Source organism: Escherichia sp. MOD1-EC6475 (genome assembly GCF_003046645.1).
Lineage (GTDB): Bacteria > Pseudomonadota > Gammaproteobacteria > Enterobacterales > Enterobacteriaceae > Escherichia > Escherichia ruysiae.
Map to the genome: position 1 here is coordinate 57672 of NZ_PZKQ01000027.1, position 42489 is coordinate 100160.

The window sequence follows — 42489 nt, forward strand, 5'->3', positions numbered from 1 at the left end:
GCTTGACCCAACCGAGCGGATAGTGGCCCAAAAGAATATCCCGCACTGAGCCACCACCGATTGCGGTGGCGGTCGCAATGATAATTACGCCAAATGTATCCATTCGGCGTCGCCCAGCCGCCAGCGCCCCCGTCATGGCTTCGGCGGTAATACCAACCAAATACAAAATGTGTAAAAGCATGGTTCTCTCCCTAAAAATCTGTCTGGCAGGGTAGCGATTTGTGCACATTGTCACGATTGAGATTTTTTAAGGTGAGTTTGGATTGATAATTTATAGTTATGTGAAATTGGTACTTTCTGCAAAGCTAATGCATTTTTCTGATGTTGTGTTAAGAAAAATGCATTAGAAAAAGTATGGGGTTTTTGACGTTTTTTGGGTAGATGTACGTAGAGCCGCTGAAATTAACAATGGCCTACAATGCGATGCCGCTTACTCGATATTCTGAATCTGTTCGCGCATCTGCTCAATCAACACCTTCAACTCAATCGCGGAGTTCGTCACTTCGGCATTGATAGACTTCGAAGCAAGAGTGTTCGATTCTCGGTTGAACTCCTGCATCATAAAGTCCAGACGACGACCAACGGCTTCTTTTTTCTTGAGAATGTTGTAGGTCTCTTTGACATGCGCTTCGAGGCGATCCAGCTCTTCAGCAACATCAATTCGTTGCGCCAGCAGCACCAGCTCTTGCTCCAGACGATTGTTCTCCAGCTGAACCTGAGCATCTTCCAGCTTCGCGACCAGACGTTCACGCTGCCATTGCAGGATTTCCGGCATATGGGCGCGCACTTTAGCCACTTCGGCGGTGACGCCTTCCAGACGCTGCTCGATCAACGCTTTCAGCGCCTGACCTTCGGTTTCGCGCGCGACGATAAAGTCGTCCAGAGTACCATCAAGAGCAGCAAGAATTTCAGCGGCAATAGCGTCGAGATCCTGTTCCTGGGCTGCCATTACGCCCGGCCAGCGCAGGATATCAACGGGGTTGATTTCCCCTTCGTCGCTCTGCATCTTTACCCAATTCGCAGCAGTTACCAGCTGTTTAGCCAGTTTTTCGTTGAGGATCAGCTCACCTTGCGCGCTGACATCTGGCTCATAGCGCAGGGTACATTCCACTTTACCGCGCGTCAGGCGAGAACGAATACGCTCGCGAACGACAGGTTCCAGGCTACGGAACTGCTCCGGCAGACGAAAGTAAGTTTCCAGATAACGCTGGTTTACCGAGCGCATTTCCCAGGTTGCGCTCCCCCATTCACCCTTGATTTCACGCCGGGCGTAGGCGGTCATACTGCGGATCATAGACGTTCCTGTTTATAAAAGGAGAGGTGGAAGGATTATAGCCATCGATGCCTTGTCAGGATAGGAATAACCGCCGGAAGTCCGTATAATGCGCAGCCACATTTGTTTCAAGCCGGAGATTTCAATATGCGTCCAGCAGGCCGTAGCAATAATCAGGTGCGTCCCGTTACCCTGACTCGTAACTATACAAAACATGCAGAAGGCTCGGTGCTGGTCGAATTTGGCGATACCAAAGTGTTGTGTACCGCCTCTATTGAAGAAGGTGTGCCGCGCTTCCTGAAAGGGCAGGGGCAAGGCTGGATCACCGCAGAATACGGTATGCTGCCGCGCTCTACCCACACTCGTAACGCCCGTGAAGCGGCGAAAGGTAAGCAGGGCGGACGCACGATGGAAATCCAGCGTCTGATTGCCCGTGCATTGCGTGCGGCGGTTGATTTGAAAGCGTTAGGTGAGTTCACCATTACGCTGGATTGCGACGTACTTCAGGCCGATGGTGGCACGCGCACTGCTTCAATCACCGGTGCCTGCGTGGCGCTGGCAGATGCACTGAATAAGCTGGTTGAGAATGGCAAACTGAAAACCAACCCGATGAAAGGCATGGTGGCAGCGGTTTCGGTGGGTATCGTTAACGGCGAAGCGATTTGCGATCTGGAATACGTCGAAGACTCTGCCGCAGAAACGGATATGAACGTGGTGATGACCGAAGATGGGCGCATCATTGAGGTTCAGGGCACGGCGGAAGGCGAGCCGTTCACTCACGAAGAACTCCTCACCTTGTTGGCGTTGGCCCGAGGGGGAATCGAATCCATTGTAGCGACGCAGAAGGCGGCGCTGGCAAACTGATTTTTAAGGCGACTGATGAGTCGCCTTTTTTTTGTCTGTAGAAAAGTAAGATGAGGAGCGAAGGCATGAAACCATATCAGCGCCAGTTTATTGAATTTGCGCTTAGCAAACAGGTATTAAAGTTTGGCGAGTTTACGCTGAAATCCGGGCGCAAAAGCCCCTATTTCTTCAACGCCGGGCTGTTTAATACCGGGCGCGACCTGGCACTGTTAGGCCGTTTTTACGCTGAAGCGTTGGTGGATTCTGGCATTGAGTTTGATCTGCTGTTTGGCCCTGCTTACAAAGGGATTCCGATTGCCACCACTACCGCTGTGGCGCTGGCGGAGCATCATGACCTTGACCTGCCATACTGCTTTAACCGCAAAGAAGCAAAAGACCACGGCGAGGGCGGCAATCTGGTCGGTAGCGCATTACAAGGACGCGTAATGCTGGTGGATGATGTGATCACCGCCGGGACGGCGATTCGTGAGTCGATGGAAATTATTCAGGCCAATGGCGCGACGCTTGCTGGCGTGTTGATTTCACTCGATCGTCAGGAACGTGGTCGCGGTGAGATTTCCGCGATTCAGGAAGTTGAGCGTGATTACAACTGCAAAGTGATTTCTATCATCACTCTGAAAGATCTTATTGCTTACCTCGAAGAGAAGCCGGAAATGGCGGAACATCTGGCGGCGGTTAAGGCTTATCGCGAAGAGTACGGGGTTTGATAAGAAACGCCGGATGGTAAGTCATCCGGCGTCATATTACTGCAACTGCGCGGCAATCAGCGGCCAGCGGGCGTCAAAGTCATCCGTCGGGCGGTATTTAAACTCGCTGCGGACAAAACGAGACAGCATACCTTCGCAGAACGCCAGAAGTTGGCTTGCCAGCAACGTTTCATCGGTGGTGTAACCTTCACCCTCACGCATTCTCTTTTCACGCAATACCTGACGCAGCTGTGCTTCAATACGCTCGAACAGTTGGTTGATGCGTCCTTGCAGACGATCCTGTTCGAACATTAGCGCATGGCCAGTGAGGATACGGGTCAGGCCTGGATTACGTTCGCCGAAACCGAGAAGCAGCAACACAATCAGGCGCAGGCGCGCGGTAGTGTCCTTTTCATCTTTGAGAATCAGGTTAATACGAGTAATCAGGCTATCTTCGATAAACTCAATCAGGCTATCGAACATGCGGGTTTTACTGGGGAAGTGGCGATACAGAGCCGCTTCGGAAACGCCGACAGAGGCGGCCAGTTTCGCCGTCGTGATACGCTGGCTTCCATCGCTGGATTCTAACATCAACGCCAGAGACTGAAGTATTTCTTCGCGACGGTTCCTTTTCGCAGTTTGTTTTTCTGCCATGTTACAAAATACCCCTGAAAATAAGCACTTGCCAGGCGGCACCCACGCTATGACCGCAAACGAAATGTTTGCGGCGATGTTATGACGTTATTTGGATGCGTATGCGTTACTGACGACCAGAGTGACCAAAACCGCCTTCACCCCGGTCGGTGGCGTCAAAATCTTCCACCAGATTAAAATCGGCCTGTACCACCGGAACAAAAATCATCTGCGCGATACGTTCGCCAGGTTGAATGGTGAAACTGTCCTGACCACGGTTCCACACGGAGATCATCAGCTGACCCTGATAGTCGGAATCGATCAATCCCACCAGGTTACCGAGCACGATACCGTGCTTATGGCCCAGCCCGGAGCGCGGCAGCATCATCGCCGCCAGTGAAGGGTCGGCAATATGAATCGCCAGTCCGGTCGGCACTAGTGTAGTGTCGCCCGGTGCCAGTTCTACGGCGTCGTCGAGACAGGCGCGCAGGTCAAGTCCGGCAGAACCAGAAGTGGCATAAGTCGGGAGTGGAAATTCCTTCCCAACGCGCGGGTCCAGAATCTTAACGTCGATTTTCTTCATCATAACGGGTCACAATCTCGTCGAGTAATAATTGGCCAAGGAGCTCTTTTCGCTCAAGCGGTAAGATTTTATCGCCATCCTGCCAGAAAAGGTGTAATGCGTTTTTGTCGCTATTAAATCCCTGATTTTTTCTGGAAACATCGTTAGCGCAGATCAGATCAAGGTTTTTGCGGATACGTTTTTGCCGGGCGTATTCTTCCACATTATTTGTTTCGGCGGCAAATCCAACAACATAAGGCCTATGGTCTTTTAATGCGGCAACACCGGCGACAATATCGGGGTTTTTAACCATTTTTATTGTTAATTCATCACCCGGCGTAGCCTGCTTTTTGATTTTTTCGCTGGCAACGGTGGCTGCGCGGTAATCCGCGACGGCAGCACAACCGATAAATATATTTTGCTGTTGCACGGATGCTTTCACGGCGGCTTCCATCTCCAGTGCGGTTACCACATCAACACGTTTAACAAACGGTGGAGTCGGTAGCGAAACCGGGCCAGAAATCAGCGTGACGTTTGCTCCACGACGTGCAGCGGCTGCGGCAATGGCGAACCCCATCTTGCCGGAGCTGTGATTGGAGATGTAACGCACCGGATCGAGTGGTTCACGCGTCGGGCCTGCGGTAATCATAATGTTCAGATGTTTCAGGTCGTTGACGGGCGAAAAATGGGCGACCGCCATATCAACAATGGTTAACGGATCGAGCATTCGCCCTGGGCCGACATCACCACAGGCCTGGCTGCCGCTATCTGGCCCCCAGATCAGCAAACCGCGCGAGGCAAGCACCTCTAAATTATGCTGGGTGGCAGCAGCACGATACATCTGCTGGTTCATCGCTGGCAGCACGGCAACAGGTGCAGGAGTCGCAAGGCAAATCGTCGATACCAAATCATTCGCCATACCGGCAGCAACACGGGCAATCAAATCTGCCGTGGCTGGGGCAAGAATCACTAAATCAGCCCATTTCCCCAACTCAATGTGGCCCATTGCCGCTTCGGCTGCCGGATCCAACAGACTGTCGGAAACGGGATACCCAGAAACCGCCTGCAAACTAAGTGGAGTGATAAAGGCTTTTGCCGCTTCGGTCATTACCACACGGACGTCGGCCCCGCGATCGCGCAAACGACGCACCAGTTCAGGGGTTTTATAGGCAGCAATACCGCCGCTGACGCCGAGAACGATTTTTTTACCGGCCAGACTCATGATGATTTTTCCTGTTGGGTGACACCAGAAGTTGGCGATTTTATCACAATACTTTTGTTGTCGTGCTTTCACCTGAGAATCACTTTGCGAGGCGCTTTCCAGTACTGAAAACTGACCGTCGATTTAATCGGTCGACCATGACAGGATGCGCTCTCCACAAAGGAGGTGAAGGTGAAAAGCAATGCAGAATTGTTGATGCCACGCGAAAAAATGCTGAAGTTGGGCATTAGCTCGTTAACGGATGTTGAACTGCTGGCGCTATTTCTGCGTACAGGAACGCGCGGTAAAGATGTGTTAACCCTGGCGAAAGAGATGCTGGAGAATTTCGGTTCTCTTTACGGATTGTTATCCTCCGAATACGAACAATTTAGTGGCGTTCATGGAATTGGTGTGGCGAAATTCGCCCAGTTAAAGGGAATTGCCGAACTGGCGCGACGTTACTACAACGTGAGGATGCGCGAAGAAAGCCCGTTACTCAGCCCAGAGATGACGAGGGAATTTTTACAAAGCCAGCTTACGGGCGAGGAGCGTGAGATCTTTATGGTGATCTTTCTCGACTCACAACACAGGGTACTTACCCACAGCAGATTGTTCTCCGGCACACTAAACCATGTAGAAGTCCATCCGCGTGAGATTGTTCGCGAAGCGATAAAAATAAACGCGTCGGCACTGATCCTTGCCCATAATCACCCTTCGGGTTGTGCTGAACCCAGTAAAGCGGATAAACTCATCACCGAACGGATAATAAAAAGTTGTCAGTTCATGGAATTACGCGTGCTCGACCATATCGTGATTGGGCGTGGAGAATATGTTTCTTTTGCCGAACGCGGCTGGATTTAACCCGCTATGCGCGATCCTTCGGGATCTTTGTCTGTTCGGGACTTGAGCACATCGCCGAGTCAGCGTATACTACGCCACCTTTGAGAATCTCGGGTTTGGCATTTGGGCCTGGCAATCGAGAGTTCACATAGAACTGCGATGACCGGGCTGTAAAGCCTGACGAGGCGCCAATACCCCATACGAAGCTCGAGCTAATTTGATTTTTGGAGAATAGACATGTCCCGAGTCTGCCAAGTTACTGGCAAGCGTCCGGTGACCGGTAACAACCGTTCCCACGCACTGAACGCGACTAAACGCCGTTTCCTGCCGAACCTGCACTCTCACCGTTTCTGGGTTGAGAGCGAGAAGCGTTTTGTCACCCTGCGCGTATCTGCTAAAGGTATGCGTGTAATCGATAAAAAAGGCATCGATACAGTTCTGGCTGAACTGCGTGCCCGTGGCGAAAAGTACTAAGTACTTAGAGGAAATAAATCATGGCTAAAGGTATTCGTGAGAAAATCAAGCTGGTTTCTTCTGCTGGTACTGGTCACTTCTATACCACTACGAAGAACAAACGTACTAAGCCGGAAAAACTGGAACTGAAGAAATTCGATCCAGTTGTTCGCCAGCACGTGATCTACAAAGAAGCGAAAATTAAATAATTCTCGCTTTAATGTAACGAAAAACCTCGCTCCGGCGGGGTTTTTTGTTATCTGTTTGCCCCCATATTGACTGCATCTGTTCATTCCCGGAGATGCTATGCCTGAATTACCAGAAGTTGAAACCAGCCGTCGCGGAATAGAACCGCATCTCGTTGGTGCGACTATTCTTCATGCGGTGGTGCGCAACGGACGCTTGCGCTGGCCGGTTTCGGAAGAAATCTACCGTTTAAGCGACCAACCAGTGCTTAGCGTGCAGCGCCGGGCTAAATATCTGCTGCTGGAGCTGCCAGAGGGCTGGATTATCATTCATCTGGGTATGTCTGGCAGCCTGCGTATCCTTCCAGAAGAACTTCCCCCTGAAAAGCATGACCATGTTGATTTGGTGATGAGCAACGGCAAAGTGCTGCGCTATACCGATCCGCGCCGCTTTGGTGCCTGGCTGTGGACCAAAGAGCTGGAGGGGCACAATGTGCTGGCTCATCTTGGGCCTGAGCCGCTTAGCGACGATTTCAACGGTGAGTACCTGCATCAGAAGTGCGCGAAGAAAAAAACGGCGATTAAGCCCTGGCTGATGGATAACAAGCTGGTGGTGGGCGTGGGGAATATCTATGCCAGCGAATCACTGTTTGCGGCGGGGATCCATCCGGATCGGTTGGCGTCATCACTGTCGTTGGCGGAGTGCGAATTGTTAGCTCGGGTGATTAAAGCGGTGTTGCTGCGTTCGATTGAGCAGGGTGGTACAACTCTGAAAGATTTTCTGCAAAGTGACGGTAAACCGGGCTATTTCGCTCAGGAATTGCAGGTTTACGGGCGAAAAGGTGAGCCGTGTCGGGTGTGCGGTACGCCGATTGTGGCGACTAAACATGCGCAGCGGGCTACGTTTTATTGTCGGCAGTGCCAGAAGTAATTTATGCGCGCCGGATGGCATACCATCCGGCATAAACGCTACGCTAACTTCGCCATCAGCGCCTGATGGACATTCTCCGGCAGGAAATGGGTGACATCGCCCTGATGGCGCGCCACCTCTTTCACCAACGATGAAGAGATAAACGACCACTCTTTCGACGGCATCAGAAACACACTTTCCAGTTCCGGCATTAAGTGGCGATTCATATGCGCCAGCTGCATTTCATATTCAAAATCCGCCACCGCACGCAGGCCACGAATCAGCACCGTAGCGTGTTGATTACGGGCGAAGTTCGCCATCAAATCACTAAACCCAACCACTTCCACGTTCCCCAGATGCGCGGTTGCCTGCTGTGCCAGCGCCACACGCTCTTCCAGGGTAAACATCGGTTTTTTACTGGGGCTGGCGGCAATCGCCAGAATAACGTGATCGAACATCTGCGTGGCGCGCGTCATGATATCGATATGACCATTAGTAATGGGATCGAAAGTACCCGGATAAATCGCCCGTTTTTGCATAACAACCTCAATGAGTTTTCGGTGGCAGGTAAGGTTCCAGCAGTTGAAGCAGACGCTGCAGCGCGCCCTGGTTTTGATACAGCACTTCAACGGCATGACGGCCATAAAAACTACGGTAATCGGCGTCGGTGAGTAAAGAGGAAATCTCTTTTTCCAGCGACGCGGCATCAGTGACGGTAATCAGCCCGCTTGCCTGCTCCAGCCGTGCGCAAATGTCTTTAAAGTTAAAGGTATGTGGCCCCATCAGTACCGGAATGGCGTGTGCAGCGGCTTCCAGCGGATTATGCCCACCGCGTTCGACCAATGAACCGCCAACAAAAGCGAGATCGGCAATGCCATACAGCAACATCAACTCGCCCATCGTATCGCCAACTACCACTTGTGTACTGGCGGAAGGGATTTCTCCGGAAGAGCGTGTGATATAGCTTAGTCCAGCCTGGCGGACCAGGTTAATCGCATCCGGGAAGCGTTCCGGATGGCGTGGAACAAGAATGAGCAATAAATTCGGGAACTGCTTTAACAGCGCCTGATGCGCGGCAATCACCACGCTTTCTTCACCATCATGAGTACTGGTGGCAATCCATACCGGGCGATGCGGTGCCCACTGGCGGCGCAGCGTTACTGCTTTAGCAGCCAGTTGTGGTGTTACAGATATATCGAATTTCAGGCTACCGGTAACGGTAACCTGATTGTTTTTTGCGCCCAGCGCCACAAAACGCGCGCCATCTTCTTCATTTTGGGCGGCAATCAGCGTAATACGACGCAGTAAGCGACGAACGAATTTGCCCAGTTTTGCATAACCTGCCGCAGAGCGAGCAGAAAGTCGCGCGTTGGCGATAACCAGCGGAATTTTACGTTTATGTAGCGCCGCAATCAGGTTAGGCCATAGCTCGGTTTCCATAATCAACACCAGTTTAGGGTCGACTTTATTAAGGAAACGGTTAAGCGCATCGGGCAGATCGTAAGGCAGATAAACGTGTTGAACATCCTTCCCAAACGCCGATTGTACGCGCTCCGAACCGGTTGGCGTCATGGTCGTAACAGTAATCGGCAAATCAGGGTAGCGATGACGCAGCGCGCGCACCAACGGGATCGCCGCCAGGGTTTCACCGACGGAGACGGAGTGCAGCATAATGCCGCCTGGTTTCAGCGGATGGCGGTAAAAACCGTAACGTTCACCCCAGCGTTTTCGATAGGCCGGAGCCTTACGTCCGCGCACCCAGAGCCGTATCCAGATCAACGGCTGAATAAGGTAGAGAAGGGCGGTGTAAAGCAATTCGAGCATAATAAATAGCTGACTTATGGATGTGCTGGGGATTCTATGTATTTAGCTGGGGCTTTACCATTACTTTTCCCGTTTTTGACTTAAATAGCTTCTGTTTGGTCTGATCTGCCGCGACATCTTCAGTTTTTTTGTATTTTTATGCGATTCATTGAAACCCGACCCAATTTGCAACTCTATATAGGCATCGTTCGTACCAGAATTATCTGTATATTGTTTTTTATCTGTATGATTTTTATGATTAAAAACTATTTTGTGTATAAAAAACATTCGGGTCGGATTGCTGCGAAAGAAATGATACACTAGCACGCCAAAGTAAGTGCGTTATCAGTATTCAGGTAGCTGTTGAGCCTGGGGCGGTAGCGTGCTTTTTTTCTGCTTAACTTAACCAGACAATCATACAAAAGAGTCGCTAGTGGAAAAGCCATTTCGAAATATCCTGGTCATAAAGATGCGATATCACGGAGATATGTTATTAACTACTCCTGTAATCAGTACACTCAAGCAGAATTATCCCGCTGCAAAAATCGATATGCTGCTTTACCAGGATACAATTCCGATTTTATCTGAAAACCCAGAAATTAATGCACTCTACGGTATAAGCAATAAAGGTGCGGGAACATTCGATAAAATTAAAAATGTGCTTTCGTTGATAAAAACTCTGCGTGCGAATAATTATGACCTGGTCATTAATCTTACGGATCAATGGATGGTAGCACTGCTGGTACGTTGTTTACCTGCACGTATGAAAATATCGCAACTTTATGGTCATCGGCAGCATAGTATTTGGAAAAAAAGCTTTACACACTTAGCGCCAATACACGGTACACATATTGTTGAGCGTAATTTATCGGTCCTTGAGCCATTAGGTATTACCGATTTCTACACCGACACAACAATGAGTTACGCCGAGGATTGCTGGAAGAAAATGCGGCAGGAATTAGATGCTCTGGGCGTGAAAGATCATTATGTCGTCATCCAACCGACAGCTCGTCAGATATTTAAGTGCTGGGATAACGATAAATTTTCTATGGTTATCGATGCTTTGCAACGGCGCGGTTATCAGGTTGTGCTGACCTGTGGGCCTTCGGCAGATGATCTCGCCTGTGTAGATGAAATAGCGCAAGGCTGCCAAACAAAACCTATCACTGGCCTTGCAGGTAAAACACGGTTTCCTGAACTGGGTGCGTTAATTGATCATGCCGTACTCTTTATTGGTGTGGATTCTGCGCCAGGGCATATTGCGGCGGCGGTGAAGACGCCAGTTATTAGCCTATTTGGAGCCACTGATCATGTATTCTGGCGTCCATGGACCGATAATATTATTCAATTCTGGGCGGGTAATTATCAACAAATGCCTACCCGGCACGAACTTGACCGCAACAAAAAATATCTTTCTGTTATTCCAGCGGAAGATGTCATTGCCGCTACGGAAAAGCTGTTGCCAGAAGATGCTCCTTCAGCTAACAGGAATGCATAATTATGATCGTGGCGTTTTGTTTATATAAATATTTTCCATTTGGTGGTCTACAGCGGGACTTTATGCGTATTGCGTCAACAGTTGCCGCACGGGGCCACCATGTTCGTGTATATACACAGTCGTGGGAAGGCGATTGTCCGGAAGCATTTGAGCTTATTCGCGTACCGGTTAAATCCCATACTAACCATGGACGTAATGCAGAATATTATGCCTGGGTTCAAAACCATCTGAAGGTACATCCTGCTGATCGTGTCGTTGGGTTTAATAAGATGCCTGGGCTGGATGTCTATTTTGCCGCCGATGTCTGTTATGCCGAGAAAGTGGCGCAAGAAAAGGGATTTTTCTATCGTTTAACATCACGCTATCGCCATTATGCTGCATTTGAGCGAGCGACTTTCGAACATGGTAAATCGACGAAACTCATGATGCTGACCGATAAGCAAATCGCCGATTTCCAGAAGCATTACCAGACTGAACCAGAACGTTTTCAAATTCTTCCCCCCGGCATCTATCCGGACAGGAAATACAGCGAGCAAATCCCAAACAGTCGTGAAATATATCGTCAGAAAAATGGCATAACCGAACAACAAAATTTATTGCTACAGGTTGGGTCAGATTTCGGTCGTAAAGGTGTGGATCGCTCAATTAAGGCTTTGGCATCGTTACCGGAATCATTACGCCACAATACGCTTTTGTTTGTCGTTGGTCAGGATAAACCACGCAAATTTGAAGTGCTGGCAGAAAAACTTGGGGTACGTAGCAACGTGCATTTCTTTTCCGGGAGGAATGACGTGTCTGAATTAATGGCTGCGGCAGATCTCTTACTGCATCCCGCTTACCAGGAAGCTGCAGGTATTGTTCTCCTTGAGGCGATCACCGCTGGATTACCTGTTTTGACCACCGCAGTATGTGGATACGCGCATTATATTGCAGATGCTAATTGTGGAGCAGTTATCGCGGAACCATTCCGTCAGGAAGAATTAAATGCGATCTTACGCAAAGCGTTAACACAGCATTCGTTACGAATGGCCTGGGCGGAGAATGCTCGCCATTATGCCGATACTCAGGATTTGTACAGCCTGCCAGAGAAAGCCGCAGATATCATTACAGGTGGTTTAGATGGTTGAATTAAAAGAGCCGCTTGCCACACTTTGGCGTGGTAAAGATGCTTTTACAGAAGTTAAAAAACTGAATGGCGAAGTCTTTCGCGAACTCGAGACACGTCGAACATTACGTTTTGAACTGGCTGGGAAAAGCTATTTCCTTAAATGGCACAAAGGTACGACCTTAAAAGAAATTATAAAAAACCTGCTCTCATTGCGTATGCCCGTTTTAGGCGCAGACAGAGAGTGGCACGCTATTCATCGACTGCATGATGTCGGTGTTGATACGATGCACGGTATAGGGTTTGGTGAAAAAGGGTTAAATCCATTAACCCGCACATCATTTATTATTACCGAAGATCTCACTCCTACGATTAGCCTTGAAGATTATTGTGCAGATTGGGCAATTAATCCTCCTGATATACGTGTTAAGCGTATGCTGATTACACGAGTGGCAACCATGGTGCGTAAAATGCACGCAGCAGGAATAAATCACCGTGATTGTTATATCTGCCACTTTTTGCTTCATTTACCGTTCACTGGCCGGGAAGATGAATTAAAAATTTCGGTAATAGACCTGCATCGTGCGCAGATACGGGCAAAAGTACCACGTCGTTGGCGGGATAAAGATTTGATTGGTCTATATTTTTCATCGATGAATATTGGCCTGACGCAAAGAGATATATGGCGATTTATGAAGGTTTATTTTGGGATGCCTTTACGCAAAATATTATCTCTTGAACGTAATTTATTGAACATGGCAAGTGTTAAGGCCGAGCGTATTAAAGAGCGAACTCAACGCAAAGGTTTATAAAGATATTTATCAGTATGTACTGGAACTAACTTCATTATGACTATTTATTTTATAAACTGGGTTGCAGATTATGAATTAAAAATGATCCAGTACTTGAAAAGAAAGTATAAGATAAAAAACATAACAACTCCAAAAAAATACAACTGGCTTAATAAGAAAATTTCGAAGTTAGGGGTGGATAATGCATGGTTGGGGCGATTATTCATCAAACATAACCTTAATACTGTAAAAAAGGATGATATAATTATCTTTAATGACAGTGTGATTAATAAAGGCATTAACAAACAAATATTAAAAAATATTAATTGTCATAAAGTTTTGCTGCTAAGAAATACTGTTAGCGAAGATTTTATTCTTGATAACGCTAATCATTTTGATATTATCTATGATTTTGAGCATAGATTTATAGGGAATGAAAAGACCAAAGCAATAGAACAATTTTTTCCTATAGGGATGGAGGAAATCACAAGATATAGTTTATCTGACAAAAATAACAACCAGCCAATATGTTTTTTCCTTGGTCGTGATAAAGGGCGCCTTCAAATAATTAATGAATTAGCTGATAGATTAACAAAGCTAGGATGTAAGCTTGATTTTAATGTTGTGAAAGATAAGACATCCTCTCCGACTTCAAAGTATTTGATTGAAAAACAAATACCCTATGAAGAAAATATTAGAAGAACATTAAGTTCTAATATAATTGTTGATATAACTAAAGAAAACCAATCTGGCTGGACTCTTCGGATACTCGAAGCATTATTTTTCAATAAAAAATTAATTACTAATAATATAAATATACTTGGTTCAGAAATCTATAGTGAGTCTCGCTTCTTTATAATAGGTCATGATGATTGGGATACGTTAGAGTATTTTATTAACTCATCTGTTAAACCAATGGATTATGATAGTTTATATAAATTCAGTCCTGATAAAATGATGTCAATAATTGTTTCTGATTTTATAGACAAATAAAACATTAAAACAGTGAGTTTTACTCAATTAATGAGAATTCCTATGAAAATAGCGTTTATCGGCGAAGCTGTTTCAGGATTTGGCGGTATGGAAACAGTCATTCGAGATGTTATTACCACCTTCAGACAACAAAATATCCAAAGTGAAATGTTTTTCTTTTGTCGTAACGACAAAATGGATAAGGGATGGCTGCAAGGTATTAAGTACTCGTGTTCATTTTCCAACATTCGCTTAGGTTTTTTACGTCGGGCGAAGCATATTCATGCTTTAAGCAAATGGCTTCAGGATTATCAGCCAGATGTTGTTATTTGTATTGATGTGATCTCATGTTTGTATGCGGCAAAAGCGCGTAAAAAATCTGGAGTTGATGTACCTGTATTTTCATGGCCGCATTTTTCTTTAGATCATAAAAAACATGCTGAATATATCACCTGTGCCGACTATCATTTAGCAATCAGCTCCGGTATTAAACAACAAATGATTAATCGGGGTGTACCAGAATCGACGATAAACGTTATTTTTAACCCTGTCGAAGCGAAAGATTCCGTCATTCCCGCACCCGAGGAAGGTGAAACGGCAACCTTCATTTATGTCGGGCGCATGAAATTCGAAGGTCAAAAGCGCGTAAAAGATCTGCTTGATGGCTTATCACAAGTGCAAGGTGACTGGAAACTTCATGTATTGGGAGATGGTTCCGATTTCGAAAAATGCCAGGCTTATGGTAGAGAGTTAAATATTGATGATCGAATTGTCTGGTATGGTTGGCAACAACATCCCTGGGAATTAGTTCAGCAAGATATTAAAAAAGTGAGTGCGTTATTACTCACGTCATCTTTTGAAGGTTTCCCTATGACTCTACTTGAAGCCTTATCGTGGGGGATTCCTTGTATCAGTGCAGATTGTATCTCCGGGCCTGCTGACATCATCCAGCCTGATGTTAATGGTCATTTATATCAACCGGGGAATATAACCGGTTTTGTCGCTCTTCTCAATAAATACATAGCCGGCGAAATTCACATCGCACATGAAAAAATTCCGGCATCGATTGATAAGTTTTACCAGCAGAAATATTACGACAGATTACAAAAGATAATTATTTCTGTTATTTCCCGGAGGAAATGATGCAGCAGGTTTTTTTCCAGGAGACTGAGTTTCTCAATTCAGTTATTGATTACAACTATAAAGTGGAAACAGAAAATCTTTGTCTGGATATTGCTTATGGAACTGACAAAAATTTTCTTTTTGGTTGCGGAATTTCGATTGCTTCAATATTAAAATATAATGAAGGAAATCGCTTATGTTTCCATATTTTCACTGATTATTTTTGTGAAGATGAACAGAAATATTTTGATGCTCTGGCTCAGCAATATAAAACCCGGATTAAGGTATATTTAATTAATGGCGATCGGCTCCGTTCATTGCCAAGTACCAAGAACTGGACTCATGCAATTTATTTTCGTTTTGTTATTGCAGATTACTTTATCAATAAAACACCTAAAGTTCTATATCTGGATGCAGATATCATTTGTCAGGGAACTATAGAACCACTTATTAATTTCACGTTTCCTGATCATACAGTCGCAATGGTTGTTACCGAAGGACAAAATGACTGGTGGGAAAAACGTGCACATTCGTTAGGTGTTGTGGGGATTGCTAAAGGTTATTTTAACTCTGGTTTTTTATTGATCAATACTAACCAATGGGCAGTTGAGCAGGTTTCTGCACGAGCCATTGCAATGTTAAATGATCCAGAAATAGTAAAAAAAATAACACATCCTGATCAGGATGTATTAAATATGCTACTGGCAGATAAACTTATTTTTGCTGATATAAAATACAATACACAGTTTAGCTTAAATTATCAGCTCAAAGAAAGTTTTAAAAATCCAGTAACCAGCGATACTATTTTTATCCATTATATTGGTCCGACCAAGCCCTGGCATGATTGGGCCTGGGATTATCCTGTATCACAAGCCTTTATGGAGGCAAAAAATGCTTCGCCATGGAAGAATACGGCGTTGCTGAAACCAAACAATAGCAATCAATTAAGGTATAGCGCAAAACATATGCTGAAAAAGCATAGATATCTAAAAGGATTTAGCAATTATCTTTTCTATTTTGTTAAAAAGATAAAGCATTAAACTGGGAATCTATAAAGTAATGATATAAGGGTAGCCCTGTGGACTCATTTCCTGCCATAGAGATAGATAAAGTTAAAGCCTGGGATTTTAGGCTAACTAATAAAAATACTTCTGAATGTTTAAATGTTGCCTATGGTGTCGATGCTAATTATCTTGATGGTGTAGGTGTTTCTATCACATCAATTGTCCTAAATAATCGACATATTAATCTTGATTTTTATATTATTGCTGATGTTTATAATGATGATTTTTTTCAAAAGGTCGAAAAACTTGCAAGGCAGTACCAATTAAGAATCACGCTTTATAGAATTAATACTGATAAGCTTCAGTGCTTGCCTTGTACACAGGTCTGGTCAAGAGCAATGTACTTTCGTTTGTTTGCGTTTCAATTATTGGGTCTGACGCTTGATCGTTTACTTTATCTTGATGCGGATGTTGTTTGTAAGGGTGATATTAGCCAACTACTGCATCTGGATTTAAACGGAGCGGTGGCTGCTGTTGTTAAAGATGTTGAGCCAATGCAGGAAAAAGCGGTATCCAGGTTGTCTGATCCTGAACTACGGGGACACTACTTTAATTCAGGAGTAGTTTATTTAGACTTAAAGAAATGGGTTAATGCAAAACTAACAGAGAAAGCATTATCTATTCTTATGAGTAAAGATAATGTTTATAAATATCCTGATCAAGATGTTATGAATGTTTTATTGAAAGGGATGACAATATTTTTGCCTCGTGAATTCAATACTATTTATACCATTAAAAGCGAATTAAAAGATAAAACACATCAAAACTATAAAAAGTTGATTACAGAGAACACGCTTCTCATCCATTATACAGGAGCAACTAAACCGTGGCATAAATGGGCAATTTATCCATCGGTAAAATATTTTAAAATAGCGTTAGATAATTCGCCATGGAAAAATGATTCTCCCAGAGATGCAAAATCAGTTATCGAATTTAAGAAAAGATATAAGCATTTGTTAGTCCAGCATCATTACGTAACCGGTGTTATAGCAGGGGTCCGTTATCTTTACCGAAAATATTACAGTAAATAACCTTTAATTGGCTTATCATGATTCAGAAAAATAAGATTAAAGATTTTGTTGTTTTTACTGATGACAACAATTCAAAGTACCTCAATGTATTAAATGACTTTTTATCTTATAATATTAAGATCATCAAAGTGTTTCGTTCTATTGATGATACAAAAGTCATGCTTATTGACACCGATTACGGTAAGTTGGTGCTTAAGGTATTTTCTCCAAAAATTAAACGCAACGAGCGGTTTTTTAAATCTCTATTAAAAGGTGATTATTACGAACGCCTTTTTGAACAAACCCAAAAAGTGCGAAATGAAGGCTTACATACTCTCAACGATTTTTATTTATTAGCAGAGAGAAAAACCTTACGATTTGTCCATACATATATCATGCTTATCGAGTATATTGATGGCATAGAGTTGTGTGATATGCCCGATATTGATGATGTGCTAAAAAATAAAATTCAGCAATCAATTAATGCCTTGCATCAACATGGCATGGTTTCTGGTGATCCTCATCGTGGTAATTTCATTATAAAAAATGGTGAAGTTCGAATTATTGATCTCTCCGGGAAACGTGCTTCAGCGCAGCGGAAAGCGAAAGACCGTCTTGATTTAGAGCGTCATTACGGTATTAAAAATGAGATTAAGGATCTTGGTTATTATCTTTTAGTTTATCGTAAAAAAATGCGCAATATTATGCGGCGTTTGAAAGGAAAACCAGCACGCTAAAGCAGAAATATCCCACAATTACGCGTCTTCGTTAGGCATTTTTATACGGAGTTATTTATTTCACAGGTTTATCATGAAGAATATTCGATACATTGACAAAAAAGATGTTGAAAACCTGATTGAAAATAAAACATCTAATGATGTTATTATTTTTCTATCTGGCCCCACATCGCAAAAGACACCTTTGTCGGTATTACGGGCAAAGGATATTATTGCTGTCAATGGTTCAGCACAATATCTGTTAAGTCATAATATTATTCCTTTTATTTATGTACTTACAGATGTTCGCTTTTTACATCAACGTCGTGATGATTTTTACAATTTTAGCCAAAGAAGCCGTTATACTATCGTAAACGTTGACGTTTATGAACACGCCTCCGAAGAAGATAAACTTTATATCCTCCAGAACTGTCTTATATTACGGTCTTTTTATCGCCGGGAAAAAGGTGGTTTTATAAAGAAGATTAAATTTAATATTTTGAGCCAAATTCACAAAGAACTGCTGATCTCTGTACCGTTGTCTAAAAAAGGTCGTCTGGTTGGATTTTGCAAGGACATTAGTCTTGGTTATTGTTCATGCCATACTATTGCCTTTGCTGCAATCCAGATAGCATATTCACTAAAGTATGCGCGGATTATTTGTTCAGGTCTGGATTTGACGGGTAGCTGTTCGCGTTTCTATGATGAAAATAAGAATCCTATGCCCTCGGAATTGAGTAGGGATTTATTTAAAATCTTGCCATTTTTCCGTTTTATGCATGATAATGTAAAAGATATTAATATTTATAATTTGTCTGATGATACGGCTATTTCTTACGATGTAATTCCATTTATTAAACTTCAAGATATCAGTACAGAAGAATCAAAGGATAGGACAAGAAAAAAAATACAATATAAAGCTTCAACTGATTCTTATGCTAATTAATCATCCTGAAACTAAAATAATATGGTATAAAAATGCGTTTAGGTACTTTTCATAAAAAGAAAAGGTTTTATATAAACAAAATCAAGATTAATTTTCTTGCTTTTTTATTTCGTAAGAAAATCAATCATCAAGTTACAGAACCAGCGCAAGTTAAATCATGCCTTATCATTCATGATAATAACAAACTCGGTGATTTAATTGTATTAAGTTCGATTTATCGTGAACTTTACAGTAAAGGGGTTAAAATAACCATTCTTACAAATAGAAAGGGTGGGGAGTTTCTCTCTAATAATAAAAATATATTTGAGTTCTGTATTAAAGAATCAATGGGTTCCTTTAAAATGCTTAGTCTATGTAAGCATCTGCGGAATTTACAGTTCGATATTGTATTAGACCCCTTTGAGACTATGCCTTCATTTAAGCATAGTTTAATATTATCAAGTTTTAAAGATTCTTACATTCTGGGTTTCGATCAATGGTATAAGCGTTACTATTCATTTTATCATCCCCACGATGAATATTTAAAAGAACACATGAGTACACGAGCAATAGAAATACTGAAGCATATTTATGGTGAGGGTGAATTTTCCACCGACTACGACTTGCATTTACCTGTAGATGTTGAAAATAAAATAAAAAATTTTATTGGGAATACAAGAATAGTCATCATTAACCCATTCGGTGCAAAAAAAATATGCCGACTTACGTTTGAGCAAATAAAAGTTATATATCAAGAGGTGAAATCACAGTTTGAAAATTATCGAGTGATATTTACCGGGTTACCGCAAGATTTATTGACAATACCAATACCTGAAATTGAAACACTGCCATTTTCAGAGTTTATTTATACTGTTGCGTTGACCAGGTATAGTGATTTTGTTATTTCTGTTGATACAGCTCTTGTTCATATCGCTGCGGCTTATCATAAACCAACGCTTGCATTTTATCCTAATTCACGTAGTCCAGAATATCCCTCACACTTAATTTGGGCCCCGAATAATAATCAATCTATACAAATAGTATCACCAACATTTACGGTAAAAGATATCGGTACTGAAACTTTAACTGATTCAGTAAAGAGATTAAGTTGTATAGATAAGAAGTGAGTTTTAACTCACTTCTTATCTTGTCTATTCTTGATTAATAGTATTTTTGCAATTATTAATAACGAGTAAGAGGGCTATAGCGGATATAACGATAATCGGAATGCTGCGAGCCCATATGATCACATCACTTAGCCCAACTCCCACTACACCAAGCGTTAATATCAACAAACCCAATGCGCGTTTTTTATATGCTGTATAAAATAGTGAAAAATAGAGGAAAAGGGTGGAAAAAATCCCCATCAGACCTTTCAGTGACGCTGTTTCAATTATCTCATTATGTAGGTGTACGTTAGCAAAATCCAATGCCCCTCTTAGTCTATTGTTTTCTGCGACTAATAAATTCATACTTTCAGCGCGCGACTCTGCAGATCTAAATGAAAAAGGCGATTCTTTGAATAAATCAAAACCAATTTCGTACATTGCCAGTCTTGCACCTAATGAAGTCACGCTATTAGAATTGGTATAACTGTTTAAATCATTTAATGCTTCGTTATAGCGATATTGAATTGGTTTATTAAATATAATTACAACACTGGCCAATATGGCAATTAGTAGAACGATAGCAGAAGTGAATTTTTTTGGGGATTTGTTGTAATATGTAATTAGTGCAACAGCACAAATTACAGGGAACAGGAGTAGAGTTGCTCTGGTTTGTGTCAGTGCCAGAACATAAAATACCGCACAACTATTTAATAAAAATAAAAAAGGATGGTTTTTTTTAGTATAAAGAATTGCAACACCACTAACTATTCCTATTAGCATTGTTGAATATGCCGCACCTGTAGCCGCTCCTATACCAAAAGAAATACGGTCATAGTCATGAATACTATTAATATAAAATGCATATGCGGCAATTACAAATGACAGAGAGTACAAAAAATATAATGCAATTTCTTTTTTTTGTTTTATTTTACTGGTAAGAGCTAGAAAAACAATAAAAGAGCCAAATAAAAATATTTTAGCAGTATTTAAGTAATTATGATAAGTAGATCGAAATGGCGAATTGTCTACTTTAAATAAAGAATACCAAATTAAATCAAGTGCTCCTATAAAAAATATAGAGAGGGGAAGAATAGAATCCTTTAGACGATAATTTTGTTTGTTGCCGCGTAAAATTAATGACAATAAACCAACTATAGCTGTGATATTGTATACCTTTATGCTTAAGGTATTATCTATTAATGCAATTACTAATGAAAAAAAACATAAAATATAAGTCATAATCTCTAAAATTATAGATGATTTTAGAGCGTAAGGTTTCCATGATTGGAGTTTAATGAAGGTTGGCATGTTTTACCTTTATAATGATGATAATTTTTCCAAAACTGCTTGACCGTTGAGATTAATTAAACTTTTCCCCGGCGCCCTACAAACCACCTGATTCTTCCCATATCCGCCAATTAATCCCGGATCGGTCGGTCCATATACAGTAATATTGGGTTTATCCAGAGCCGCAGTTAAATGGCTTAATCCCGTATCCACCGAAACCACGAATTTCGCCCCGGCCAGCACGCTGGCAACACCTTCCAGACTCATCTTCGGCAATACGTCGACATAATCAAATCCTTCTGCCAGCCTTTTCGCCCGCGCTTCTTCATGTGGCGCGCCCCAGGGAAGTTTAATGCGAATCCCTGAACCTGCCAGTAAACCAATTAATTCTCGCCAGTGTTCTTCCGGCCAGTGTTTATCATCACGGGTCGTCGCATGAAGAAATACGGCATATTCGCCAGCATCCGTCGGCAGGTTAGCCAGGAAATGCTGCGCAATGGCATAGTCGCCCTGAGTCTGTGGTTTGCTGTAACCCAGGCTTTTGGCAAACAGCTCACGGGTGCGCTCTACGGCGTGCTGCTGTTTTGCAATATGATGCTTGCGATTGTAAAACAGGCTTGCCAGTGGTTCGCGAGCGGTTTGCCAGTCCATTCCATGCTTAATACCATGCGCCAGACGTGTCACCAGCGCGGCACTTTTTACCAGCCCTTGCGCATCAATAATCGCGTCATAGTTTTCTGCCTGTAGCGTTTCACGAAACGCTTTCCGCTCCGCTTTAATAGGGGCAGAAAACCACGCTTTACGCCAGCGACGTATCGCTACCGGAATAACCCGTTCAACGGCGGCGTGCCAGGAAGGGATCTGTGCAAAGCCTTCTTCCACCACCCAATCAAACTTTATTCCAGGGATTGCCTGCTGTGCATCGGTTAGCGCGGGCAGCGTATGGAGGATATCGCCCATCGACGATGTTTTAACGATCAAAACCCGCATCCGTCAGGCTTCCTCTTGTAACAACAGTGCGTTGAGTTCTTCCAGCACGCGCTGTGGCGTAATGTCGATCAGACTCTGGTGATACCCTTCTGCGGCATCGCCTTTACGCACTTTGTGGTAGCCTGTAATCAGACGAATTACTCGCGCTTTATGAGAAAGCGGCGGCGTAAAGTCCGGGCTGCTTGGCCCATACAGTGCGACCAGCGGACGATTCAGTGCTGCTGCGACGTGCATCAGACCAGAATCGTTGGTGACAATGGCTTTACAGGCCGCAATCAGAATAACGGCTTGATCAAGCTGTGTTTCTCCCGCCAGATTACGACACCATGCCTGCTGCTCGGTATTCAGTGCAGCGAGTATCTCATTGCCCGCCTCATGATCTTTCGCCGAACCAAACAGAACCACCTGATAACCTTCATCAATTAGCTGCTTTGCCAGTTCTGCGTAATGGTAGTGCGGCCAGCGTTTTGCCGGGCCAAACTCCGCGCCCGGGCAAAAGCCAATCATCGGACGTTCTGATGAGAGGGAAAATTGGTTACAGGTATACGATTTTTCACCTTCGCTCACCTGCAATTGCGGCCATAACAACGGTTTTGGTAGATCTTGTGCGGTACGCATTACGCCTTTGTCATAGGCCAGCGCGACATAGCGTTCCACCATTAGCGGCCAGTCTTCTTTATCAAGCACGCGCACGTCGTTGAGTAAACCGTAGCGCATTTCACCGCGCCAGCCGGTGCGATGTGGAATCCCTGCGAAGAAAGGCACTAATGCGGATTTAAAGGAGTTGGGTAAAACGTAGGCGCGGTCGTAACGTTTTTCGCGCAGGCTATGTCCCAGCTTACGGCGTTCGCTGATCTCCAGCGCCCCGTGACCGAGGGGCATAGGGATAGCTTCGTTAACTTCCGGCATCCGCGACAATAACGGACGGCACCACGCCGGTGCCATCACGTCGATTATCGCCTGGGGATAGCGCGCCTGGAGCGTGCGATAGAGACTTTGCGACATCATCATGTCGCCAACCCAAGACGGGCCTATCACCAAAATCTTCATAGTTACGCGTCGCGATTCAGCCAGGCCATATATTCCGTTACACCTTCAGCAACGGTTTTGAACGGTTTGTCGTAACCCGCCGCGCGCAGATTAGTCAGATCCGCCTGAGTAAACGCCTGATAGCGGCCTTTCAGTTTATCCGGGAACGGAATGTATTCGATCTGACCTTTCTTGTGATAAGCAAGCGTAGCATCCGCTACTGCCTGGAAGGATTCTGCACGACCAGTACCGAGGTTGAAGATGCCGGAAACGCCATTTTCCAGGAACCACAGATTCACATCTGCCACGTCGCCCACGTAGACGAAGTCGCGTTTAAAGTTCTCGCTACCTTCGAACAGTTTCGGTGATTCACCGTTGTTAAGCTGGGTGTTGAGATGGAAAGCGACGCTCGCCATGCTGCCTTTATGACCTTCACGCGGCCCATAAACGTTGAAATAGCGGAAGCCAACAATCTGCGAGTTCGCTTCTGGCAGAATTTGACGAACATATTCATCAAACAGGAATTTTGAGTAACCGTAGACGTTCAGTGGTTTTTCGTATTCGCGGGATTCAATAAAGTCGGAGGTACGTCCGCCATAGGTCGCTGCGGAAGATGCATACAGGAACGGAATTTCGCGCTCCAGACAGTAGTGCAGCAGCTCTTTGGAGTATTGATAGTTGTTATCCATCATATACTTGCCATCCCACTCGGTGGTGGAGGAGCAGGCACCTTCGTGGAAAATCGCTTCGACATCGCCGAACTCTTCGCCAGCCATAATCTGGATCAGGAAGTCTTCCTTATCCATATAGTCCGCGATATTCAGATCCACCAGGTTCACAAACTTGGTGCCGTCTTTCAGGTTGTCCACCACCAGAATATCGGTGATGCCTTTATCATTCAGGGCCTTAACGATGTTGCTGCCGATAAAGCCCGCGCCGCCGGTAACGATGATCATAACTGTAACCTTCGAATTATGGAGTCAGAGACAATCTCAGACACGAATACTTCTATCATATCACTACACGACGTTGGCTTCAGCCATTCGCCGAAAGTGAGAGTGATGGGCGTTATTTATTCTAAATTTTACAGAAGTGTTAACGCGTCATCTCGTCGCGACCTATAAGTTTGGGTAATATGTGCTGGAATTTGCCCTGTCTGGAGAATCGCAATGCGTGGAGAATTTTATCAGCAGTTAACCAACGACCTGGAAACCGCACGGGCGGAAGGGTTGTTTAAAGAAGAGCGCATTATCACGTCTGCGCAGCAAGCAGACATCACTGTGGCTGATGGAAGCCACGTCATCAACTTTTGTGCCAATAACTATCTTGGGTTGGCGAACCACCCAGAGCTGATTGCGGCGGCAAAAGCGGGAATGGATTCTCATGGTTTCGGCATGGCTTCAGTACGTTTTATCTGCGGCACTCAGGATAGCCATAAAGAGCTTGAGCAGAAACTGGCGGCATTCCTGGGTATGGAAGATGCGATTCTCTACTCTTCCTGTTTTGATGCCAACGGCGGCCTGTTTGAAACGCTGCTGGGCGCGGAAGACGCCATTATCTCCGACGCACTGAACCACGCGTCTATTATTGATGGTGTGCGTCTGTGCAAAGCCAAACGCTATCGCTACGCCAACAATAATATGCAGGAGCTGGAAGCGTGCCTGAAAGAGGCGCGTGAAGCCGGGGCGCGTCATGTGCTGATCGCCACCGACGGCGTGTTCTCGATGGACGGCGTGATTGCCAACCTGAAAGACGTTTGCGATTTGGCAGATATTTACGATGCGCTGGTGATGGTGGATGACTCCCACGCGGTTGGTTTTGTCGGTGAAAACGGTCGTGGTTCCCATGAATACTGCGATGTGATGGGTCGTGTCGATATTATCACCGGCACGCTGGGTAAAGCCTTAGGTGGTGCTTCCGGCGGTTACACTGCGGCGCGCAAAGAAGTGGTTGAGTGGCTGCGCCAGCGTTCTCGTCCGTACCTGTTCTCCAACTCACTGGCACCAGCCATTGTCGCCGCCTCCATCAAAGTGCTGGAGATGGTCGAAGCGGGCAGCGAACTGCGTGACCGCCTGTGGGCTAACGCGCGTCAGTTCCGTGAGCAAATGTCGGCGGCGGGCTTTACCCTGGCGGGAGCCGATCACGCCATTATTCCGGTCATGCTTGGCGATGCGGTAGTGGCGCAAAAATTTGCCCGCGAGCTGCAAAAAGAGGGCATTTACGTCACCGGTTTCTTCTATCCGGTCGTACCGAAAGGTCAGGCGCGTATTCGAACCCAGATGTCTGCGGCGCATACCCCTGAGCAAATTACGCGTGCGGTAGAAGCGTTCACGCGTATTGGTAAACAACTGGGCGTAATCGCCTGAGTGAGGATGTGAGATGAAAGCGTTATCCAAACTGAAAGCGGAAGAGGGCATCTGGATGACCGACGTTCCTGAACCGGAACTCGGGCATAACGATCTGCTGATTAAAATCCGTAAAACAGCCATCTGCGGGACTGACGTTCACATCTATAACTGGGATGAGTGGTCGCAAAAAACCATCCCGGTGCCGATGGTCGTAGGCCATGAATATGTCGGTGAAGTGGTAGGTATTGGTCAGGAAGTGAAAGGCTTCCAGATTGGCGATCGCGTGTCTGGCGAAGGTCATATCACTTGTGGTCACTGTCGCAACTGTCGCGGCGGTCGTACCCATCTGTGCCGTAATACGGTGGGCGTTGGCGTTAACCGTCCAGGATGTTTCGCCGAGTATCTGGTGATCCCAGCCTTCAACGCCTTCAAAATTCCCGACAATATCTCCGACGACCTGGCTTCCATTTTTGATCCCTTCGGTAACGCCGTGCATACCGCGCTGTCGTTTGATTTAGTGGGCGAAGATGTTCTGGTTTCTGGTGCAGGCCCGATTGGTATTATGGCGGCGGCGGTGGCGAAACATGTTGGCGCGCGTAATGTGGTTATCACCGACGTTAATGAATATCGTCTCGAACTGGCGCGCAAAATGGGTATCACGCGCGCGGTTAACGTCGCGAAAGAAAATCTCAATGACGTGATGGCGGAGCTAGGCATGACCGAAGGCTTTGATGTCGGTCTGGAAATGTCCGGTGCGCCGCCAGCGTTTCGTACCATGCTCGACACCATGAACCACGGCGGTCGTATTGCGATGCTGGGTATTCCACCTTCTGACATGTCGATCGACTGGACAAAAGTGATCTTTAAAGGCTTGTTCATTAAAGGCATTTACGGTCGTGAGATGTTCGAAACCTGGTACAAGATGGCGGCGTTGATTCAGTCTGGTCTGGATCTCTCACCAATCATTACCCATCGTTTCTCCATCGATGATTTCCAGAAGGGCTTTGACGCCATGCGTTCGGGCCAGTCCGGGAAAGTTATTCTGAGCTGGGATTAACACGAACAAGGGCTGGTATTCCAGCCCTTTTGCCTGAGGATAATCCGTTAAATATGTAAAATCCTGTCAGTGTAATAAAGATATCGTAATTGCGCTGATCTCTTATATAGCTGCTCTCATTATCTCTCTACTCTGAAGTGACTCTCTCACCTGTAAAAATAATATCTCACAGGCTTAATAGTTTCTTAATACAAAGCCTGTAAAACGTCAGGATAACTTCAGAGGTCGTCGGTAATTTATGATGAACAGCACCAATAAACTTAGTGTTATTATCCCGTTATATAATGCGGGCGATGATTTCCGCACTTGTATGGAATCTTTAATCGCGCAAACCTGGACTGCTCTGGAAATCATTATTATTAACGATGGTTCAACGGATAATTCTGTTGAAATAGCAAAGCATTACGCAGAAAACTTTCCTCACGTTCGTTTGTTGCATCAGGCGAATGCTGGCGCATCGGTGGCGCGTAATCGCGGGATCGAGGCAGCGACGGGCAAATATGTTGCTTTTGTCGATGCTGATGATGAAGTCTATCCCACCATGTACGAAACGCTGATGACAATGGCGTTAGATGACGATCTCGATGTGGCGCAGTGCAATGCTGACTGGTGTTTTCGTGAAACGGGAGAAACCTGGCAATCTATCCCCATCGATCGCCTTCGCTCAACCGGCGTATTAACCGGCCCGGACTGGCTGCGGATGGGACTTTCTTCTCGCCGCTGGACTCACGTTGTCTGGATGGGTATTTATCGCCGCGACGTTATTGTGAAAAATAACATTAAATTTATTGTTGGATTACATCATCAGGATATTGTATGGACAACAGAATTTATGTTTAATGCGCTGCGTGTGCGATATACCGAACAATCGTTATATAAATATTATCTGCATAATACGTCAGTGAGTCGGTTGAATCGACAAGGGAATAAAAATCTTAATTATCAACGGCACTATATTAAAATTACCCGCCTGCTGGAGAAATTAAATAGAAATTATGCCGACAAAATTACGATTTATCCGGAATTTCATCAACAAATAACTTACGAAGCATTGCGCGTTTGCCATGCGGTGCGCAAAGAGCCGGATATTATTACCCGCCAGCGGATGATTGCCGAGATATTTACTTCCGGCATGTATAAACGTCTGATTACTAATGTCCGCAGCGTAAAGGTAGGTTATCAGGCATTACTGTGGTCTTTCCGCTTATGGCAATGGCGCGACAAAACACGGTCGCACCATCGCATTACGCGCAGCGCCTTTAATTTGCGCTAGCGTTAAACTTCGCCGCTTCGGGCTGTTTGCCCCAGCCCTGCCACTGATGCTGGAAGTAAACGATCAGCGTGCTTTGGCTGATGCTTTCGCTTAATACTTCAAAGAAGCGATTAGCATAAACAGGTTCTATCGGTTTCTTCGGTTTGCACAGCTTCACGCCACGGAACGGATTACGCGGTGCGTCGGGCACAGTGTTCTTCGGCGGTGTAGACGTATCGACCTGCGGTTCATTCAGCAAGCTGCTGGCTTTCACCAGCGTAATGTCTGGCGGCAGGTTATAAACCATCTGTTGCAATACGCGAACTGTTGAAGGGTGAGGATGACCAATGGCGATGGTTGAACCGTTGCGACGCGCCAGGTCAATTGCGCGATTGAACTGCATACGGATGTCCGCTTCGTTCTGGGAATCATCGAGAAACACTTTCCGTTTGATGACTTTTACGCCAGTACCTTGTGCGGCGCGCATCGCCTGGGTATTACCGATAGTCACACTGTCGAGGAAGTAAAGATTGTAACGCTCCAGCGCCTGCATCACTTTCTGCATACCAAAAAGGTTAGAGGTCATCTTGCTGCCCATGTGGTTGTTGATCCCCACGGCATAGGGCACGTTATTGACCGCGCTGCGAATAATGCGCTCAATCTCGTCGCTGCTCATCTCCGGGCGCAGCGTATTTTTCTCCAGCGGCTGCTTACTCAGCGGTGCCATCGGTAGATGAATCAATACTTCGTGACCGCTGTTATGCGCTTTAGTCGCCATCTCTCTGGCGTGTGGCGAGTCGGGTAACACGGCGACAGAGATAGCGGAGGGCATCGCCAGCACCTGGTTTTCGTTGTGCGGGCGATAACCAAAATCATCAATGACGATGGCAAGTTTGCCAGCAAGTACAGGGGAGGAGAGAGCCAACAGAGCGGCAAATGCAAGAACGTTACGACGAAATGGAAACAAAACTTATCTTCCCAACCACGGCTGTGGATTGACCGCCTGACCCTGGCGGCGAATTTCGAAATAGAGTGAAGGCCGACCCTGACCGCCACTGCTGCCCACCAGTGCAATTGGCTGACCCGCGCGAACCTGCGAACCAACGCTCACCAGTGCGCTCTGATTATAGCCATAAAGGCTCATATCGCCTTTACCGTGCTCAACCACCACCACCAGGCCGTAGCCTTGCAGCCAGTCAGCCAGAATCACCCGACCGTCGGCAATCGCTTTAACTTCAGTACCTTCAGAGGCACCAATCACCATCCCTTTCCAGCGCAGCTCACCCTGTAGCTGTTCGCCATAGCGGTGCAGCGTCGGCCCGCGAACCGGCCAGAATGCCTGACCACGCGGCGCACCCAGACCACCGGTTCGGGACATCAGTGATTTTTCGCTTTCAGTCGGTTTGTAGGTGGTGCCTTTGCGCGTCGCTTCTTTTTGCCTGTCGCGAACAGCCTGAGCCTCACGCGCTTCTCGTTCAGCACGTGCTTTCGCTGCCGCTTCTGCACGAGCAATGCTATTGCGCAGACGAGATTCGTTGGCGCGCAGTTCACTTAGCTGCTGCTGACCTTGTTGAATGGAAGACTCCAGCCCTGCCAGCGTCTTCTTACGCTCGTTCAGCGCCTGGGTCAGCTTCGCCTGCTGAGCGCGTTGTTCGTATAACAGCGTTTGTTGCTCGCTCTGTTTCTCTTCCAGCTCGGCGCGCTGCATGGCGACTTCTGCGCGTGTTTGCTTCAGTTCGGCGATGGTTTCTTGTCGCGCCTGGTTGAGATAGCCGAAATAAGCCTGTAAACGCTGACCGCGCTGGCTTTCTTCACCGCTGAGAATGAGCTGTATACCCGTATGCTCACCCTGGCGAAATGCGGCGTCCAGTTGCGCAGCGAGACTGCGTTCCTGAGCCGCTTTTTGCTGTTCCAGTTTGGCAATCGAGGCGTTCATCTCATCAATCTGTTTATTCAGTTGATTGAGAGTATTTTGCGTTTCGCGCAGCTTACGAGTGGCTTCGGAGATCGCCTCTTCCTGCTTTTTCAATTGTGCCAGCAGGCTTGAGCGTTGTTGCTGTTGTTGGCGTACCGCACGCTCTTTGGCAGCGATATCAGCCTGAATAGACTTGAGTTGGTCACGGTCATCCGCGTGGGCAGAAAAAGTGCACAACAATACGCCAGCGCAAAGAACGCTGGCGTAAATGATGGGCCTGACTGCAAACCTGCGCGGTTTCGTGGCCCGTGTCATGGTATTAATCGCCTTTCCCCTCATGGGGAGGGATTATTCCACGATGAACAGCGGCTTACCAGTCATCTCTTGCGGGATTTCCATACCCATTAAAGAGAGCATGGTCGGCGCGATGTCAGAAAGTTTGCCACCTTCAACTGCTTTCACGTTCTTATCGCCAACGTAAATCAGCGGAACAGGCAGGTTGGTATGCGCCGTGTGAGCCTGACCAGTAGCCGGATCGCGCATCTGTTCAGCGTTACCGTGGTCAGCGGTGATTAGCAGTTGTCCACCCACGGACTCAACAGCTTTGGTCACTTCTGCCACGCAGTGATCCAGTGCTTCAACCGCTTTAACCGCAGCTTCCATCACCCCGGTGTGACCTACCATGTCGCCGTTCGGATAGTTACAGATGATGGTGTCGTATTTGCCGCTCTTAATTGCCGCAACCAGCTTCTCGGTCAGTTCAGCGGAACTCATTTCCGGCTGCAAATCGTAAGTAGCCACTTTCGGTGAGTTGATCAGAATGCGATCTTCGCCTTTGAACGACTCTTCTACGCCACCGTTGAAGAAGAAAGTGACGTGGGCATATTTTTCGGTTTCGGAAATACGCAGCTGAGTTTTGTCGTTTTTCGCCATCCACTCGCCGAAGGTGTTAACCAGAGAGGCTGGTGGGTAAGCAACGGCGGTTTTGATGTCGGCGGCGTATTCGGTCAGCATCACGAAATCGATGTTAACCACTTTCTTACGCGCGAAGCCGTCGAAATCAGCGTTTACAAATGCACGAGTGATTTCACGCGCGCGGTCAGCGCGGAAGTTCATGAAAATCAGCGCATCGCCGTCTTCCATCGCTGCATCTGGCTGGCCTTCAGCACGAATAACGGTCGCTTTCACGAACTCGTCGTTTTCGTCGCGAGCATAAGCGGCCTGCAAACCAGCAACGGCGGTATCAGCCTGGAACTCACCCTGCGCCAGAGTCAGCAGGTCATAAGCTTTTTCAACGCGATCCCAACGGTTATCGCGATCCATCGCGTAGTAACGACCAATGATGGACGCTACGCGGCCTTTACCCAGCGCGGCAAATTTCTCTTCGAATTTTTTCAGCGAGGATTCAGCACTGCGCGGTGGGGTGTCACGACCGTCAAGGAATGCGTGCAGGTAGATTTTCTCTGCGCCACGTTCAGCTGCCAGCTCTACCATTGCCATGATGTGATCTTCGTGGCTGTGTACACCGCCTGCGGAGAGCAGACCCATGATGTGTACCGCTTTGCCCGCGTTTTTCGCTTTATCTACCGCGCCAGTCAGCGTCGGGTTGGCGAAGAAAGCGCGATCTTTGATTTCAACGTCCAGACGAGTCAGGTCCTGATACACGATGCGGCCGGCACCCAGGTTAACGTGACCTACTTCGGAGTTACCCATCTGACGGTCAGGCAGACCGACTTCCAGACCGGAAGCGTCGATCAGGGTATGCGGACGATTGGCCCACAGTGCATCCATTACCGGGGTTTTAGCACTAAAAATGGCGTTATCCTGCTGTTCTTCGCGATAGCCATAGCCATCCAGAATCACCAGTACCATAGGTTTTTTAGAAACCGACATTGCGACAACCTCATACTCAAGAGTCAAAATTTGCGTAATTTTACTACAGCTGAATCGATAAAATAGCCTCTGAAGATCAAAATATACGACCGCTCGCGGCAAGCTGATGCCAGATTTGCGATTTTTTTTCGTAGCGTGCCGCAAAATTGCATTCCAGTGCACGCGCTGGCTGTATTTGCCGCAACGCGCAGGTATACTCCTTCCCTGGTTTTTAATCACTACGTCGGGAGTTATTACCCCCCATGCAAGAAATTATGCAATTTGTTGGCCGTCATCCCATACTGAGTATCGCCTGGATCGCGTTACTGGTGGCGGTTCTTGTTACTACGTTTAAGAGCCTGACCTCGAAAGTGAAGGTAATTACTCGTGGTGAAGCTACGCGTCTGATCAACAAAGAAGACGCAGTGGTTGTGGATTTACGTCAGCGTGATGACTTCCGTAAAGGCCATATCGCAGGTTCTATCAATCTGTTGCCGAGCGAAATCAAAGCCAACAATGTTGGTGAACTTGAGAAGCACAAAGACAAACCGGTTATCGTGGTAGACGGTTCTGGTATGCAGTGCCAGGAGCCTGCAAACGCGCTGACGAAAGCAGGGTTTGCGCAAGTATTCGTGCTGAAAGAAGGCGTCGCTGGCTGGGCTGGTGAAAACTTGCCTCTGGTGCGCGGCAAATAATTTACCTGTCATCTTTCATGCCGCAGGCAGTTAGCTGTAATTAGACCCCCAGCGACTTATTGATATAAGCTTCTGGGGACACACTATTTGTCGCTACCCTGCAACATAAAACTACAGGTAAAAAAACAGGAGCTAAGTTATGGCCAATGTTGAAATCTATACCAAAGAAACCTGCCCGTATTGCCATCGTGCGAAAGCACTGCTGAGCAGCAAGGGCGTGAGTTTTCAGGAGCTACCGATTGATGGCAACGCCGCTAAGCGTGAAGAGATGATCAAACGCAGTGGTCGCACCACGGTTCCGCAGATTTTTATTGACGCACAGCACATTGGCGGCTGTGACGACTTGTATGCATTGGATGCACGTGGTGGACTGGATCCCCTGCTGAAATAACGTATTAACGTTGGCATTACACTGCGCAGTATTTAAGGACAACACTTAAGGGTTTTCTACACATGTCAGAACAAAACAACACCGAAATGACCTTCCAGATCCAGCGTATTTATACCAAGGATATTTCTTTCGAAGCGCCGAACGCGCCGCACGTTTTCCAGAAAGATTGGCAGCCAGAAGTTAAACTTGATCTGGATACGGCATCTTCTCAACTGGCAGATGACGTTTACGAAGTGGTACTGCGTGTTACCGTAACGGCATCTCTGGGTGAAGAAACCGCGTTCCTGTGCGAAGTTCAGCAGGGCGGTATTTTCTCCATCGCGGGTATCGAAGGCACCCAGATGGCACATTGCCTGGGCGCATACTGCCCGAACATTCTGTTCCCGTATGCTCGTGAGTGTATCACCAGCATGGTATCTCGCGGTACGTTCCCGCAACTGAACCTTGCGCCGGTTAACTTCGATGCGCTGTTCATGAACTATTTACAGCAGCAGGCTGGCGAAGGTACTGAAGAACATCAGGATGCCTGATGAACCAACGTAATGCTTCAATGACTGTGATCGGTGCCGGCTCGTACGGCACCGCTCTTGCCATTACCCTGGCAAGAAATGGCCACGAGGTTGTCCTCTGGGGCCATGACCCTGAACATATCGCGACGCTTGAACGTGACCGCTGTAACGCCGCGTTTCTCCCCGATGTGCCTTTTCCCGATACGCTTCACCTTGAAAGCGATCTCGCCACCGCACTGGCAGCCAGCCGTAATATTCTCGTCGTCGTACCCAGCCATGTCTTTGGTGAAGTGCTGCGCCAGATTAAACCGCTGATGCGTCCTGATGCGCGCCTGGTGTGGGCGACAAAAGGACTGGAAGCGGAAACCGGACGTCTGTTACAGGACGTAGCGCGCGAGGCGTTAGGCGATCAAATTCCACTGGCGGTTATCTCTGGCCCAACTTTTGCGAAAGAACTGGCGGCAGGTTTACCGACGGCCATTTCGCTGGCTTCTACCGATCAAACCTTTGCTGATGACCTCCAGCAACTGTTGCACTGTGGCAAAAGTTTCCGTGTTTACAGCAACCCGGATTTCATTGGTGTCCAGCTTGGCGGCGCGGTGAAAAACGTCATTGCGATTGGTGCCGGCATGTCCGACGGTATCGGCTTCGGGGCGAATGCGCGAACGGCGCTGATCACCCGTGGTCTGGCTGAAATGTCGCGTCTGGGCACGGCGCTGGGCGCCGATCCTGCCACCTTTATGGGCATGGCAGGTCTGGGCGATCTGGTGCTTACCTGTACCGACAACCAGTCGCGTAACCGCCGTTTTGGCATGATGCTCGGTCAGGGCATGGATGTACAAAGCGCGCAGGAGAAGATTGGTCAGGTGGTTGAAGGCTACCGCAATACGAAAGAAGTCCGCGAGTTGGCACATCGCTTCGGCGTTGAAATGCCAATAACCGAGGAAATTTATCAAGTATTATATTGCGGAAAAAACGCGCGCGAGGCAGCATTGACTTTATTAGGTCGTGCACGCAAGGACGAGCGAAGCAGCCACTAAACCCAGGGAACCTTTGTTACCGCTATGACCCGGCTCGCGCAGAACGAGCCGGTCATTATCTCATCGTGTGGAGTAAGCAATGTCGTGTGAAGAACTGGAAATTGTCTGGAACAATATTAAAGCGGAAGCCAGAACGCTGGCGGACTGTGAGCCAATGCTGGCCAGTTTTTACCACGCAACGCTACTCAAGCATGAAAACCTTGGCAGTGCATTGAGCTACATGCTGGCGAACAAGCTGTCATCGCCGATTATGCCTGCTATTGCTATTCGTGAAGTCGTTGAAGAAGCCTACGCCGCCGACCCTGAAATGATCGCTTCTGCGGCCTGCGATATTCAGGCGGTGCGCACCCGCGACCCGGCAGTCGATAAATACTCAACCCCCTTGTTATACCTGAAAGGTTTTCATGCCTTGCAGGCGTATCGCATCGGTCACTGGCTGTGGAATCAGGGGCGTCGCGCACTGGCTATTTTTCTGCAAAATCAGGTGTCTGTGACTTTTCAGGTCGATATTCACCCAGCGGCAAAAATTGGTCGCGGTATCATGCTCGACCACGCGACAGGCATCGTCGTTGGTGAAACAGCGGTGATTGAAAACGACGTGTCGATTCTGCAATCCGTCACTCTTGGCGGTACGGGCAAAACCAGCGGCGACCGTCACCCAAAAATTCGTGAAGGCGTGATGATTGGCGCGGGCGCGAAAATCCTTGGCAATATTGAAGTCGGGCGCGGTGCGAAGATTGGCGCGGGTTCTGTAGTGCTGCAACCAGTGCCGCCGCATACCACCGCTGCTGGCGTTCCGGCACGCATTGTCGGTAAACCAGACAGCGATAAGCCATCAATGGATATGGATCAGCATTTCAACGGCATTCACCATACGTTTGAGTATGGGGATGGGATCTGACGTCCTGCGATCGTGCCGGATGCGATGCTAACGCATCTTATCCGGCCTGGCGAAACTAATCTCTTAATACAGCTCCCGGATACCCCAACTGCCGCCAGGCTTCATACACCACGACCGACACCGCATTGGACAGGTTCATGCTGCGGCTGTCCGGCACCATCGGAATCCGAATTTTTTGTTCAGCGGGCAGGGCATCAAGAATGCTCGCTGGCAGACCGCGTGTTTCCGGACCGAACATCAGATAGTCACCATCCTGATAGCTTACGGCGCTATGGGTGGGCGTACCTTTCGTGGTGAGGGCAAACAGACGCTGGGGATTTTCTGCTTCGAGGAACGCGCTATAGTCATGATGACGCGTAACGGCGGTAAACTCGTGATAGTCCAGCCCCGCGCGGCGCAGGCGCTTATCGTCCCAGGCAAATCCCATCGGTTCGATGATATGCATACGAAAGCCGGTATTGGCGCAAAGACGGATGATGTTGCCAGTGTTTGGCGGAATTTCTGGTTCGTAAAGTACGATGTTTAGCATACTGCCCCCTTAGTGCGGGGGCAGGATAGCAGATATTCATCTAACCCTTAAGCTGCATTCCCTTTCGCCATCGGAGCCAGCGCCGTCGGCAACTCTTTGCCCAACCCCTGCACCAGCGAATCTTGCGTAATTTCACCGATCGATTTCGCGCCAGTCAGTGTCATTGCCACTTTCATCTCTTTCTCGATCAGGTTCAGCAAGTTCGCCACGCCCGTCTGGCCCGCTGTTGCCAGCGCATACAGGAAAGCACGACCCAGCAGTACGGTATCGGCACCGAGCGCGATCATACGCACAACATCAAGCCCGTTACGAATGCCGCTATCTGCCAGAATGGCGATATCGCCTTTCACCGCATCCGCAATAGCAGGCAGCGCACGGGCAGAAGAGAGTACGCCATCTAACTGGCGGCCGCCGTGGTTAGAAACCACAATCCCGTCAGCGCCAAAACGCACTGCATCACGCGCATCTTCCGGGTCGAGGATCCCTTTGATCACCATCGGACCATCCCAGAAATCGCGGATCCACTCAAGGTCTTTCCATGAGATGGACGGATCGAAGTTATTTCCCAGCCAGCCGATGTAATCTTCCAGTCCGGTCGGTTTGCCGAGGTAAGCCGAAATATTACCTAAATCATGCGGACGACCGTTCAGGCCGACATCCCACGCCCATTGCGGATGCGTCACCGCCTGCAAGTAGCGGCGCATTGCGGCATTCGAGCCGCTCATACCAGAGTGTGCGTCACGATAACGTGCGCCTGGCGTCGGCATATCCACAGTGAAAACCAGTGTCGAACAGCCCGCCGCTTTTGCCCGTTCCAGCGCGTTACGCATAAAGCCGCGATCGCGCAGCACATAAAGCTGGAACCACATCGGACGTTTGATAGCTGGAGCGACTTCTTCAATCGGGCAAACTGAAACCGTTGAGAGAGTAAACGGAATGCCGTGAGCATCAGCCGCTTTGGCAGCCTGAACTTCACCGCGACGTGCATACATGCCGCACAAACCCACCGGAGCCAGCGCCACCGGCATCGACAGCTTTTCATTAAACAGCGTCGTTTCCAGGCTTAAGTCGGACATGTTTTTCAGAATGCGTTGGCGCAGCGCCACTTCTGACAAATCCTCCACGTTGCGGCGCAGCGTGTATTCAGAATATGCGCCACCATCCATATAGTGGAACAGGAACGGCGGCAGAATGCGTTGCGCTGCGGCGCGATAATCGCTGGCTGCGGAAATAATCATGCGTTTTTCTCCCTCGAATGCTCATTATGCTCACCGGGCAGGCGGGTAATGCGTGCACGGCGAGCCTGATCTTCATCGAATCGTTTCATGGTGGTGTGGACAAAGCTGAGGTGCGCCATCATTGCTTTACGCGCACCGTCGGCATCACCGGCAAAAATGGCGTTAATGACCGCCTGATGCTGTTCAGTCAGTTGCGAAAAAACGGGCGGCACCAGATACATCCGCTGACGACTTTGCATCACTGAAGATTGCAGGACATCAAAGAAACCGCGCATGGTTTGCAGCAGCACGATGTTATGTGAGGCTTCGGCAATTGCCAGATGAAAACGAACGTCCGCTTGCGAGGCGAGATCCGGGTCTTCACTCAGCGTCGCTTCAAAGCATAGCTGTATCTTTTCTTTATCGGCTTGTGTGGCACGCATTGCTGCGTGCCAGGCGGTGCTGGCCTCAATGGCGTAGCGGGCTTCCAGAATATCGAAGCTGTAATCCGGATCATCAGCCATCAGCGTTTTCAGCGGCTGGACGATGTTTTGCTCCGACCACGCGTCATGGCGCCAGCGGATAAACGTCCCGCCACCGCGTCGACTAAGAAGCACACCTTCACTGACCAGTTTCGCCAGCGCCTCGCGTAGCGAATTACGCGACACGCCGAGCTGCATCGCCAGTTGGCGTTCAGCGGGCAATTTCATGCCCGGTTCCAGATTTTGTTCATCAATCAGCGCCCGCACACGGGAAGCAACCTCGTCTGACAGGCGTCTGGGTATAACCATCATTACGGAATCATCCACGTTAAGACGTAGGCCTGAAGCGTGGTCATCACGCCCACCATACAGGTGAAGATCAGGCTGTGTTTGACAGTAAAGCGGAACAGATCTGACTCTTTACCCACCAGGCCTACCGCCGCACAGGCAATGGCGATGGACTGCGGAGAGATCATCTTGCCGGTGACGCCGCCGGTGGTGTTGGCAGCAACCAGCAACAGATCAGAGACGCCAATTTGTTGTGCTGCGGTGGCTTGCAGCGCGGCAAACAGGGCGTTAGATGACGTATCCGATCCGGTCAGGAATACCCCCAGCCAGCCGAGGAACGGCGAGAAGAAGGTGAATGCATGACCGGTGTGCGCCAGTGCCAGCGCCAGCGTTGACGACAGCCCGGAATAGTTTGAGATAAAGGCGAAAGCCAGCACCATGCCGATGGAGTAGATGGGTAGCGCCAGTTCTTTCAGTGTGCTGCCGAAGGTGCTGATGGCGTCAGAGGGTTTCATCTTCAGCCAGACGATAGAGAGCAGCGCAGCAAACAGAATGGCGGTTCCGGTGGCAGAGAACCAGTCAAACTTAAATACGGCGGCGTAGGCAGTGGCTTCGCTGACCACCGGCGGCATACGGGCAACCAGCTTGTCGAGATACGGCACCGGAATGTTGATGACCCACTCATACAGCGCGCCACCCGAAGCGAACAGGGCTTTAAACGGCGGAATACTCCACAGCGTTACGGTGGCGGTCAGGAACAGGAACGGTGTCCAGGCACGCAACACCTGACCCGCCGTATAACCGGTATGAGCCAGCGTCATATCAACTTGCGATGCACCCAGATCGCCGAAGCGGAAAACGCGCACTGGCTGCCAACGTTTCAGGAACAGTGTCAGGCAGAGCAGCGATACCAGCGAAGAGATAATGTCCGGCAGTTCTGGCCCAATAAAGTTAGAGCTAAGGTACTGTGCGATGGCAAACGAGCCACCCGCAACCACGACCGCAGGCCACGTCTCTTTGATACCGCGCCAGCCATCCATAATCGCCATGATCCAGAACAGGACGATAATGGTCATAAACGGTAGCTGACGACCCACCATCTGGCCAATCTCAAAGCTGTCGATGCCTGTCACCTGTCCGGCAACCAGAATCGGAATGCCCATCGCGCCAAATGCCACCGGCGCGGTGTTAACAATCAGGCACAGCCCGGCGGCGTACAGCGGTTTAAAGCCCAGCCCGACCAGCAATGCGGCGGTAATTGCCACTGGTGCGCCAAAGCCTGCGGCACCTTCGAGAAATGCGCCGAAACAGAAACCGACGATCAGCATTTGCAGGCGCTGGTCAGGGGTTATTGAAAGAATAGATGAGCGGATGATGTCAAACTGTCCGGTTTTCACCGAGATCTTATAGACGAACACCGCTGCAATAATGATCCACGCGATGGGCCACAAGCCGTAGAAGAATCCATAAACCACTGAGGCCAGCGCATTGGCGACCGGCATTTTGTAGAACAATAGCGCGACGGTCAGAGCGATAACGACTGTCCATGTGGCGGCGACATAGCCTTTTAGTTTGAGCTTAATAAGCGCAAAGAAAAAAAACAGGATGGGAAGCGATGCTATCAGGCTGGAAAGCCAGATATTCCCGGCGGGATCGTAGTTTTGTTGCCAGAGATTCATTGCAGGTCTCCTGGAGGCCACGCACATTGTGTGATGAGTCTGTTGCTCATCTGCTTGTCACACGTTGTGTAAAAGTGGCACTGCCAATTTTGTTGTGTAGGGATAATGACAATGAATGGTTAACTAAATGTTATGTATTGGCAACGTTAATGTGAGTTTTAATTGGGGAACTGTGAACCAGTGGTCAGATAAGCGAAGAATTGGTAGGGCCAATTCCTGGTGGAGGGAGATGTCTGGTAAAGAAAAGGGCAATCCTCATCAGAGAATTGCCCTTAGATTGTTGACCCGGAGCGCCTTATCTTGCCGGATGCGGCGTGAACACCTTACTCGGCCTATAGGAATGTGCAGAATCACCCTGTAGGCCTGATAAGCGTAGCGCATCAGGCAATTTGGCGTTTGCCCTTCGTCACACTAACTTAATGAGTCATTACCACTGAATACCGGCACCGAGTGCGGCGGAGTATTCACCCTGGCTATTGGTACTACCTTGTAATTTGTAGACCCAACGACCGTTGGCGCTCACCATCGACACACCTAAAGCAACTGCCGATTCACCGTTGTAAGTACCGCCACCAATGGAGGCCATGCTGGCACCCGGCGTGTAAGCCTGCGGCAGACCGGTCATCGCCATTGCAGAAGCGATACCACCGCTCAACTTGCTTTCGGTTTTAGACAGTTTGTTATCCATCTCAACCATGCGCTGATCAGTGTATTGCTTCGTTTCCTGCACGCTTTGCTTCAACTGCGCGTAGTTCACCGCGTCGTTGTTTTCCACGCCAGCGGAAACGTTGCTGATGCGAGTTGTACCGCCCTTGCCACCACCGAGAGTGATGTTGCTGTAGTCTACAGAGCCGTCAGCGTTGGTGTTATAGCGCACACCGCCTGCTTCAGAAGACTTCAACTGCGCAACGTTAACCGCGTCGGTAGCATTTTTACCAGCGGCAACGTTGGTGATACGGCGTTGGTTAGTGGAAGAACCTACGGAGATCGTATTTTCTTCGTTTGCCACAGAGCCAGTGCCCAGCGCGACGCTGTTATCAGCGGCAGCAATAGAGCCAGAGCCAATCGCGACACTATCTTTACCCTGCGCGTTAGCATCTACGCCATCGGTGTTGGTCTTGAAGTACTTGGTGCTACCGGTAGTTACGATATCGGCAACGCCATTTTCAAGGGTAGTCACACGCGAATCGAGATTAGTTACCTGATTATTCAGGTTAGTAATGCTCTGGGTGTTCTGGGAAACCTGCGCGTCTGTCACTTTCAACTGACCCACGTTAACCGCATCGGTATCCGCTGAACCCGCTGCGACGTTGGTGATCTGACGTTGACCATCGTCACTGCCAACAGAGAACTCACCCACAGAGTTCTGCGGTGCGTCCATGTTGTAGGCGGTGTAGCCAGTCTGAGCGCCACGGGTAGTCTGTGAACCATTACCCATTGCAATACTGTTTGCATGGTTGGCGCGTGCGTTAGAACCGATAGCAATACCGTTGATGGCATCTGACAGAACCAGAGTGTTCAGGCCGATACCAATACCCGCGTCAGCATTAACGGTCGTTTTCGCACCCATCGCCAGCGAGTCAGTACCTACCGCCAGTGAATCTTCTTCCGTTGAGTTGGCATGGTAGTACTTGGTCGGCGTGGTGGCGACCGCTCCAATGGCATTTTGCAACTGGCGAACGGTCACAGCGTCATGCGCTTCGGAACCATCGGCAACGTTGATGATTTGACGATATTTACCATCATCGCCAATCGACAATGCGCCAAGCAGTTCGCCGTCTGTGGTGTCGTAACCAATCACAACGCCTTCTTCGGTTACGCTGGTGGCACGAGAGCTTTTAGCAATCACACGGCTGGAAACAGAACTGCTACCCAGCGCAATACCGGTATCAACGGTGCTGCTACTGTTCTGACCAATCGCGACACTGCTTTCGCCGGAAGCGACAGCGTTATAACCCACTGCCGTCGCGCCTGCACCAGAGGCGCTGGCATCCATAAAGGTTAAGCCAGCGTCATTGGTACGCGCATAGTTCAGACCCGCACCGTTCTCTTCGATGTACGTTGCGTCAGTATTACCGGCAATCTGGTTAATGAGCTGAGAGTTCTGGGTGATCAACGTTTGTGTGGCAAACAGTTGTGAACCATTGACCGCGTCAGTGCTGTCTTCACCAATATTACCATCGGCAACGTTAGTGATAATGCTGGCTTTGCCGTCGCGGCTGGCGCTGAACGCACCATCTTCACCGGCGGTTGCGTCCCAGAGCAGTGCATCATCCAGGGTTGAGTCGATCGCGTCCAGAGCATCACCGACGTTATTGTAATCGGTGTTGGCAATGGAGTACGTCGGCGCACTGATGCTACCGTCAGCATTTACTGCGGCACCACCGCCCAGAGCATCAACAACAGAGTTGCTCACACCGTAGAGTTGTCCACCATTGATGGCATCGGTACTGGTTTCAGAAACGACGCCGCTTGCGACATTGGTAATTTTGCTGGCATTGCCACCGTGACCGGCGCTGAATGCACTTGCAGTTTCATCCCACAGCAGAGCGTCGCCCAGTGAAGTGCTAAATGATGTGTTAATCGCCGACAGGGCATCACCTACGTTATCGTAGCTGGTGTTACCGATAGTGTACGACGGGCCAGTAAATACACCGTTTTCATCAACTGAGGCGTTACCGCCAAAATAGTCTGCCAGTGAATCACTTAGGCTAAACAGTTGCCCACCGTTAACGGCGTCAGTACTGGTAGACGATATTGTTCCAGCGGTGACATTAGTGATTTTGCTGGTGGCTTCGGTGCCGTGTGCGGCAGTAAATGCGCCTGTGGTGTCATCCCATTTCAGCGCATCTTCACCGAGGTTGTTCACTGTATCGGTCAGGTTGTTGATGTTGGTGGTGTTAGCAGCGATGTTAGTGGTGTTGGTTGCCACGTTGTCGTTAGTGGTTTTCAACTGAGAGCCGTTAACGGCATCTTTACTGTCAACAGTCAAATCACCGTCTTTAACGTTAGTGATTTTGTTGGTGTCATCGGTGCCGTGTTTGGCGGTGAATGCACCTGAGGCGTCATCCCATGCCAGCGCATCCGCGCCAAGGTTAGTTACCGTATCCGCCAGGTTGGCGACACTGGCGGTGTTGGCGGCAACGTCCTTCGTCAGCTTAGTGATATTGGTGGTGTTGTTTGCAACATCGCCGGTCCGGTCGCTGGTATTAGTGGTGTTGGTTGCCACGTTTTCGTTAGTGGTTTTCAAATTAGAACCGTTGATGGGCTCGTTACTGTTCTCGTT

General features: G+C 48.0%; 43 protein-coding genes and 1 pseudogene (1 of these 44 cut by a window edge). 25 read left to right on the forward strand and 19 right to left on the reverse strand.

What is annotated here, in order from left to right; all coding sequences use genetic code 11:
* Together A7589_RS09665 and A7589_RS09670 are read right to left on the reverse strand one after the other, a co-directional pair.
* A protein-coding gene (locus A7589_RS09665; RefSeq protein ID WP_000924289.1) for a trimeric intracellular cation channel family protein crosses the window boundary here: on the reverse strand, nucleotides 1-181 show its start. 437 nt of this gene lie to the left of the window's left edge; only the first 181 of its 618 coding nucleotides appear in the window; it begins with the start codon at nucleotides 179-181; its stop codon lies beyond the left edge, outside the window.
* A gap of 249 nt (nucleotides 182-430) precedes the next feature.
* Nucleotides 431-1294: a YicC/YloC family endoribonuclease gene (locus tag A7589_RS09670; protein ID WP_000621334.1), complete on the reverse strand. Its 864-nt coding sequence runs from the start codon at nucleotides 1292-1294 to the stop codon at nucleotides 431-433.
* Between the two features lie 126 nt (nucleotides 1295-1420).
* On the opposite strand from A7589_RS09670, the gene rph reads away from it, so the two are divergent.
* Both rph and pyrE read left to right on the forward strand, forming a co-directional pair.
* Entirely contained in the window at nucleotides 1421-2137 is a 717-nt protein-coding gene (gene rph, locus A7589_RS09680; RefSeq protein ID WP_001247086.1) for a ribonuclease PH, read from the forward strand.
* A 65-nt stretch (nucleotides 2138-2202) separates the two neighbouring features.
* Complete coding sequence (gene pyrE, locus A7589_RS09685) at nucleotides 2203-2844, forward strand: orotate phosphoribosyltransferase (protein ID WP_000806178.1); 642 nt, start codon at nucleotides 2203-2205, stop codon at nucleotides 2842-2844.
* Between the two features lie 36 nt (nucleotides 2845-2880).
* Here pyrE and slmA read toward each other — a convergent pair whose 3' ends face one another.
* The 3 genes from slmA to coaBC form a co-directional block, all read right to left on the reverse strand.
* Nucleotides 2881-3477: a nucleoid occlusion factor SlmA gene (gene slmA / locus A7589_RS09690; protein ID WP_000818603.1), complete on the reverse strand. Its 597-nt coding sequence runs from the start codon at nucleotides 3475-3477 to the stop codon at nucleotides 2881-2883.
* 106 nt (nucleotides 3478-3583) lie between these two features.
* Nucleotides 3584-4042, reverse strand: coding sequence for a dUTP diphosphatase (gene dut / locus A7589_RS09695; protein ID WP_000976068.1), 459 nt, complete (start codon nucleotides 4040-4042; stop codon nucleotides 3584-3586).
* On the reverse strand, nucleotides 4020-5240 hold the full coding sequence (gene coaBC / locus A7589_RS09700; RefSeq protein WP_000050165.1) for a bifunctional phosphopantothenoylcysteine decarboxylase/phosphopantothenate--cysteine ligase CoaBC: 1221 nt from the start codon (nucleotides 5238-5240) through the stop codon (nucleotides 4020-4022). Before coaBC ends, dut begins: the two co-directional genes overlap by 23 nt.
* A gap of 171 nt (nucleotides 5241-5411) precedes the next feature.
* Between coaBC and radC the strand changes: the two genes are divergently transcribed.
* From radC to mutM, 4 genes are all read left to right on the forward strand, one after another.
* Complete coding sequence (gene radC / locus A7589_RS09705) at nucleotides 5412-6080, forward strand: RadC family protein (protein WP_010356042.1); 669 nt, start codon at nucleotides 5412-5414, stop codon at nucleotides 6078-6080.
* 216 nt (nucleotides 6081-6296) lie between these two features.
* Nucleotides 6297-6533, forward strand: a complete 237-nt coding sequence (gene rpmB, locus A7589_RS09710; RefSeq protein ID WP_000091955.1) for a 50S ribosomal protein L28 — start codon at nucleotides 6297-6299, stop codon at nucleotides 6531-6533.
* A gap of 20 nt (nucleotides 6534-6553) precedes the next feature.
* Nucleotides 6554-6721 (forward strand): 50S ribosomal protein L33, encoded by a 168-nt coding sequence (rpmG, locus tag A7589_RS09715; RefSeq protein WP_001051798.1) that lies wholly within the window; start codon nucleotides 6554-6556, stop codon nucleotides 6719-6721.
* Between the two features lie 97 nt (nucleotides 6722-6818).
* On the forward strand, nucleotides 6819-7628 hold the full coding sequence (gene mutM, locus A7589_RS09720; RefSeq protein WP_001114533.1) for a bifunctional DNA-formamidopyrimidine glycosylase/DNA-(apurinic or apyrimidinic site) lyase: 810 nt from the start codon (nucleotides 6819-6821) through the stop codon (nucleotides 7626-7628).
* Between the two features lie 38 nt (nucleotides 7629-7666).
* Here mutM and coaD read toward each other — a convergent pair whose 3' ends face one another.
* Both coaD and waaA read right to left on the reverse strand, forming a co-directional pair.
* Nucleotides 7667-8146, reverse strand: a complete 480-nt coding sequence (gene coaD, locus A7589_RS09725; RefSeq protein WP_001171853.1) for a pantetheine-phosphate adenylyltransferase — start codon at nucleotides 8144-8146, stop codon at nucleotides 7667-7669.
* 7 nt (nucleotides 8147-8153) lie between these two features.
* The gene (waaA, locus tag A7589_RS09730; RefSeq protein ID WP_000891555.1) at nucleotides 8154-9431 is read right to left on the reverse strand and encodes a lipid IV(A) 3-deoxy-D-manno-octulosonic acid transferase; all 1278 of its coding nucleotides are present in this window, start codon (nucleotides 9429-9431) and stop codon (nucleotides 8154-8156) included.
* A gap of 412 nt (nucleotides 9432-9843) precedes the next feature.
* On the opposite strand from waaA, the gene rfaQ reads away from it, so the two are divergent.
* The 11 genes from rfaQ to A7589_RS23500 all read left to right on the forward strand — a co-directional run bounded on the left by rfaQ (nucleotide 9844) and on the right by A7589_RS23500 (nucleotide 19939).
* Entirely contained in the window at nucleotides 9844-10908 is a 1065-nt protein-coding gene (gene rfaQ, locus A7589_RS09735) for a lipopolysaccharide core heptosyltransferase RfaQ (protein ID WP_010351059.1), read from the forward strand.
* A gap of 2 nt (nucleotides 10909-10910) precedes the next feature.
* Nucleotides 10911-12035, forward strand: a complete 1125-nt coding sequence (rfaG, locus tag A7589_RS09740) for a lipopolysaccharide glucosyltransferase I (RefSeq protein ID WP_000634280.1) — start codon at nucleotides 10911-10913, stop codon at nucleotides 12033-12035.
* On the forward strand, nucleotides 12028-12825 hold the full coding sequence (gene rfaP, locus A7589_RS09745; RefSeq protein ID WP_000229843.1) for a lipopolysaccharide core heptose(I) kinase RfaP: 798 nt from the start codon (nucleotides 12028-12030) through the stop codon (nucleotides 12823-12825). Before rfaG ends, rfaP begins: the two co-directional genes overlap by 8 nt.
* A gap of 36 nt (nucleotides 12826-12861) precedes the next feature.
* Entirely contained in the window at nucleotides 12862-13797 is a 936-nt protein-coding gene (gene waaS / locus A7589_RS09750) for an LPS core biosynthesis protein WaaS (RefSeq protein WP_108188819.1), read from the forward strand.
* A 42-nt stretch (nucleotides 13798-13839) separates the two neighbouring features.
* Complete coding sequence (gene waaB / locus A7589_RS09755; protein ID WP_108188820.1) at nucleotides 13840-14919, forward strand: lipopolysaccharide 1,6-galactosyltransferase; 1080 nt, start codon at nucleotides 13840-13842, stop codon at nucleotides 14917-14919.
* Entirely contained in the window at nucleotides 14919-15938 is a 1020-nt protein-coding gene (waaO, locus tag A7589_RS09760; RefSeq protein ID WP_001188023.1) for a lipopolysaccharide 3-alpha-galactosyltransferase, read from the forward strand. Before waaB ends, waaO begins: the two co-directional genes overlap by 1 nt.
* A 38-nt stretch (nucleotides 15939-15976) precedes the next feature.
* Nucleotides 15977-16993: a lipopolysaccharide 1,2-glucosyltransferase RfaJ gene (gene rfaJ, locus A7589_RS09765; protein WP_000376848.1), complete on the forward strand. Its 1017-nt coding sequence runs from the start codon at nucleotides 15977-15979 to the stop codon at nucleotides 16991-16993.
* A 17-nt stretch (nucleotides 16994-17010) separates the two neighbouring features.
* Nucleotides 17011-17709, forward strand: coding sequence for a lipopolysaccharide core heptose(II) kinase RfaY (rfaY, locus tag A7589_RS09770; RefSeq protein WP_000615157.1), 699 nt, complete (start codon nucleotides 17011-17013; stop codon nucleotides 17707-17709).
* A 73-nt stretch (nucleotides 17710-17782) separates the two neighbouring features.
* The gene (gene waaZ, locus A7589_RS09775) at nucleotides 17783-18634 is read left to right on the forward strand and encodes a 3-deoxy-D-manno-oct-2-ulosonate III transferase WaaZ (protein WP_016231512.1); all 852 of its coding nucleotides are present in this window, start codon (nucleotides 17783-17785) and stop codon (nucleotides 18632-18634) included.
* A 32-nt stretch (nucleotides 18635-18666) separates the two neighbouring features.
* The gene (locus A7589_RS09780; RefSeq protein WP_105282454.1) at nucleotides 18667-19740 is read left to right on the forward strand and encodes a glycosyltransferase family 9 protein; all 1074 of its coding nucleotides are present in this window, start codon (nucleotides 18667-18669) and stop codon (nucleotides 19738-19740) included.
* Nucleotides 19741-19840: 100 nt separating this feature from the next.
* The gene (locus A7589_RS23500) at nucleotides 19841-19939 is read left to right on the forward strand and encodes a hypothetical protein (protein ID WP_272941841.1); all 99 of its coding nucleotides are present in this window, start codon (nucleotides 19841-19843) and stop codon (nucleotides 19937-19939) included.
* Nucleotides 19940-20028: 89 nt separating this feature from the next.
* Here the strand turns inward: A7589_RS23500 and A7589_RS23590 are convergent.
* From A7589_RS23590 to rfaD, 4 genes and pseudogenes are all read right to left on the reverse strand, one after another.
* A pseudogene (locus A7589_RS23590) lies at nucleotides 20029-21030 on the reverse strand (O-antigen ligase family protein); the annotation flags it as partial.
* A 9-nt stretch (nucleotides 21031-21039) separates the two neighbouring features.
* Nucleotides 21040-21999: a lipopolysaccharide heptosyltransferase RfaC gene (rfaC, locus tag A7589_RS09790; protein ID WP_001264541.1), complete on the reverse strand. Its 960-nt coding sequence runs from the start codon at nucleotides 21997-21999 to the stop codon at nucleotides 21040-21042.
* Between the two features lie 3 nt (nucleotides 22000-22002).
* A complete protein-coding gene (gene rfaF / locus A7589_RS09795) occupies nucleotides 22003-23049 on the reverse strand; it encodes an ADP-heptose--LPS heptosyltransferase RfaF (protein WP_000699257.1) in 1047 nt (348 codons plus the stop codon).
* 2 nt (nucleotides 23050-23051) lie between these two features.
* Nucleotides 23052-23984: an ADP-glyceromanno-heptose 6-epimerase gene (rfaD, locus tag A7589_RS09800; RefSeq protein ID WP_000587764.1), complete on the reverse strand. Its 933-nt coding sequence runs from the start codon at nucleotides 23982-23984 to the stop codon at nucleotides 23052-23054.
* A gap of 213 nt (nucleotides 23985-24197) precedes the next feature.
* Between rfaD and kbl the strand changes: the two genes are divergently transcribed.
* The 3 genes from kbl (at nucleotide 24198) to waaH (ending at nucleotide 27706) form a co-directional block, all read left to right on the forward strand.
* Nucleotides 24198-25394, forward strand: a complete 1197-nt coding sequence (kbl, locus tag A7589_RS09805) for a glycine C-acetyltransferase (protein ID WP_001213852.1) — start codon at nucleotides 24198-24200, stop codon at nucleotides 25392-25394.
* A 13-nt stretch (nucleotides 25395-25407) separates the two neighbouring features.
* Nucleotides 25408-26433 carry an L-threonine 3-dehydrogenase gene (gene tdh / locus A7589_RS09810; RefSeq protein WP_000645984.1) on the forward strand — a complete coding sequence of 342 codons (1026 nt, stop codon included), beginning with the start codon at nucleotides 25408-25410 and terminating at the stop codon, nucleotides 26431-26433.
* Nucleotides 26434-26671: 238 nt separating this feature from the next.
* The gene (gene waaH / locus A7589_RS09815; protein WP_105282453.1) at nucleotides 26672-27706 is read left to right on the forward strand and encodes a UDP-glucuronate:LPS(HepIII) glycosyltransferase; all 1035 of its coding nucleotides are present in this window, start codon (nucleotides 26672-26674) and stop codon (nucleotides 27704-27706) included.
* Here the strand turns inward: waaH and A7589_RS09820 are convergent.
* Genes A7589_RS09820 through gpmM form a run of 3 tightly spaced genes read right to left on the reverse strand, consistent with a single transcriptional unit; the run spans nucleotide 27693 to nucleotide 31493 of the window.
* Nucleotides 27693-28652, reverse strand: a complete 960-nt coding sequence (locus tag A7589_RS09820) for a divergent polysaccharide deacetylase family protein (RefSeq protein ID WP_000483845.1) — start codon at nucleotides 28650-28652, stop codon at nucleotides 27693-27695. The genes waaH and A7589_RS09820 overlap by 14 nt on opposite strands.
* 3 nt (nucleotides 28653-28655) lie before the next feature.
* The gene (gene envC / locus A7589_RS09825) at nucleotides 28656-29915 is read right to left on the reverse strand and encodes a murein hydrolase activator EnvC (RefSeq protein WP_016159958.1); all 1260 of its coding nucleotides are present in this window, start codon (nucleotides 29913-29915) and stop codon (nucleotides 28656-28658) included.
* A gap of 33 nt (nucleotides 29916-29948) precedes the next feature.
* The gene (gene gpmM / locus A7589_RS09830; protein ID WP_010357695.1) at nucleotides 29949-31493 is read right to left on the reverse strand and encodes a 2,3-bisphosphoglycerate-independent phosphoglycerate mutase; all 1545 of its coding nucleotides are present in this window, start codon (nucleotides 31491-31493) and stop codon (nucleotides 29949-29951) included.
* Nucleotides 31494-31735: 242 nt separating this feature from the next.
* Here gpmM and A7589_RS09840 point away from each other — a divergent pair, with 242 nt between their 5' ends.
* The 5 genes from A7589_RS09840 to cysE all read left to right on the forward strand — a co-directional run bounded on the left by A7589_RS09840 (nucleotide 31736) and on the right by cysE (nucleotide 35008).
* Nucleotides 31736-32167 (forward strand): rhodanese-like domain-containing protein, encoded by a 432-nt coding sequence (locus A7589_RS09840; RefSeq protein WP_001156181.1) that lies wholly within the window; start codon nucleotides 31736-31738, stop codon nucleotides 32165-32167.
* A 139-nt stretch (nucleotides 32168-32306) separates the two neighbouring features.
* Nucleotides 32307-32558, forward strand: a complete 252-nt coding sequence (gene grxC / locus A7589_RS09845) for a glutaredoxin 3 (RefSeq protein ID WP_000024392.1) — start codon at nucleotides 32307-32309, stop codon at nucleotides 32556-32558.
* A gap of 62 nt (nucleotides 32559-32620) precedes the next feature.
* A complete protein-coding gene (gene secB, locus A7589_RS09850) occupies nucleotides 32621-33088 on the forward strand; it encodes a protein-export chaperone SecB (RefSeq protein ID WP_000003377.1) in 468 nt (155 codons plus the stop codon).
* Complete coding sequence (gene gpsA / locus A7589_RS09855; protein ID WP_001076199.1) at nucleotides 33088-34107, forward strand: NAD(P)H-dependent glycerol-3-phosphate dehydrogenase; 1020 nt, start codon at nucleotides 33088-33090, stop codon at nucleotides 34105-34107. The genes secB and gpsA overlap by 1 nt, the downstream gene beginning before the upstream one ends.
* Before the next feature lie 79 nt (nucleotides 34108-34186).
* Complete coding sequence (gene cysE / locus A7589_RS09860; protein ID WP_001277564.1) at nucleotides 34187-35008, forward strand: serine O-acetyltransferase; 822 nt, start codon at nucleotides 34187-34189, stop codon at nucleotides 35006-35008.
* A 55-nt stretch (nucleotides 35009-35063) separates the two neighbouring features.
* Here cysE and trmL read toward each other — a convergent pair whose 3' ends face one another.
* From trmL to A7589_RS09890, 5 genes are all read right to left on the reverse strand, one after another.
* Nucleotides 35064-35537 carry a tRNA (uridine(34)/cytosine(34)/5-carboxymethylaminomethyluridine(34)-2'-O)-methyltransferase TrmL gene (trmL, locus tag A7589_RS09865; protein ID WP_108188821.1) on the reverse strand — a complete coding sequence of 158 codons (474 nt, stop codon included), beginning with the start codon at nucleotides 35535-35537 and terminating at the stop codon, nucleotides 35064-35066.
* Nucleotides 35538-35584: 47 nt separating this feature from the next.
* Nucleotides 35585-36775, reverse strand: a complete 1191-nt coding sequence (lldD, locus tag A7589_RS09870; protein WP_000586965.1) for a quinone-dependent L-lactate dehydrogenase — start codon at nucleotides 36773-36775, stop codon at nucleotides 35585-35587.
* On the reverse strand, nucleotides 36772-37548 hold the full coding sequence (lldR, locus tag A7589_RS09875; RefSeq protein ID WP_010349909.1) for a transcriptional regulator LldR: 777 nt from the start codon (nucleotides 37546-37548) through the stop codon (nucleotides 36772-36774). The genes lldD and lldR overlap by 4 nt, the downstream gene beginning before the upstream one ends.
* Nucleotides 37548-39203, reverse strand: a complete 1656-nt coding sequence (gene lldP, locus A7589_RS09880; RefSeq protein WP_001055314.1) for an L-lactate permease — start codon at nucleotides 39201-39203, stop codon at nucleotides 37548-37550. Before lldP ends, lldR begins: the two co-directional genes overlap by 1 nt.
* Before the next feature lie 427 nt (nucleotides 39204-39630).
* Nucleotides 39631-42489 (reverse strand): YadA family autotransporter adhesin (locus A7589_RS09890; RefSeq protein ID WP_201261856.1); only part of this gene is annotated, 2859 nt, incomplete at its 5' end.

Coding starts and splice junctions, on each gene's coding strand:
- waaB (WP_108188820.1), top strand. CDS start 13,840: ATGAAAATAGCGTTTATCGGCGAAGCTGTTTCAGGATTTGGCGGTATG.
- rpmG (WP_001051798.1), top strand. CDS start 6,554: ATGGCTAAAGGTATTCGTGAGAAAATCAAGCTGGTTTCTTCTGCTGGT.
- trmL (WP_108188821.1), bottom strand. CDS start 35,537: ATGCTAAACATCGTACTTTACGAACCAGAAATTCCGCCAAACACTGGC.
- rfaY (WP_000615157.1), top strand. CDS start 17,011: ATGATTCAGAAAAATAAGATTAAAGATTTTGTTGTTTTTACTGATGAC.
- lldD (WP_000586965.1), bottom strand. CDS start 36,775: ATGATTATTTCCGCAGCCAGCGATTATCGCGCCGCAGCGCAACGCATT.
- rfaP (WP_000229843.1), top strand. CDS start 12,028: ATGGTTGAATTAAAAGAGCCGCTTGCCACACTTTGGCGTGGTAAAGAT.
- waaO (WP_001188023.1), top strand. CDS start 14,919: ATGCAGCAGGTTTTTTTCCAGGAGACTGAGTTTCTCAATTCAGTTATT.
- envC (WP_016159958.1), bottom strand. CDS start 29,915: ATGACACGGGCCACGAAACCGCGCAGGTTTGCAGTCAGGCCCATCATT.
- coaBC (WP_000050165.1), bottom strand. CDS start 5,240: ATGAGTCTGGCCGGTAAAAAAATCGTTCTCGGCGTCAGCGGCGGTATT.
- lldR (WP_010349909.1), bottom strand. CDS start 37,548: ATGATGGTTATACCCAGACGCCTGTCAGACGAGGTTGCTTCCCGTGTG.
- A7589_RS09840 (WP_001156181.1), top strand. CDS start 31,736: ATGCAAGAAATTATGCAATTTGTTGGCCGTCATCCCATACTGAGTATC.
- rfaD (WP_000587764.1), bottom strand. CDS start 23,984: ATGATCATCGTTACCGGCGGCGCGGGCTTTATCGGCAGCAACATCGTT.
- gpmM (WP_010357695.1), bottom strand. CDS start 31,493: ATGTCGGTTTCTAAAAAACCTATGGTACTGGTGATTCTGGATGGCTAT.
- A7589_RS09670 (WP_000621334.1), bottom strand. CDS start 1,294: ATGATCCGCAGTATGACCGCCTACGCCCGGCGTGAAATCAAGGGTGAA.
- A7589_RS23500 (WP_272941841.1), top strand. CDS start 19,841: ATGCTGCGAGCCCATATGATCACATCACTTAGCCCAACTCCCACTACA.
- grxC (WP_000024392.1), top strand. CDS start 32,307: ATGGCCAATGTTGAAATCTATACCAAAGAAACCTGCCCGTATTGCCAT.
- gpsA (WP_001076199.1), top strand. CDS start 33,088: ATGAACCAACGTAATGCTTCAATGACTGTGATCGGTGCCGGCTCGTAC.
- pyrE (WP_000806178.1), top strand. CDS start 2,203: ATGAAACCATATCAGCGCCAGTTTATTGAATTTGCGCTTAGCAAACAG.
- rfaG (WP_000634280.1), top strand. CDS start 10,911: ATGATCGTGGCGTTTTGTTTATATAAATATTTTCCATTTGGTGGTCTA.
- lldP (WP_001055314.1), bottom strand. CDS start 39,203: ATGAATCTCTGGCAACAAAACTACGATCCCGCCGGGAATATCTGGCTT.
- rph (WP_001247086.1), top strand. CDS start 1,421: ATGCGTCCAGCAGGCCGTAGCAATAATCAGGTGCGTCCCGTTACCCTG.
- secB (WP_000003377.1), top strand. CDS start 32,621: ATGTCAGAACAAAACAACACCGAAATGACCTTCCAGATCCAGCGTATT.
- mutM (WP_001114533.1), top strand. CDS start 6,819: ATGCCTGAATTACCAGAAGTTGAAACCAGCCGTCGCGGAATAGAACCG.
- rfaC (WP_001264541.1), bottom strand. CDS start 21,999: ATGCGGGTTTTGATCGTTAAAACATCGTCGATGGGCGATATCCTCCAT.
- waaH (WP_105282453.1), top strand. CDS start 26,672: ATGATGAACAGCACCAATAAACTTAGTGTTATTATCCCGTTATATAAT.
- rpmB (WP_000091955.1), top strand. CDS start 6,297: ATGTCCCGAGTCTGCCAAGTTACTGGCAAGCGTCCGGTGACCGGTAAC.
- rfaF (WP_000699257.1), bottom strand. CDS start 23,049: ATGAAGATTTTGGTGATAGGCCCGTCTTGGGTTGGCGACATGATGATG.
- waaA (WP_000891555.1), bottom strand. CDS start 9,431: ATGCTCGAATTGCTTTACACCGCCCTTCTCTACCTTATTCAGCCGTTG.
- cysE (WP_001277564.1), top strand. CDS start 34,187: ATGTCGTGTGAAGAACTGGAAATTGTCTGGAACAATATTAAAGCGGAA.
- A7589_RS09780 (WP_105282454.1), top strand. CDS start 18,667: ATGCGTTTAGGTACTTTTCATAAAAAGAAAAGGTTTTATATAAACAAA.
- slmA (WP_000818603.1), bottom strand. CDS start 3,477: ATGGCAGAAAAACAAACTGCGAAAAGGAACCGTCGCGAAGAAATACTT.
- tdh (WP_000645984.1), top strand. CDS start 25,408: ATGAAAGCGTTATCCAAACTGAAAGCGGAAGAGGGCATCTGGATGACC.
- coaD (WP_001171853.1), bottom strand. CDS start 8,146: ATGCAAAAACGGGCGATTTATCCGGGTACTTTCGATCCCATTACTAAT.
- dut (WP_000976068.1), bottom strand. CDS start 4,042: ATGATGAAGAAAATCGACGTTAAGATTCTGGACCCGCGCGTTGGGAAG.
- kbl (WP_001213852.1), top strand. CDS start 24,198: ATGCGTGGAGAATTTTATCAGCAGTTAACCAACGACCTGGAAACCGCA.
- waaZ (WP_016231512.1), top strand. CDS start 17,783: ATGAAGAATATTCGATACATTGACAAAAAAGATGTTGAAAACCTGATT.
- waaS (WP_108188819.1), top strand. CDS start 12,862: ATGACTATTTATTTTATAAACTGGGTTGCAGATTATGAATTAAAAATG.